Annotated in this window: 52 protein-coding genes (1 of these 52 running past the window's edge); 22 read left to right on the top strand and 30 right to left on the bottom strand. The window is 63.7% G+C overall.

From position 1 onward, the window contains the following. Positions 1–1108, bottom strand: a 1108-nt coding sequence (locus APH30_RS03185) for a DEAD/DEAH box helicase (RefSeq protein WP_156326361.1), incomplete at its 3' end; no start/stop codon positions are given. A 1104-nt stretch (positions 1109–2212) separates the two neighbouring features. Here APH30_RS03185 and APH30_RS03190 point away from each other — a divergent pair. Further along, positions 2213–2455, top strand: a complete 243-nt coding sequence (locus APH30_RS03190; RefSeq protein WP_009683501.1) for a hypothetical protein — start codon at positions 2213–2215, stop codon at positions 2453–2455. A gap of 16 nt (positions 2456–2471) precedes the next feature. Next, the gene (locus APH30_RS03195; RefSeq protein WP_009683500.1) at positions 2472–2735 is read left to right on the top strand and encodes a DUF3077 domain-containing protein; all 264 of its coding nucleotides are present in this window, start codon (positions 2472–2474) and stop codon (positions 2733–2735) included. A 133-nt stretch (positions 2736–2868) separates the two neighbouring features. Here APH30_RS03195 and APH30_RS03200 read toward each other — a convergent pair whose 3' ends face one another. The 12 genes from APH30_RS03200 to APH30_RS03255 all read right to left on the bottom strand — a co-directional run bounded on the left by APH30_RS03200 (position 2869) and on the right by APH30_RS03255 (position 18828). Continuing rightward, entirely contained in the window at positions 2869–4500 is a 1632-nt protein-coding gene (locus APH30_RS03200; RefSeq protein ID WP_054911671.1) for a methyl-accepting chemotaxis protein, read from the bottom strand. Between the two features lie 222 nt (positions 4501–4722). Further along, on the bottom strand, positions 4723–7116 hold the full coding sequence (locus APH30_RS03205) for a TonB-dependent siderophore receptor (RefSeq protein ID WP_054911672.1): 2394 nt from the start codon (positions 7114–7116) through the stop codon (positions 4723–4725). 116 nt (positions 7117–7232) lie between these two features. Further along, positions 7233–9176 (bottom strand): response regulator, encoded by a 1944-nt coding sequence (locus tag APH30_RS03210; RefSeq protein ID WP_054911673.1) that lies wholly within the window; start codon positions 9174–9176, stop codon positions 7233–7235. Then, positions 9166–10014, bottom strand: a complete 849-nt coding sequence (locus tag APH30_RS03215) for a sensor histidine kinase KdpD (RefSeq protein WP_054911674.1) — start codon at positions 10012–10014, stop codon at positions 9166–9168. The genes APH30_RS03210 and APH30_RS03215 overlap by 11 nt, the downstream gene beginning before the upstream one ends. Beyond that, positions 10007–11020 carry an ATP-binding protein gene (locus tag APH30_RS03220; protein ID WP_054911695.1) on the bottom strand — a complete coding sequence of 338 codons (1014 nt, stop codon included), beginning with the start codon at positions 11018–11020 and terminating at the stop codon, positions 10007–10009. The genes APH30_RS03215 and APH30_RS03220 overlap by 8 nt, the downstream gene beginning before the upstream one ends. Beyond that, positions 11017–11421, bottom strand: coding sequence for an anti-sigma regulatory factor (locus APH30_RS03225; RefSeq protein ID WP_009683493.1), 405 nt, complete (start codon positions 11419–11421; stop codon positions 11017–11019). Before APH30_RS03225 ends, APH30_RS03220 begins: the two co-directional genes overlap by 4 nt. Continuing rightward, on the bottom strand, positions 11418–11780 hold the full coding sequence (locus APH30_RS03230; RefSeq protein ID WP_054905950.1) for an STAS domain-containing protein: 363 nt from the start codon (positions 11778–11780) through the stop codon (positions 11418–11420). Before APH30_RS03230 ends, APH30_RS03225 begins: the two co-directional genes overlap by 4 nt. 4 nt (positions 11781–11784) lie before the next feature. Further along, positions 11785–12636, bottom strand: coding sequence for an STAS domain-containing protein (locus APH30_RS03235; RefSeq protein WP_054911675.1), 852 nt, complete (start codon positions 12634–12636; stop codon positions 11785–11787). A 315-nt stretch (positions 12637–12951) separates the two neighbouring features. Continuing rightward, entirely contained in the window at positions 12952–13962 is a 1011-nt protein-coding gene (locus tag APH30_RS03240) for a hypothetical protein (protein ID WP_256221948.1), read from the bottom strand. A gap of 326 nt (positions 13963–14288) precedes the next feature. Beyond that, complete coding sequence (gene gabP / locus APH30_RS03245; RefSeq protein ID WP_054882033.1) at positions 14289–15680, bottom strand: GABA permease; 1392 nt, start codon at positions 15678–15680, stop codon at positions 14289–14291. Positions 15681–16100: 420 nt separating this feature from the next. Further along, positions 16101–17456 carry a glucarate dehydratase gene (gene gudD / locus APH30_RS03250; RefSeq protein ID WP_054911676.1) on the bottom strand — a complete coding sequence of 452 codons (1356 nt, stop codon included), beginning with the start codon at positions 17454–17456 and terminating at the stop codon, positions 16101–16103. Between the two features lie 19 nt (positions 17457–17475). After that, positions 17476–18828: an MFS transporter gene (locus APH30_RS03255; RefSeq protein ID WP_054911677.1), complete on the bottom strand. Its 1353-nt coding sequence runs from the start codon at positions 18826–18828 to the stop codon at positions 17476–17478. Between the two features lie 261 nt (positions 18829–19089). Here APH30_RS03255 and APH30_RS03260 point away from each other — a divergent pair, with 261 nt between their 5' ends. Continuing rightward, positions 19090–19791, top strand: coding sequence for a FadR/GntR family transcriptional regulator (locus APH30_RS03260; protein WP_054911697.1), 702 nt, complete (start codon positions 19090–19092; stop codon positions 19789–19791). A gap of 30 nt (positions 19792–19821) precedes the next feature. On the opposite strand, the gene APH30_RS03265 is transcribed toward APH30_RS03260, so the two are convergent. The 4 genes from APH30_RS03265 to APH30_RS03280 form a co-directional block, all read right to left on the bottom strand. Then, entirely contained in the window at positions 19822–20832 is a 1011-nt protein-coding gene (locus APH30_RS03265; RefSeq protein WP_054911678.1) for an NAD(P)-dependent alcohol dehydrogenase, read from the bottom strand. Between the two features lie 122 nt (positions 20833–20954). Continuing rightward, a complete protein-coding gene (locus APH30_RS03270) occupies positions 20955–21545 on the bottom strand; it encodes an HAD family hydrolase (RefSeq protein ID WP_029887396.1) in 591 nt (196 codons plus the stop codon). Continuing rightward, positions 21542–22411, bottom strand: coding sequence for an acyl-CoA thioesterase II (gene tesB / locus APH30_RS03275; protein ID WP_009681790.1), 870 nt, complete (start codon positions 22409–22411; stop codon positions 21542–21544). The genes APH30_RS03270 and tesB overlap by 4 nt, the downstream gene beginning before the upstream one ends. A gap of 149 nt (positions 22412–22560) precedes the next feature. Next, positions 22561–23130 carry a GNAT family N-acetyltransferase gene (locus APH30_RS03280; RefSeq protein WP_009681789.1) on the bottom strand — a complete coding sequence of 190 codons (570 nt, stop codon included), beginning with the start codon at positions 23128–23130 and terminating at the stop codon, positions 22561–22563. Between the two features lie 179 nt (positions 23131–23309). Here APH30_RS03280 and APH30_RS03285 point away from each other — a divergent pair, with 179 nt between their 5' ends. The 3 genes from APH30_RS03285 (at position 23310) to APH30_RS03295 (ending at position 26470) form a co-directional block, all read left to right on the top strand. Next, positions 23310–23996, top strand: a complete 687-nt coding sequence (locus APH30_RS03285; RefSeq protein WP_009681788.1) for a histidine phosphatase family protein — start codon at positions 23310–23312, stop codon at positions 23994–23996. Positions 23997–24165: 169 nt separating this feature from the next. Beyond that, entirely contained in the window at positions 24166–25080 is a 915-nt protein-coding gene (locus tag APH30_RS03290) for a histone deacetylase (protein WP_009681787.1), read from the top strand. 148 nt (positions 25081–25228) lie between these two features. Further along, positions 25229–26470 (top strand): TIGR03862 family flavoprotein, encoded by a 1242-nt coding sequence (locus APH30_RS03295; RefSeq protein WP_054911679.1) that lies wholly within the window; start codon positions 25229–25231, stop codon positions 26468–26470. A 26-nt stretch (positions 26471–26496) separates the two neighbouring features. Here APH30_RS03295 and APH30_RS03300 read toward each other — a convergent pair whose 3' ends face one another. The 5 genes from APH30_RS03300 to APH30_RS03320 all read right to left on the bottom strand — a co-directional run bounded on the left by APH30_RS03300 (position 26497) and on the right by APH30_RS03320 (position 30869). After that, the gene (locus tag APH30_RS03300) at positions 26497–27828 is read right to left on the bottom strand and encodes a DEAD/DEAH box helicase (RefSeq protein WP_054911680.1); all 1332 of its coding nucleotides are present in this window, start codon (positions 27826–27828) and stop codon (positions 26497–26499) included. Positions 27829–27882: 54 nt separating this feature from the next. Further along, on the bottom strand, positions 27883–28803 hold the full coding sequence (gene yedA / locus APH30_RS03305; protein ID WP_054911681.1) for a drug/metabolite exporter YedA: 921 nt from the start codon (positions 28801–28803) through the stop codon (positions 27883–27885). A gap of 146 nt (positions 28804–28949) precedes the next feature. After that, on the bottom strand, positions 28950–29555 hold the full coding sequence (locus APH30_RS03310; RefSeq protein WP_029887389.1) for a PolC-type DNA polymerase III: 606 nt from the start codon (positions 29553–29555) through the stop codon (positions 28950–28952). 8 nt (positions 29556–29563) lie between these two features. Then, positions 29564–30043 (bottom strand): NYN domain-containing protein, encoded by a 480-nt coding sequence (locus tag APH30_RS03315; RefSeq protein WP_009681780.1) that lies wholly within the window; start codon positions 30041–30043, stop codon positions 29564–29566. 76 nt (positions 30044–30119) lie between these two features. Continuing rightward, positions 30120–30869 carry a DUF2076 domain-containing protein gene (locus APH30_RS03320; protein ID WP_029887388.1) on the bottom strand — a complete coding sequence of 250 codons (750 nt, stop codon included), beginning with the start codon at positions 30867–30869 and terminating at the stop codon, positions 30120–30122. Between the two features lie 166 nt (positions 30870–31035). Here APH30_RS03320 and APH30_RS03325 point away from each other — a divergent pair, with 166 nt between their 5' ends. Beyond that, a complete protein-coding gene (locus APH30_RS03325) occupies positions 31036–31692 on the top strand; it encodes a YciC family protein (protein WP_009685422.1) in 657 nt (218 codons plus the stop codon). Between the two features lie 48 nt (positions 31693–31740). Here APH30_RS03325 and hrpB read toward each other — a convergent pair whose 3' ends face one another. Next, complete coding sequence (hrpB, locus tag APH30_RS03330; protein WP_054911682.1) at positions 31741–34269, bottom strand: ATP-dependent helicase HrpB; 2529 nt, start codon at positions 34267–34269, stop codon at positions 31741–31743. Positions 34270–34385: 116 nt separating this feature from the next. On the opposite strand from hrpB, the gene APH30_RS03335 reads away from it, so the two are divergent. Together APH30_RS03335 and APH30_RS03340 are read left to right on the top strand one after the other, a co-directional pair. After that, positions 34386–34805, top strand: coding sequence for a hypothetical protein (locus APH30_RS03335; RefSeq protein ID WP_054911683.1), 420 nt, complete (start codon positions 34386–34388; stop codon positions 34803–34805). Positions 34806–34826: 21 nt separating this feature from the next. Further along, positions 34827–35699 (top strand): cation diffusion facilitator family transporter, encoded by an 873-nt coding sequence (locus APH30_RS03340; protein ID WP_009685411.1) that lies wholly within the window; start codon positions 34827–34829, stop codon positions 35697–35699. A gap of 13 nt (positions 35700–35712) precedes the next feature. Here the strand turns inward: APH30_RS03340 and APH30_RS03345 are convergent, their stop codons facing one another. Beyond that, positions 35713–36507 carry a DUF6515 family protein gene (locus APH30_RS03345; RefSeq protein ID WP_054911684.1) on the bottom strand — a complete coding sequence of 265 codons (795 nt, stop codon included), beginning with the start codon at positions 36505–36507 and terminating at the stop codon, positions 35713–35715. Between the two features lie 395 nt (positions 36508–36902). On the opposite strand from APH30_RS03345, the gene APH30_RS03350 reads away from it, so the two are divergent. Beyond that, positions 36903–37379 (top strand): Lrp/AsnC family transcriptional regulator, encoded by a 477-nt coding sequence (locus APH30_RS03350; protein ID WP_003249795.1) that lies wholly within the window; start codon positions 36903–36905, stop codon positions 37377–37379. Positions 37380–37433: 54 nt separating this feature from the next. Then, the gene (locus APH30_RS03355) at positions 37434–37637 is read left to right on the top strand and encodes a DUF2788 domain-containing protein (protein WP_003249787.1); all 204 of its coding nucleotides are present in this window, start codon (positions 37434–37436) and stop codon (positions 37635–37637) included. Positions 37638–37790: 153 nt separating this feature from the next. Here the strand turns inward: APH30_RS03355 and APH30_RS03360 are convergent, their stop codons facing one another. From APH30_RS03360 to APH30_RS03375, 4 genes are all read right to left on the bottom strand, one after another. After that, positions 37791–38429 carry a pseudouridine synthase gene (locus tag APH30_RS03360; RefSeq protein WP_054911685.1) on the bottom strand — a complete coding sequence of 213 codons (639 nt, stop codon included), beginning with the start codon at positions 38427–38429 and terminating at the stop codon, positions 37791–37793. Positions 38430–38435: 6 nt separating this feature from the next. After that, positions 38436–39899 (bottom strand): AMP nucleosidase, encoded by a 1464-nt coding sequence (gene amn / locus APH30_RS03365; protein ID WP_009685408.1) that lies wholly within the window; start codon positions 39897–39899, stop codon positions 38436–38438. A gap of 176 nt (positions 39900–40075) precedes the next feature. Next, positions 40076–41728 carry an acyl-CoA dehydrogenase family protein gene (locus APH30_RS03370; protein ID WP_054905921.1) on the bottom strand — a complete coding sequence of 551 codons (1653 nt, stop codon included), beginning with the start codon at positions 41726–41728 and terminating at the stop codon, positions 40076–40078. 239 nt (positions 41729–41967) lie between these two features. Beyond that, positions 41968–43956, bottom strand: coding sequence for a hybrid sensor histidine kinase/response regulator (locus APH30_RS03375; RefSeq protein ID WP_054911686.1), 1989 nt, complete (start codon positions 43954–43956; stop codon positions 41968–41970). A gap of 265 nt (positions 43957–44221) precedes the next feature. Between APH30_RS03375 and APH30_RS03380 the strand changes: the two genes are divergently transcribed. From APH30_RS03380 to lnt, 8 genes are all read left to right on the top strand, one after another. Then, positions 44222–45019 carry a hydroxymethylpyrimidine/phosphomethylpyrimidine kinase gene (locus tag APH30_RS03380; RefSeq protein ID WP_029884760.1) on the top strand — a complete coding sequence of 266 codons (798 nt, stop codon included), beginning with the start codon at positions 44222–44224 and terminating at the stop codon, positions 45017–45019. A gap of 13 nt (positions 45020–45032) precedes the next feature. Next, a complete protein-coding gene (gene thiE / locus APH30_RS03385; protein WP_054911687.1) occupies positions 45033–45656 on the top strand; it encodes a thiamine phosphate synthase in 624 nt (207 codons plus the stop codon). Between the two features lie 14 nt (positions 45657–45670). Beyond that, positions 45671–46954 carry a glutamate-1-semialdehyde 2,1-aminomutase gene (gene hemL / locus APH30_RS03390; RefSeq protein ID WP_009685400.1) on the top strand — a complete coding sequence of 428 codons (1284 nt, stop codon included), beginning with the start codon at positions 45671–45673 and terminating at the stop codon, positions 46952–46954. A gap of 195 nt (positions 46955–47149) precedes the next feature. Further along, complete coding sequence (locus APH30_RS03395; RefSeq protein ID WP_029884758.1) at positions 47150–47695, top strand: tetratricopeptide repeat protein; 546 nt, start codon at positions 47150–47152, stop codon at positions 47693–47695. A 137-nt stretch (positions 47696–47832) separates the two neighbouring features. Further along, positions 47833–48831, top strand: coding sequence for a PhoH family protein (locus APH30_RS03400; RefSeq protein WP_009685398.1), 999 nt, complete (start codon positions 47833–47835; stop codon positions 48829–48831). After that, a complete protein-coding gene (ybeY, locus tag APH30_RS03405) occupies positions 48824–49297 on the top strand; it encodes an rRNA maturation RNase YbeY (RefSeq protein ID WP_054911688.1) in 474 nt (157 codons plus the stop codon). The genes APH30_RS03400 and ybeY overlap by 8 nt, the downstream gene beginning before the upstream one ends. A 25-nt stretch (positions 49298–49322) precedes the next feature. After that, positions 49323–50162, top strand: coding sequence for an HlyC/CorC family transporter (locus APH30_RS03410; RefSeq protein WP_009685396.1), 840 nt, complete (start codon positions 49323–49325; stop codon positions 50160–50162). An 8-nt stretch (positions 50163–50170) separates the two neighbouring features. Next, positions 50171–51688, top strand: a complete 1518-nt coding sequence (gene lnt / locus APH30_RS03415; RefSeq protein ID WP_054911689.1) for an apolipoprotein N-acyltransferase — start codon at positions 50171–50173, stop codon at positions 51686–51688. 152 nt (positions 51689–51840) lie between these two features. On the opposite strand, the gene APH30_RS03420 is transcribed toward lnt, so the two are convergent. Both APH30_RS03420 and APH30_RS03425 read right to left on the bottom strand, forming a co-directional pair. Continuing rightward, positions 51841–52602, bottom strand: coding sequence for a YdcF family protein (locus tag APH30_RS03420; RefSeq protein WP_054911690.1), 762 nt, complete (start codon positions 52600–52602; stop codon positions 51841–51843). A 135-nt stretch (positions 52603–52737) separates the two neighbouring features. After that, on the bottom strand, positions 52738–53052 hold the full coding sequence (locus APH30_RS03425) for a hypothetical protein (RefSeq protein WP_054911691.1): 315 nt from the start codon (positions 53050–53052) through the stop codon (positions 52738–52740). 227 nt (positions 53053–53279) lie between these two features. Here APH30_RS03425 and leuS point away from each other — a divergent pair, with 227 nt between their 5' ends. The 3 genes from leuS to holA all read left to right on the top strand — a co-directional run. Next, complete coding sequence (leuS, locus tag APH30_RS03430) at positions 53280–55886, top strand: leucine--tRNA ligase (RefSeq protein WP_009685392.1); 2607 nt, start codon at positions 53280–53282, stop codon at positions 55884–55886. A gap of 61 nt (positions 55887–55947) precedes the next feature. Further along, positions 55948–56553 (top strand): LPS assembly lipoprotein LptE, encoded by a 606-nt coding sequence (gene lptE, locus APH30_RS03435; RefSeq protein WP_054911692.1) that lies wholly within the window; start codon positions 55948–55950, stop codon positions 56551–56553. Between the two features lie 39 nt (positions 56554–56592). Further along, on the top strand, positions 56593–57275 hold the 5' portion of the coding sequence (gene holA, locus APH30_RS03440; RefSeq protein WP_054905912.1) for a DNA polymerase III subunit delta. It continues 355 nt past the right edge of the window; the window shows 683 of its 1038 coding nt (coding positions 1–683); it begins with the start codon at positions 56593–56595; its stop codon lies beyond the right edge, outside the window.

Here is a 57275-nt window from a genome sequence, read left to right on the forward strand (position 1 = left end):
GCAGCTCTAAGTAGGCACGCTGAATGAGCCTACTCAACATCTGCGGCTCCTGGCTAACTGCTGCGCTGAGCTTTTCCTTGATCTTTTCGACCAACTCCTCCTGCCAGGCATGCGCGGTGGTATTGGCCTCGGTATGCACAAGGAAGCTGAACTTTTTCGCAGCTTTCCCTGCCTGCTTGTCCTGCAAGCGACGGATACAACCACCGACGATGAAGTTACAAATTGCATCACGCAGGGTCGGGATTGCCTTGCTGGTTAGTACCTCTTCCAATTTCAGCCGGCGACCGTCCTTTTTGCGCAGAATCTGCAGCTCGTCCAGATCTACGGGCTGATAGAGAAATTTGGCCAAGTGACCTTCTTCCTGGCTATCTTCAAAGTAGTATTCACTACCCACGTAGGCAGCATTGACGGGAACCAGCTCAGTGAAGGCCGGGCGGATCGGCCTGAAGCTGTCGCCTTTGATCTGCACATCGGCAGGCTGCAGGTAAAGCGAGTATGGGGTTGCAGTAACCTGCAGAAAGGCTGCACGTTCGACGATAACGCGCAGATGCTCAAGCTGGCGAGCGGTAACGTTGATGTCCAATTCGCCCTTGTCACGCTTGAAGCCGACGCTAGCGTAATCCGCCTCGTCGTCGATGATCAATACGCGCTTAGCTTTGAGCTGTGGGTATTTGCTTTTGAATAGATCGATGAGGCGATTCAGATTGTCAGTCTGCTTCTTCACCACAAGCACCAGCTTCTGGTTAAGTTCGAAACCGGTGAGGTGGCCAGGCATGGTCATGATGTCGAATACCTTGAGCAGGTCGTTCTCGTTATGCGCACGGAACTCGCTCTTGATACGCTCGTAGGTCTGTTTGGCCAGAGCCTTCGTTCCCTTCGTCAGCACCACCGCCACATCGAAATCATTGTCAAAAGCCAGCGCCATTATAGCCAGGAAGGTTTTCGTCTTACCCGACTGAATCTTCCCCAGCAGCATCCCCGGATGGTCTTCACTGGTCTGGCTCAGCATCAAACGCTCGACGACAGACTCAATACATTTGCAGTCTTCGTTGGAGTAACGTACATCGTCTTTAACAAAAGATGTATAGAAATCACCCTGCTTGTTCATTCTTCTTCCTTAAGTATCCATCCAGTGCTGAGGCATGCCCCGAGCTCGTCCAGCAGCGACTCCCAATCCATTTCTATACCGACTTCGTGAAGATATAGTTTAGATTTTTTTAGCCTTGGAGCGATAGCAGCGAAACCACCCATCGCTACTGAGTTCTGTGAGCGTCACATTATCCGGACCGACTGTGCGGGTAAAGGCAAAAAGCCAGCGGAGCGCTCATTAATTTTACGATCAGCACGCACCGCCCCGTGGAATCAAGGCACGGCTTGCGCTGCTCTATCTTGGTTTTATGGGATCTGAGCGTAGCTTCCAACCCGGCGTTATCGTGTTCACCCTAATGCGCGCCTGAGTATCGTGCTGAGCCGGGTTTAGCGGACCTAGTACAGACGGCCTACTCAGCTTGCCTGCTTTGCGATAAAAAGATGATCTTTTCGGCCATAACGTCTGTACGGTCATGAAGCATTCCGCTCAATCCAGCTCTCGTGATATTCCAGGCGGTGTCCCAAGGAAATTTATAATATTATATTAGTCAATTAGATCAAACAGCTAAAAAACCAATTCAACTTACCCCGGCCCATCAAATTCCAAAAAGAAGGCGCCCTCAGGCGCAATGCCAGTCAGTTAAGCGTTAGTGGCAGCCATCGCCGGCAAGCCAGCTCCCACAGGGACCGCGCAAAGCTTGAGGTCTGCACTGCTCCTGTGGGAGTCCGGCTTGCCGGCGATGGGCCGCAAAGCGGCCCCAATCGCTTAACTAACAGACATTACCCCCAGGCGTCTTTTTTGTGCCTGCGGGTGGGTGGCCCGGTGCCAGAAAATCAGATTTAACCCCTTCCGCGTAGGACGTTTCCCAAACATACTCCCTGCGCCTGTTTTCCGTTGCAGCCTCAAGGTCAGAGTTCTAGGCTCGGTAGGTCGTTACCCATCAACGACCGGCTTTGACAGGCCGCAACGATACACAGCGCGCATAACCGTTAATGGCGGTTGTGCATGGGGCACGCTCGCGTGCGCCGGTTTCTGTGTTCGCCGGTCTGTCAACCCATGCACAGCTGCCACCATTCCGTTTGACAGCGGGTTGGCGGTAGCCCCTATCGAGAACACAGTCCAATGCTAAAAATCGTCCCCGACCCACCCCACCTCCCCCACTCCCTGGAAGACACCCTCATGCTCGCAACCGACTACGCGCTCTGCGCGGAAGCCGTTGCACAGCAAGCAATGCTGATGCAACCCAGATCACCCGCATCCGTGTTGATCATGGCCTCGATGCACGAGCTGGAAACACTCCGCCGTTTGCTCGAATCGGCACTGGCGCAAATACAAAGGCCAGCCGACCCGCAAACCATGCATTGACCAGGGGTATTGCTCGATGACCACCGAAAACACCCAATGCACTGTCGGCAAAACCATCTTCTTCCAAGGTGAAAACCAGACCCACCCGCTGTTCCGCATCGAACCGGGCATCCCCTGCCAGAACGCCCGTGAACAGGCGTCGGAGCTGATGGGCTATGCGCGGGATTTGACCATTGACGGCCTGATGGAAGACAAGCCGAAGCTGATCTGGGCAGCACACTATCTTTGCGCTCTGGGGAAAGCGCTGCTGGATGATGCGGAGTTGGGAATGATGCGCTGAACCCCAGGGCCAAAGGCGATAGAACTCAGTCGGCTCGCAGCTATCAATCACTGACGCTATCGCCCGCCAAGGGCCCCTGTGCGCACGGCGAATGAGGACGTCGCACGCGCAGGGGCATCACCCCCTTACCCCGTCAAATCCGAAACACCCCCACCTGCCCATACAACCCCTGCGCCAACCGCTGCAACGCCCCCGCGGTCTCGGCCGTCTGCTCCACCGCCTGGCTGTTCTGCTGCGACATCTGCGCAATCCGTTCGACGTTGCGTGCCACATCCTGGCTAGCCGCGGTCTGTTCCCGCAGTGCCAGGGAAATCTGATCCACCATGCGCACCACGTCCGCCGAAGACTGCCGAATGTTGACGATCGCCTCCCCCGCTTGTTGCGCCAGGGTCACACCGCCTTTGACCTGCTGCACACCCACCTCCATCTGCCCCACGGCCTCGCGGGTGCCGGACTGGATGCGTTTGACCATCTCGGTAATTTCCTGGGTCGAGTTGCCGGTGCGCTGTGCCAGCAGGCGTACTTCGTCGGCCACCACCGCAAAGCCCCTGCCCTGTTCGCCGGCGCGGGCGGCTTCGATGGCGGCGTTCAGGGCCAGCAGGTTGGTCTGCTCGGCAATGCCGCTGATCACGCTGACAATGCTGCTGATCTGCTCGGCATGGCTGTCCAGTTCGCTGATCTGGCCGGCAGAGGCTTCTACGGTCTGGGCGATCAGGTTCATGCGCGCCAGCGTTTCCTGAATCACGCTGCCGCCTTCGCTGGACTGGCGACCAGACTCGCTGGACTGGGCATGCGCTTCCACCGCATTGTCAGAGACATGGTTGATACTCACGGTCAGTTCCTCGACCGTGGCCGCCATCGAGGAGGCCGAGCTCGACTGTTCCTGGGCTGACGCGGAGAGCTGTACCGATGCCGCTGAAATGTTGTCGGCAGCCCCCACCAGTTGCTCGGCACTGGCCCTGATCTCGCCAATCATGGTGCGCAGGCGGTCTTGCATGGCCACGAATGCCTGTTGGAGGGTGCTGACTTCATCCTTACCTTCAATGGCGATGGTGTTGTCCAGGCGCCCGTCAGCGATGTTGCGCGCCAGCGTTACAGCTTCACCCAGGCGGTGGGTGAGGGTTCTTGCGAGGAATGTGGCGATCAGCACAGCCAGGATTGCAGCGACCAGTCCGCCGGCGATCAGGATGGTGAAGGCGGTGGATTTAGCCTGGTCCATCAGCAGGCTGCGCTCGTCCTGCAGGGATTTCTCGGCCGCCTGGAATTCGTTGATCACGGCGCGCATGGCGTCCATTTTGGCTTTGGCCTGGCCCGAGCTTATCTGGCTGACCAGCGTTGTCAGCGGCGCGCGGTCAGCATTGACCTCGCGGCGCAGGTTCACGCTGGTTTGCATGTCTTGCTGCAACCACTGTTGGTAAAGCTGTTGCAGGCGGGCCAGCCGGCCTTGCTGCTGGGGGTTGTCGGCGGTGGCTTGCTTCAGGCGATTGTAAGCGTCGGTGAACGCCTCTTCGCCTGTGTTCATGGGCTCAAGGAAGCTGTCCTGGCCGGTGAGGGCAAAACCGCGCATGGCGGTTTCTATGTCGACAAGGCTGTTGAGCATGCTGCTGGAGCTGTTGAGCACGTCGTAGCTGTGGATGTTGCGCTTCACGCTACTGCTGACTTGATCGAAGCCTCGCAAGGCGGTCAGTACCAATACGGCGATGATGAGCAGAACAAGACCGAAACCGGAGTACAGTTTTTTCGAGATACTGAGATTGTTGAGCATCGTGGGGGCAACCCTTCAAGGCCTGGCTGGGCGCTACGCTGAGTCCCGTGCACAGGGGTGCGGACGGGTCTTGGCGTAGTGACGTTTTGATATCAGGCCTATGATTATCTTGTACAGGAAAAGTTCTTTGTACAATTTTATTTGATTGGGCGATGCGAGGGTTGGATTGGGAGGGGGTCACCCAGCTCTGGGGCTGGGTGACGATCATGAGCCTGGGCTGGCTTACCAGCTGTAACTCAACTTGGCGGTCACTTCCCGCCCTGGGTTGTAGTAATCGGCCGTACCCGAGCCCACCACATGCTGCTCGTCGAACAGGTTGCTGACATTCAGCGCCAGGTCGGTGCCTTTGGCGATCTTGTAGTTCAGCGCAGCGTCGAACAGGGTGGTGCCGTCGCTTTTCTTGGTGTTGGCCGCGTCCATGAAGTAACCGCCCACGTACCGCGCCCCCAAGCCCACGCTCACGTCGGTGTCGGGTATGTCGTAGTAGCTCCACAGCGAAGCCGTATGCTTGGGCGCAACGGTGAACTCTTTGCCTTTGAGCGAGCTGCCGTCATACAGCGAGCCGCGCAGCACTTCGGTATCCATGTACGAATAGGCCCCGATCAGGCTGAGGTTCTGCGTGACCTGGGCCTTGGCTTCCAGGTCCAGGCCGCGCGCGCGGGACTCGCCCACGGTTTGCTGCTCGATGATGCCGCTGGGCAGCACCACGGCGATGGTGACGTTTTCCTGGGTCAGGTCGTACACGGCGGCCGAGAACATCGCATCCATGCCCAGCGGCGAGTACTTCACGCCCACTTCGTACTGCCTGCCGGTCTGCGGGGTAACCCCTACCTGCGGCGGCGAAACCGATTCCACCATGCTGACGTAGGTCGACACTTCATCGTTGACGATGTAGGTCAGTGCACCGCGGTAAGAGGTTTCCGAGAAGGTGTCGCTCTGCCTGTTCCCCCCCCCCACATACTCGGTGCTGGTCAGGTCCATCGAGTCATTGCGCATACCCACCGTGGCAATGACGCGGTCGTAGAAGGACAGGTTCTGCTGCAGGAACACGGCCTTGGTGGTGGCGTCGTTTTTCTCGCGGCTATACGGCGTGATGCCGCCGGGAACGCCGGTGAACACGGGGTTGGCGATGTCTATCGACGGCGCCAGGCTGTACACCGAGCGCTGTTTGTTGGTCGAGTCCAGGTATTCCACGCCCACCAGGGTGCTGCTGTCGATGTGCTCGAACTGGGCATCGTACTGCAGCATCAGGTTGCCATTGAGCTGGTCCGCGTCGGTGTCGGTGCCGAACACGTAGCGGGGGATCACGGTGCCCACCCGCTCGGCGCTGTCGCTCAGGTAGACGTAGCCGAAGTCATCGCTCAGCTCGCTGTAGCGCAGGTTGCTGCGCAGGGTGAAACCGTTGTCGAAGTCGTGGGTGATGCTGGCGCTGAGGCTGGTGCGCTCCACATCATGGAAGTTGTAGCCGGGCTCGCCGTAGAAATCGCTGCGGTCGTATTCCTTGTCCAGCGGGTAGCCCCCGCTGTTGGGCGAGCTGTTGGTCTTGAGGTAATCGAGAATCACCGTGGCCGAGGTGAAGTCGCTGGGCGCCCAGGTCAGGCCGCCCATCACGAAGCGGTTGTCGTCTTGCGAGTGGTCGTACTCGCGGTCGCTGTTCTGCAGCTTGGCCGTGAAGCGGCCTGCCAGGGTCTGCTCGTCGTTCAGGGCATCGCCCACGTCAATGCCGGTCTCGGCATGGTCGTAGGAGCCGTAGGTCACGTAGCCCTGGCCGAACTTCTCGAAGCGCGGCTGCTTGGTCACGAAGTTCACCGAGCCGCCCGGGTCTGCCGGGCCGAACAGGGTGGAGTTGGCGCCGCGCAGAATCTCGATGCGCTCATAGGCATAGGGGTCTTCGCGCACACCGCGCATCGAGCTCAGGGTAAGGCCGTCGCGGTAGGTGGTGGCCTGGAAGCCGCGGATCTGGAAGTAGTCGTTGCGGTCGTCCGAGCCGTAGAAGTCGCTGACCACGCCCGGGCTGTACTGCAGCGCTTCCTCGGTGGTGCTGACGCTGCGCTGCTCCATTTCCTTGCGGGTCACCACAGACACCGAGGCCGGGGTGTTGAGGATGCTGGTGGCCACCTTGCCACCGACCCACAGTTCCTTGGCCACCACTGAATTGAGGTCGTCATCGGCGCTGGCCTTGACCTTGGCATTGATGATGACCGGCGCCAGCCGGTAATCCTCGGTCGCACCCAGCTCCAGCGGGCCGGCAGCCGGCGCTTGCGCAATGATCTGGTAGGCCTGGGGGCCTTGCTGTTCAACCTGCAGATCGGTCCCCTGCAACAGCGCCGACAACGCGGCGGGCGTCGCCAGGCCGCCCTGCACGCCCGGGGTGGTGCGGTTGGCCACGGTTTGCGCGTCGAAGGCCAGGCTCACACCCGCCTGGCGGGCAAAACGGTCCAGCGCAGGTGCCAGCGGGCCAGCAGGGATGTTCCACTGCTGCAGCTGCAGGGTGTGATCAGCGCCAGCAGGTTGTGCCAGCGCTGGCAATGCCGGGCTGCTGACAACCAAACCCAGAATCGCAGCGTGCATGGCACGGCTGAGGGGGTGGCGCTGTGGAACCGGTGTCGAACTCATTTTCTCGCTCCGTAGAGGGTCGGCGGGTGGCCTGTATTCCGGCCTTGTGCAAAGGCCGAACGAGAATGAGAAAACACCTCATTTATTTTCAGAAAAAACGGACGGGGGTAATTGCCTCAGGGGGTACCGACCGCCTGGCGCACTTTCACCAGCAGCTCGTAGAGCTGAAACGGCTTCACCAGCATGTCCATGCCTGCGCCGAGAAAGGCCTGGCGGTCCTGGGCCGCATCGGCGTACCCGGTCATGAACAGCACCGGCAACTGGGGCCGGTAGCACCGCGCCAGGTCGGCCAGTTCGCGGCCGCTGAGGGTCGGCAGGCCAACATCGGTCAACATCATGTCCAGGCTGGCGTCGTCGCGCAGGTGCCGCAACGCCTCGTCAGTGGTGGTGGCCACCGTACAGCGGTACCCGGCATCGGTCAGCGCTTCTGCCACCGCCACCTGCACAGAGGCCATGTCTTCCACCACCAGCACGTGCTCGCCATTGCCTTGCAGGTTCTGCACGTTGGCCGGCTCCACCGCTACCGCGGCCTCCGCGCTGGCCGGCAGCAACAGGGTCACCTCCGTGCCCTGCCCCACCACGCTGCTAAGCAGCACATGCCCGCCGGACTGCCGGGCGAAGCCATAGATGGTCGACAGCCCCAGCCCGGTGCCCTGGCCCACCGGTTTGGTGGTGAAGAACGGGTCGAACACCTTTTCCAGCAGCTCCGGCTCAATGCCGCTACCGTTGTCGCGCACGTTGACGGCAATGTAATGGCCGTCCGCCAGGTCTGGGTTGCCCTGCGACCAGGTGGCTGCGGTGTTCACCCAGATCCGCCCCCCCTTGGCCAAGGCGTCGCGCGCGTTGATCACCAGGTTGAGTACCGCGCTCTCCAGTTGCACCGGGTCGACCAAGGCGATGGCCGGGTGGGTCGACAGGTCTAGGGTAAGCTTGATGCGCTCGCCGATGGTGCGGTTCAGCAGCTCTTCCAGCGAGCGTACATGCTGGTTGACGTCCACCGGGCGGGTATCCAGTGGCTGCTGGCGCGCGAAGGCCAGCAACCGGTGGGTCAACGAGGCCGCGCTGGTGGCAGAACTGAGTGCGGCTTCGGCGTACCTGGGCACTTTCTCTATTCGGTTTTCCGCCACCCGTTTGCAGATCAGCTCCAGGCTGGTGATGATGCCGGTAAGCAAATTGTTGAAGTCGTGGGCAATGCCGCCGGTCAGGCTGCCCAGGGCATCCATTTTCTGCAGTTGCAGCAGTTGCGCTTCGGTGCGTTCGCGCACCGCCACTTCCCGCGCCAACTGGCTGGTGGCATCGTCCAGGCGGGCCAGGTGGGAGCGTTCCCGGTGGCGGTGCTCGGTGATGTCCTCGATGAACACCAGGCACAGCCCTGGCGCCTGGTAGGGCGAAAGCTGCCACTCGGTTTCGCGGACATGCCCGTGCACCAGCATGCTCAGGGTGCCCTTCCAGCGCTCGCCAGCCGCCAGGTGCCGGCGCAGGTCAGCCAACGCTGGCTCCTGGCCGCTGGCAAAGCATTCCAGCAGTTGCGAGGGGTTGCTGTTTTCCTGGGTCAGGTGGCTGAACGCCTGGTTGCACTCGTGCACCTTGAACTCGGCGTCGAGCACCGCGATGGGCGCCGATACACCGGTAAATATCTCGCGAAAGCGCGCCTCGCTCCGGCGCAGGGCGCGCTCGGCGTCCCGCACCCGCAACAGGGTACGCAAGGTTGCCAGCAACACATCCGGGTCTACCGGGTGCACCAGGTAGGCATCGGCGCCAGCGTTCAAGCCGGTGATGATGTCACCGCTCTGGATCGACGCGGCCGACACGTGAATCACCGGCAACAACGCCGTGCGGGCATCTTCGCGCAGCAACCGTACGATATCGAACCCGCTCATGTCGGGCAGGTTCACGTCCAGGATCAAGGCATCTATCTGCTCGTCGCGAATCAGCGCAAGGCCTTCACCGCCGGTGCCTGCCTCCAGCACTTCGTAGCCGTGCACTACCAGGCGCCGGCGCAGTGCGTAGCGGGTGGCGACGTTATCGTCCACGATCAGCAAGCGCACCTCAGGTTTCATCGGCGTTCTCCTGAGCCAGGGCCAGAGGAATCACCACGAAGAAGGTAGAGCCTTCCCCTGGTTCACTGTGCACCCCCACTTCGCCACCCAGCAGCATGGCAAAGCGCTTGCACAACGACAGGCCCAGGCCAGTGCCGCGAAAGCGCTTCTGCAGTGGCGAATCTACCTGGGTGAAATCTTCGAACAACGTATCCAACAGCTCTGCTGCAATGCCAATGCCGGTATCACTGACGGCAAAGCGGATGCGGTCGTCGCCATACAGCTGGGCCGACACCCGCACCTCACCCTGGGCGGTGAACTTCAGCGCGTTGGAAATGAAATTGCGCAGAATCTGCGCGAGCTTCTTGTCATCGGTGTACAGCCGCGGCAGCCCTGTAGGCTCCTCGAAGATAAGGTCGACTGCAGTAGCGTCCACAATCGGCCGGAACATGCCGCGCAAGGCCGCGAACAGATCGAGCATGTCGAACCAGGCCGGCGAGATGCTGATGCGCCCGGCTTCGATCTTGGCAAGGTCGAGCAGGTCGTCGACCATGTCGGACAGCTCGCGGGTGGCGGTGCTGATAAAGGTGACCTGGCGGTGCTGTTCAGCCGACAGCGGCCCGTCGAGCTCGTCGGTAAGCAGGCCGGTGATGCTCAGGATCGAACCCAGCGGCGTGCGGAATTCGTGGCTCATGTACGACAGGAAGCGGCTTTTCAAGTCCGACGCCTGGCGCAGCTGTTCGGCCTGTATGTCCAACTCGGCGTACAGGGCCAGCACGCCCTGGTTGGTTTCTTCCAGTTCGGCACGCAGGGCATCGTTATCCGCCTGCAGCCGGGCAATTACCTCTGCATCAGCCATGCGCCGCCTCCAGGTCGATGACCAGCACGGTTACATCATCCCGGCCCCGGCAGAAGTCGCGGTGCAGCACTGCCGCGATCACGGCCGGGTGGCGGTGCACCAGGCCAGGGTAACTCTCCAGATTCCAACGGGACTGCAGGCCGTCGCTGTACATGATCAACAGTTTTCCATTCGCTTGAGCGTAGTCAAATACCTGGGCTTTTCTATACTGCCCGCCAACGATGCCGGGCAACGAAGCCAACCCACGCACCTGGGTGGCGCTCACCAGGCTGGCGCCGATATTGCCGATGCCGGCAAAACCGAGGTGGTCGCGGGCACCGTCATAGCGTGCTATCGCCACCGCGCCACCACGGCTGCCATTCATGGCATGGTGCATGGCCTGCAATTGCTCCAACTGGCCGGCGAACGGGGCCTGGGCAAACACTGCCGCGCCCGCGCTGGCTGCAGCCTGGGCATCCACACCGTGGCCCAGGCCGTCGATCACCAGGGCGCTGATACGCTGCCCTTCGATCGCCAGGTGCCAGGTATCGCCACAGGCGGGGTCGCCGTGCAGGGCATGCTGGCTTACCCCCACGCGCAAGTCTGGCGCGTGGTCGCGCTGGGCATGCACGCGCACCAGCACCACCGCGCCGCGCGCATCGGCGTACACATCGAATACCTGGGCCATGCGCGCCAAGGCCCCCAGGCCGATTCCCTGGGTGCCTGCGGTTGAATAACCATCGGTCAGGCAGGCCTGTGCATCAAAGCCCTGGGCACGGTCCGCCGTGAGCAGTTCAATGGCATAACCCCCGTGCTCACGGGGCAGCACCCGCAGGTGCAGTTCACCGCAGCCGGCATGCTTGAGCACGTTGCTGCACAGCTCGGTGGCCAGCAGCGCCACACGGCCGCAGTCCTCTTCGTCAAAGCCGTGCCGCTCGGCCAGCTTTTGTGCGGTACGCCGGGCGTGGCCAACATCGCTCGGGTCTGCCAGGCCCATCACCTGGGTCTGGCTGGCGAACAGGTTCATGCCCATCGGGTGATCGTCACGCGTGTGCCCTGCCCTGGCGCGGTGTCCAGTTCAAATTCATCGACCAGCCGCCGAGCGCCGGTCAGGCCCAGGCCCAGGCCACCGCCCGAGGTCCAGCCGTCAGTCAGCGCCAGCTTGATGTCGGGGATGCCGGGGCCCTCATCGCGGAACAACAGGCGCAAACCGGTGCGCCCGCCATCCTCCAGCACAGCCCAGTCCATGTCGCCACCACCGCCATACACCACCGTGTTGCGCGCCAGTTCACTGACTGCCGTCACCAGCTTGGTCAGGTCCACCAGGCGCATGCCGCATTCGCCGGCCAGCTTGCGCGCCAACTGACGCGCCAGTACCACATCCTGTTCGATTCGTACCGGTTGGCTGCCGCTTTCGCGCACATTCATTTTTGGCTCACACGTTGACGCAGCACTTGCATGCCACGCTCCACATTGAGTGCCGTGCTGACGCCCGGCAGGGTAAGGCCCAGTTCGACCAAGGTAATGGCCACGGCCGGCTGCATGCCGACCACCATGGTTTCGGCATCCAGAATGCGTGACAGGCCAGAGATGCTGGCGATCATCCGGCCGATGAACGAGTCGACCATGTCCAACGCGGAAATATCGATCAACACGCCCCGGGCCGAGGTACTGCTGATGCGCTCGGTCAGGTCTTCCTGCAGGGTCAGCGCCAGCTGGTCGTGCATGTCGACCTGAATGGTCACAAGCAGGAACTCGCCCATCTGCAGGATCGGGATACGCTCCATGGGCTTACCCCTGCTTGCTGATGTCGCAGCCCAGGCGTGCAAGGGCTAGCTTGAGGGCGTCGGCCAGGCTGGCCTTGGTGGTCAGCGAGCCCAGGTCCAGCCCCAGGTGCACGATGGTCTGGGCGATTTGCGGGCGCACGCCACTGATGATGCAGTCGGCGCCCATCAGGCGGATGGCCGTGACGGTCTTCAGCAGGTGCTGGGCGACCAGGGTGTCGACGGTAGGTACACCGGTGATATCGATGATGGCAATTTCCGAGCCGGTGTCGACGATGCGTTGCAGCAGCGACTCCATGACCGTCTGGCTACGCTGCGAGTCCAGCGTACCGATCAGTGGCAGCGCCAGCACCCCGTCCCACAGTTTGACCACAGGGGTAGACAGCTCCAGCAGTTCTTCCTGCTGGCGCCTGATCACTTCCTCGCGGGTTTTCTGGAAGGCGCGGATGGTGTGCATGCCCATGCCATCGAGCAGTTCCGACACCAGCCACAGTTGCTCGGCCAGGCGGGCCGGGTCGCTGCTGTAGTGCGCTTGCAGCAAGCCGAACAGCGGCCCTTTCAAAGCGAAGATGAAGAACGCGGCCTGGTGCGAATCGTGGCCAAGCTGAGCGCGGCTGGCAGAAAGCTTCTCCAGGAACCGGCGCAACGCCTCCCACTCGCTGCCGGCCAGGTGGCTGCCGCCACCAGCGCGCAGGCCGTCCACCAGCAACTGCAGGAACTCCTGGGTTTCCTGTGCCAGTACCTGTTCTTTGATATTGCGCGTGGCGCCGTTGGTTTCGAGGCTGGCTATCCATTCCTCGCGCAGTTGCGCCTGGCTATGTTGGATAGCCTCCAACGTGCTGCCTTGCAGTGTTGCCATGTGCCTTCGCTCCAGTGGTGAAGGCCGGCGTCCCGATGAATGGCCGGCCTGCTGTGAATGACATTTGCCGGTTCGATTAGTTGTGCAGCGGGAAAAGATAATTGCATTGAGCCATTTAGGATAGCCCAACGGCTTCGGATTGCGGCACGGCTACTGTCACGCCCTGGTTACGGCCAACAGCTACGTAGCGCCGTCAACCAGCTTCCACCAGAAGTTTCCAGGGCGTTGCTTGGCGAATATGGCATGACCTCGCCGGCGCTTGTCAGCGGGCTCGAAGAGGCATCGTGCGCGGCACGCGTACTGCGAAACGGTTTTTTAGGAATGCATACCAGCACGGCATGATATTGAAGCAACCTTGAACCGTACCTCATATTGCAAGTACTCACTCGCTAAGACAGTTACCGGGCGCCGCCCCCTGTCCCTTGTCGAGTCGTAGGCAAGCACGGCATAACAGGTCGTCCATTGACCCGCCCGGGTATTGAGCCTGCTCGCTTGCGAACGCATCCTTGCCTCGGAACCGGGATCCTCCATCACAACCGGAATTCGGGCAGGGACGGTCACTAGCGCCACATGGCGCCCACTTCCGTCCCCCATGAAGCCCGGCACCATGGTGAGATTGCCATTTTTGTCGAAACTTGAAATCGAGGTGAAGCGCGCAGCGAACTGCTGCGTATTCGCCAACTGACCAAGGATCTGCCCTTTCAGTTGCGCCCAGTAAGCATCTGGCGGGTTGTGTGCATCATAACTAGGCGCCGCCCGGTCATAAGGGAGACCTGCACGCTTCAGCTTCGCTTGGCGCTGGAAATACCTGTCGCGACATGTCTCGTTGGTGTCTTTATCCAGGTCTTGCCCGGTCTTGGCACTGTAGAGCAAGGCGCTCGCACAGGCGAAGTCATAGCGACCGTTGAAATACAGGTACAGCCCGCTCCCGGCTAAACTTTTGGTCGGTATCAGGTCCAGCGCGCCGCTGCCTGCACCACCCGCCATACCTTTGACAAGGCTACTGGGCATCATCGAAGTCAGCGAGCTAACCGTTTCATCCGAGAAACGAACCTTGGTGGTCCCATCGGGCATTTGCTCGGTAGTGACGCAGCCCGCCATTGCCACGGCAGCCAGCACGGGCAGCATGCGTTTACACTTGGTCATGCACGTATCCTTACGTTGAAAAGTCTGCATGAGCGCTTCAGAAGAAGCACCCCTATCTTCCTGTTGAACCTTGGCCTGCCGGGTCTCGCGCAACTGACGCACCACGTCGCCCTGGCGCATCGCGACAGGCTCGCCACACAGCTCACCCACTTCAACCACATGGGCCGCCTCGAAGGGCATGCTGCGCGCCGGCATTTTCAATCGACGGCGGGGCGGAAGCAAAATGCGCAAGGCGCTCGGAAACCGCCTGGCGCACTCGGTAGGCAACCCCAGCGCAAAAAAAAGGCACCTACCCATAGGTAATGCCTGTCAGTTAAGTAATTTGGGGCCGCTTTGCGACCCTTCGCGGGCACGCCCGCTCCCACAGGAGATCGCGCATTTCTTGAGTTCAGCGCCGTGTGGGAGCGGGCGTGCCCGCGAAGGGCTGCAAAGCAGCCCCAGTAACGCTTAACTGACAGGCTTTACCTATCCATAGGTGCCTTCTGCCTTGACCCGGGTGAACCCACTCACCCCATCGACCGCGCCCCCACCGGTTGCGCATGGCCCCGCGAAGTCACGATGCCCAGGAAGGAGATCACAATCGCCAGCCCCAATGTGGAGCTCACCTCTGCGCGGTGCTCAGGCGTGTACATCATGACCGCCAGCGCCCCGCCAATGAAAATGATCACCGCCCAGGTCAGGTACGGGAACAGCCACATGCGGAACTTCAGCTCGGTGTTCTCCCGCTCCAGGCGGCGGCGCATGCGCAGCTGCGAGATGGCAATGACCATGTACACCAGCAAGGCAATGGCGCCAGAGCTGGCCAGCAGGAACTCGAACACACCCTTGGGCGCAAAGTAGTTGAGGATGGCGATGGCGGCCCCGATCAGGGTGCTGCCAAACACCGCCGCACGCGGCACGCCAACCTTGGAGGTCTTGTTCAGGAAGGCCGGGGCGTCACCGCGCTTGGCCAGCGAGTACATCATCCGCGATGCGATGTAGATCGACGAATTCATGCAACTGGTTACCGCCACCAGCACCACCAGGTCGACCATCAATGCCGCGTTAGGGATGTTCATGATCTCCAGCGCACGTTGATACGAGCCCACCACCGCCAGCTGCGGATCGTTCCACGGCACCACCGAGATGATCACGAAGATCGAGAGGATATAGAAGGTACTTATGCGCCAGATCACCGAGCGGGTAGCCTTGGCGATGTTGCGCGACGGGTCGCTGGACTCGGAAGCCGCAATGGTCACGGCTTCGGTGCCAATGAAGCTGAACATCACGGTAATGAACGCCCCGACCACAGCCGACCAGCCATTGGGCGCAAAACCGCCGTAGTCAGCCATCAGCCCGCTCAGGCCGCTGACTTCGCGGTTGGGCAGCCAGCCCATCAGCGCGGCAAAGCCCAGGCCGATGAAACCGAGAATGGCCGTGACCTTGAGGATGGCGAACCAGAACTCGAACTCGCCGTACTTGGCCACGCTGAACAGGTTGGTGCCGGCCAGCAACAGCACCGAGGCCAAGGCGAAGATCCAGCTGTCCACCTGGGGGAACCAGGCGTTCAGCACATGCCCGGCGGCCAGCGCCTCGATCGGAATGACCAGTACCCAGAACCACCAGTACAACCAGCCGATGGTGTAGCCGGCCCAGCGGCCGATGGCCTGGTCGGCGTAGGTGGAAAACGATCCGGTGTCAGGGTGCGCCACGGCCATTTCGCCGAGCATGCGCATGACCAGAACCACCAGGGTTCCGGCTACGAAATAGGAAATTATGGTGGCTGGGCCGGCTGCCGCAATGGCGTGCCCAGAGCCGACGAAAAGTCCGGCGCCGATGATGCCGGCGATAGACAGCATCGTTACGTGTCGTGGCTTGAAACCTTGTGCAAGGTTGCCATCAGATCCCACGGTGTTCATTGATGTTGTTCTCTTTTTGCTGACACAAGGATGGACGGGCAGGCGTAGGCGAAAATAGCTCCTTTGAGTTGGGTAGGTCGACACAATGCTCGCATGCTGTTGTTGATATTTGGCACGCGTCACAGCGCAAGGTGTCAGTGCGGTTCGGGCTTCATTTAAGCCCCGCGGGGCGGTGGGAAATTACACGAGAACGCCCCGGAACTGTTCGATCACGACAGGGCATTTCCCTTGGCGCCAGATGTCGCGCATGGCATGCCCAATCGCGCCATCGGGCCGTTGGGTGCTTTTGTTTTTCACTTGGTTGTGTATGGCCTGTACCGGCCCTATCGCCGGCAAGCCGGCTCCCACCTCGATCGCATCGGCTTCAAATCCTGTGCAATCCCTGTGGGAGCGAGCAAGCCCGCGAAGAGGCCAGCAGCTTTAACGCACCAGGCAAGGCCGCTTGTTATCAAAGCGCCAACCCGGAATCAGGAACTGCATCGCCACGCTGTCATCCCGCGCCCCCAACCCCATGTTGCGGTAGCACTCGTGGGCCTTGGCCAGTTGATCCTCATCCAGCTCCACCCCCAACCCCGGCCGCGCCGGCACATGCACATGGCCGTCGACAATGCGCAGCGGCTCACGGGTCAGGCGCTGGCCGTCCTGCCAGATCCAGTGGGTGTCGATCGCGGTGATCTCACCCGGCGCCGCAGCCGCCACCTGGGTAAACATCGCCAGCGAAATATCGAAGTGGTTGTTGGAGTGCGAACCCCAGGTAAGCCCCCAGTCATTGCACATCTGCGCCACCCTCACCGAGCCCTGCAAGGTCCAGAAATGCGGGTCGGCCAGCGGAATGTCCACCGACTGCAACTGGATCGCATGGCCCATCTGCCGCCAATCGGTGGCGATCATGTTGGTAGCCGTGGGCAAACCCGTAGCGCGACGGAACTCGGCCATCACCTCGCGGCCCGAGTAGCCGTTCTCGGCGCCGCACGGGTCTTCGGCATAGGCCAGCACATCATGCTTGTCGCGGCACAGGGCGATGGCCTCCTTGAGTGACCAGGCCCCGTTGGGGTCCAGGGTGATGCGCGCTTCGGGGAAGCGTTCGGCCAGCGCCGTCACTGCTTCCATTTCTTCTGCCCCCCGCAGCACGCCGCCCTTGAGCTTGAAGTCGCTGAAGCCGTAACGCTGCTTGGCCGCTTCGGCCAGGCGCACAACCGCCTCGGGCGTCAGGGCCTTTTCATGGCGCACACGGAACCAGTCGTCGTCACTGTCCGCTTCGTTGCGGTAAGCCAGGTCGGTCTGCTGGCGGTCGCCGATATAGAACAGGTAGCCCAGCATCTTCACCGCATCACGTTGCTGGCCCTCGCCCAGCAGTGCCGCCATGGGCACATTCAGGTGCTGGCCGAGCAGGTCGAGCAGCGCCGACTCGATAGCCGTCACGGCATGCACGGTGATACGCAGGTCGAAGGTCTGCAGGCCGCGCCCCGCCGAGTCGCGGCTGGCGAACGTCTGGCGCATGGCATTGAGCACGCGCTGGTAATGACCGATCGGCTGGCCTACTACCAGGCTGCGGGCGTCTTCCAGGGTCTGGCGAATGCTCTCGCCACCCGGCACTTCGCCAAGGCCCGTGTTGCCCGCGCTGTCCCGCAGTACTACCACGTTACGGGTAAAGAACGGGCCATGTGCGCCACTGAGGTTGAGCAGCATGCTGTCGTGGCCAGCCACCGGAATAACGCGCATGTCGGTGACCACCGGGGTGCTGGTGTGAACGGCGGGTGTTGTCTGCATATTCATGGTTGTCGTCTCGCAGTCGTCAGTGGGTCTGGCCCAGGGCCGCGGGGCCCTTCAGGCTATCGGAAGGTGCGTCCTTGGGGCGTGTACGTACGAAGAAGATGGCAATTGCCGCCAGCACCGAAGTCACCGCCAGGCCATACAACCCACCCTGGATCGAGCCGGTCTGCTGCTCCAGCAGGCCGAACGTGGTGGGGGCAACGAAGCCGCCGAGGTTGCCGACCGAGTTGACCAGGGCTATCACCGCCGCCGCGATGCGAGCATCCAGGTAGCCCTGCGGGATCGGCCAGAACAGTGACGAGGCCGACTTGAAGCCGATGGCGGCAAAGCACACGGCGACAAAGGCGAATACCGGCCCGCCGGTGGTGGACATGAACATGCCGATGGCCGCGACCACCAGGGCGCCTGCCACCCAGGCCTGCTGGAACTTCCAGCGTGCAGAACCGGCAGCGAAGGCATACATGGCCAGGATCGAGATCAGCCACGGGATGGAGTTGAGGAAGCCGACCTGCAGGTCGCTGAGGTCGCCCATGCGCTTGATGATGCTCGGCAGCCAGAAGGTGGCCGCGTAGATGGTTAGCTGGATGCAGAAGTAGATCAGGCAGAACAGGACGATCTGGCGGTCCTTGAGCAGGCTCCAGGCCGACGGCTTGGCCGCACCCAGCGCCTCGCGCGCTTGCTGTTCACGGTCGATGGTCGCGACCAGCGCATCCTGCTCGGCCTGGCTCAGCCACTTGGCGTCCTGCGGTTTGGAGTCGAGCCAGAAGAACACGAAGAAGCACAACGCCACCGAGGCCATGCCTTCGATGAACAGCATCCACTGCCAGCCGTGCAGGCCGAGCCCCTGGATTTGCATCAAGGCCCCGGCCAAGGGGCCGGAAATCAGCGAAGCCAGCGCCGACCCGCTGAGGAAAATGGCGATTGCCTTGCCGCGCTCGGCCGCCGGCAACCAGCGGGTGAAGTAATAGATCACCCCAGGGAAGAAGCCCGCTTCGGCCACCCCGAGCAGGAAGCGCAATACATAGAACTGGGTTTCGTTCTGCACGAAGGCCATGGCCGTGGCCACCAGCCCCCAGGTGAACATGATGCGGGTCAGCCACAAGCGGGCACCCACCTTCTGCAGCAGCATGTTCGAAGGCACCTCGAACAGCGCGTAGCCGATGAAGAACAGCCCGGCACCAAAGCCAAAGGCCGCAGCGCTGATGCCCAGGTCGCTTTCCAGGTGCGGGCGGACGAAGCCGATGTTGACGCGGTCCAGGTAGTTGACGATGAACATGATGACGAACAGCGGCAGCACGTGGCGCTTGACCTTGGCCACGGCGCTGGCCAACGCGTCGCCTTCATTCCGGGCAGACGGAGCGAGGGTGTCGTTCACAGGTGGATCTCCCACTAATTGTTTTTGTGCGGGTCGGGGTTGTCTGACATGGCAGTGGGGACGAGCATAGGCCCCGGGAAGTTGTACGACAAGATCAACAACATCGCTAAAATGGCAAAATACAAGCTACAAGAACGCCAATTTGGCTCGATCCTGCAAAAACAGCCGTGCTAAGTTCACCCTTGCCTGGCGAAAAATCGGGTACAAATTATTTTTATCGATTAACTTGTCATACAAGTACAAAAAGAGATGGACCACAGCATGCTTCCAGATCACGCGCACAAACGCGGCCACAGCCGCGCACATGACCTGGTCTCCAGCCTGACCCGGCAGATTCTCCTGGGCACCTTCAAGCCCGGCGACAAACTGCCGTCGGAGAACACCTTGGTACGCGAGCACGGGGTCAGCCGCACGGTGGTTCGCGAAGCCTTGTCGAAGTTGCAGGCCTCGGGGCTGGTGGAACCGCGCCACGGTATCGGCACCTTCGTGATGGCGCGCCAAGCCCAGGCCGGGTTGCGCGTTGCAGCGGAAAGCGCAGCGAATGTGCGCGACTTGCTGGAGCTGCGGGTCGGCCTGGAAAGCCAGGCCGCCGCGCTGGCAGCGCTACGCCGCGATGAAGGGCAGTTGGCGCGCATGCGCCAGGCACTGGATGACTACCAGGACCTGGCGGCGGCAGGTGACAGCTGCATCGAGGCCGACCGGCGTTTTCACCTGCTGATTGCCGAAGCCACCGGCAACCTGTATTTCACCGAGATGCTGCTGCAGCTGGGCAGCGGCTTGATTCCGCGCAACCGCATGGCCCAAGCCGAGCGCAGTGGGTCGAAGATGGCAGCGCAGGCATACCTGGCCAACCTGGAGCACGAGGCAATCCTCAATGCCATCCGCCGGCAAGACCCGGATGCAGCACGCGCGGCGGTATGCCTGCACCTGTCCAACAGCCGCGACCGGCTGCTACCCGATTGACGGGCAACTGCGGCACAGCAGCCCCGGGGCTTACCAGGTCAGGCAGATCTTGCCGAAATGCCGGTTGCTCTCCTGGTAACGGAACGCGTCGACGATCTGCTTCAGCTCGAAGTGTTTGTCCACTACCGGCCGCAAACCGTTGGCATCAATGGCCCGCACCATCGCCTGCTGCTGCGCCCGGCTGCCGACCAGCACCCCTTGCAGGCGAATCTGCCGCACCAATGCCTGCACCAGCGGCAGTTGCCCGGCCACGCCGGTAAGAATGCCGATCAGCGACACATGCCCGCCGATCCGTGCAGCGATCATCGACTGCTCCAGGGTAGCCGGGCCACCCACCTCGATCACGTGATCGACACCGCGGTTACCGGTCAGCTCGCGCACTTTCTCCCCCCACGCCGGGGTGCGCTTGTAGTTGATCAAGTGGTCGGCGCCCAAGGCCTTGAGCCGCTCCAGCTTGGCATCGCTGGACGAGGTGGCAATCACCGTGGCACCCGCCAGCTTGGCGAACTGCAGGGCGAAGATCGACACGCCACCGGTGCCCTGCACCAGCACCGTGTCGCCCGGTTTGAGGTGGTCGTCGCACATCAGCGCGCGCCAGGCGGTCAGGCCGGCAGTGGTCAGGGTGGCGGCTTCGGCATGGCTGAAGCCCGAAGGTGCAAGGGTAAACGCGGTGGCACGGGCGGTGACCTGTTCGCGGGCATAGCCATCGATGCCGTCACCCGGCACCCGGGCAAAGCCTTCGACATTGGCCTGGCCATCGAGCCAGTCCGGGAAGAACGTACTGACGACACTGTCGCCGACCTGAAACTCGCTGACGCCGGCCCCTACGGCAACGACTTCGCCCGCACCGTCGGCCATGGGGATGCGCCGCTCACTCGGCCCCCACATGCCACTCACCACGGCGAAGTCATGGTAGTTCAGGGAGCTGGCGTGCAGGCGCACGGTGATCTCGCCGGCCTGGGGGGCCGCAGCCTCGCTGCTTCCGACCTCGACCTTGTCGTAGCCGCCGCCAGGTTGAACGTAGATGGCCTTGCTGGTCATGGGTTGGGTCTCCGTATCAACGTCAGGAATGGGAATGAGCATAGACAGGTCTATGGGTTGCAAAAGCTTCACGGGCTTTGCAGCAGCGGCGTTGTGTCGCGATCGGCCTGCGCACTATCGACTCAGCCCAGCATCACCTTCAGTGCCCGGCAATCGACCGCGTGCCAATCCACCAGTTGCGGCCATGGGTTATCGGGCACATTCACCAATATCGTGCGCGCCCCCGCTGCGCGCCCGCAGTCCAGGTCAAAACGGTAGTCACCCACCATCACCAGCTCGCTCGGCGCCACGCCCCAGGCCGCGGCAATCTTCAGCAACCCATCCGGGCTCGGCTTCGGTGCCGCCTCGTCACGCCCGAGCACATGCTCTACCGGGAAGCAGTCCGCCAGGCCGATCGCTTCCAGCGTCACATGGGCCAGTTCCCGCGCATTGCGGGTCAGTATCCCCAACCGGCAACCACGCGCAGCCAGTTCGCGCACCAGTTCAACCGCCCCGGTCGCCGCGGTGGAGGCCTCCGCCAGCTCACGCTCATGCTCCAGCAGCCAGGCATGCTTGGCCGCGGCTTCGTCGGCTGGCAAAGCCGCCAGGTGGGTAAGGATGTCGTCTTCGGCAGGGATACCCAGCGCCTCCCGGATGGCGGCAAAGTCATGCACTGCCACGGTCAGGGTGCCGTCCATGTCGAACACCCAGTTGCGCACCTGCTGCAGGCTCATGCCCAGTCCTTGCGGTGACGAATCAGGCCTTCCTGGCTCGACGATGCCACCAGTTGCCCGGCCTGGTTGAAAATGCTGCCGCGGCAGAAGCCACGGGAATTCCCTGCCCACGGGCTGTCGGTGGCATACAGCAGCCACTGGTCGGCACGCAGGTTGCCGTGGAACCACAGCGAATGGTCGAGGCTGGCGATCTGCATGTCGCGCTGCCAAACCGACTTGCCATGCGGCACCAGCGCAGTGGTGAGCAGGCCGAAGTCCGAGGCGTAGGCCAGCAGGTACTTATGCAGGGCCGGCACGTCGGGCAGGTTGCCGTCGGCGCGGAACCACGCATATTTCACCGGGTCGCCTGGCTTGGGGTTGAACGGGTCACGCTCGGTGACCGGGCGAATCTCGATTGGCTTGGCGCACAGCACCTTGTCGCGGATGCGTTCAGGCAGATGGTCTGCCATGGCACGCGCCAGTTCCACTTCGGTAGGCAGGTTTTCCGGGCCGACCACGTCGGGCATCTGCGCCTGGTGGGCGAAGCCTTCCTCGTCGTACTGGAACGAGGCGCTACAGGTGAAAATGGTCTGGCCCTTCTGAATCGCCGTCACCCGCCGGGTACTGAAACTGCCGCCATCACGCACACGGTCCACCGAGTACACCACCGGCAGGCTGGCGTCCCCCGGGCGCAGGAAATAACCATGCAGCGAGTGCACATGGCGCGCGTCTTCGACCGTCTGGCTGGCTGCCGACAACGACTGGCCCAGCACCTGGCCGCCGTACAGCTGGCGGAAGCCCAGGTCTTGGCTGCGCCCACGGAACAGGTTCTCCTCGATGGCTTCGAGGCTCAACAGGTCGACCAGGTCGTCCAACACATGACTCATTGGGGCATCTCCGTAGAAGCGAGCCTTGCTCGCGCTGCGCCGCCTGGGCGGCGCTCGAACTCACAGGCGCCGAACCCCTTGCGGCCCAGCGCCCTTTCAATGGGCAAATAATACAGCGTTTGCCATTCGCACCGAGCATGGCTGTGCATTCAGGCGCGCAGGGTGTGCTCCCAGTGCGCACGGTCGATGCGGTACAGCACATGCGGGCGTAGCGGGTGGCCTGCGGGCAGGCGCGGGTGCTCGAAGCTGCCGCGCAGGTCTTGCTGCATGCCGATGGCCTGCATCACCTTCTGCGATGGCAAGTTACTTTCGGCAGTGAACGACACCACCTCGTTCAGGCGTAATTGGGCGAACGCACAGCGCAGGCAGGTCCACGCGGCCTCGCTGGCAAAACCCAGCCCCCAGTGGCGCCGGGCCAGGCGCCAGCCAATCTCCACGGCTGGCGCGAAATCGGCGTCAAAGTTTACCTGCAGCAAGCCGGTCATGCCGATGAATGCACCGCTGTCCTTGCGCTCCAGCGCCCACAAACCAAAACCGTATTCGTTGAAGTGCCCGCGTATCCGGCCAATCAGCGCGGCAGCTTCAAGGCGTGTGAGCGGTGCCGGGAAGTAACGCATCACCTGCGGGTCGGCACACAGCGCCGCAAATTCACGCAGGTCATCGTCGTGCCATTGGCGCAGCACCAGCCTTGCGCTTTCCAGTTGAAGGGTGGAGGTCATCGGGCCTGCTCCGGTTTTGCCGAATTACAGTCTACAGCGTAGGCGCCGGCGCGGTGTTCACCCAACGGGCCGCAACCGAATGCAATTTTCACACGCCCTTCACCGGCCCCCGACAGCTCGCTTAGCAAAATGCCGCCATCACTGCCGCGCCCGCCACGGCCCTGTCACTGGAGCAACGCATGCTATCGAGCAATACCCTGGGGCACCCTGCCATTCACGCCCGGCGCAAACGGCGCCTGTCTCGCAAAGCCCTTGGTGCCGCCCTTGGCTTGTGCATGGTCGTGGCGGCCTTGACCACCTGGCTGGCGACGAGGACGCATATCGTGGACCTTGGCAACGAGCAACAACTGAGTGACAGCGGCCTGCTGCAGAACTGGGCCGAGGGTGCCGTGATCGTGATGATCCGCCACGCCGAACGCTGCGACAGCGCCCCGGGCCCGTGCCTGGACGACCCCACCGGCATCACCGTGGCCGGCAGCCAAGCTGCCACGCGGGTGGGCCAAGGCCTGCACCAACTCGGCCTGGCCAACACCGACCTGCTCAGCAGCCCGAAACTGCGCACCCGGCAAACCGCGCACTTCATCCTCGGCCAGGCGGTGGCCAGCGAAGACTGGCTGGAAAGCTGCGACAGCCAGTTTGCCAGCGATGCAATGGCGCACAAACGTGCCGGGCACAACCTGGTGCTGGTGACCCATAACGGCTGCATCGATCACTTCGCCCGCCAGCAGCACGTGGCCGGCGGCGAGCGCGAAAGCGCCTACGCCAGCGCGCTGTTCGTTTCGGTGGACGGTAACGGCAAGGCACGCATCCTCGGCCGCCTGAATGAGCCCGACTGGCAGCGGGTGCTGGCCAGCGCCGCAAAATAGCAGTGGCCTGCTCGGGCCTCATCGCCGGCAAGGCAGCTCCCACAGGCGCTGTGGCAAACACCAGTCAGCCCTGATGCGGTCCCTATGGGAGCCGGCTTGCCGGCGATTGGGCAGCAAAGCTGCCCCGGCCATGGCAAGATCAGCACTGGCCCTGACCGCGACCTCCCCCATGCCGTTGCCGCTGATCTACCACGAAGACTACAGCCCGGAGTTCCCTGCCGAGCACCGCTTCCCGATGGACAAGTTCCGCCTGCTGCACGACCACCTGGTCGACAGTGGGCTGACCACCGACCAGGCCTTGCTGCGCCCAGACATCTGCCCCAACGATATCCTCGCCCTGGCCCACGACCGCGACTACATCGCACGCTACATGAATGGCGAGCTGTCCCGCGAAGACCAGCGTCGCCTCGGCCTACCCTGGAGCGAAGCCTTGGCCCGGCGCACCGTACGGGCCGTGGGCGGCTCGCTGCTGACGGCCGAACTGGCGCTGCAGCATGGCGTTGCCTGTCACCTGGCCGGTGGCACCCACCATGCCCACTACGACCACCCTGCCGGCTTCTGCATCTTCAATGACCTGGCAGTGATCAGCCGTTACCTGCTGGAGGCCGGCCGCGTCCAGCGGGTGCTGATCTTCGATTGCGACGTGCACCAGGGCGACGGCACCGCACGCATCCTGCACGATACCCCGGAGGCCATCACGGTCTCGCTGCACTGCGAACAGAACTTCCCGGCACGCAAGGCCAACAGCGATTGGGACATCCCCCTGCCGCGGGGCATGGGCGACACCGCCTACCTGAACGTGGTGGACGACACCCTCAACTACCTACTGCCGCTGTATCAACCCGACCTGGTGCTATACGACGCCGGCGTCGATGTGCACAAGGACGACGCGCTGGGCTACCTGCAACTGACGGACGCCGGCGTTGCCGCCCGCGACGAGGCCGTGCTGCGCCACTGCCTGGGCCGCGATATTGCGGTAATGGGTGTGATCGGCGGCGGCTACAGCAAGGACCGGGTGGCCCTGGCCAAACGCCACGGCATCCTTCACCACAGCGCCGCGCGTGTCATCGGTTGTTCACAATGACTGTGGAACCGCTTGTGGATAACCTGCGGGAAAGCCGCTGCAGGCCTTGACCAGCAAGGCCTGTAGAGCACTGGTTGTTTTTTGACCAGTGCTTCCGGGGGCAGCGCTGCGCTAGAATGCGCCTCTTTTCCACAGCCTGCTGCCCACCATGCCCGATTTCAACCCCGCATCGCCTCCCCTTGCTGTCGTCATCGGTGGCGGCCCCGCCGGCCTGATGGCCGCTGAAGCCCTGGCCCAGGCAGGCTTGGCGGTCGAGGTGTTCGATGCCATGCCTTCGGTGGGCCGCAAGTTCCTGCTGGCCGGTGTCGGCGGCATGAACATCACCCATTCCGAGCCTTACCCCGCGTTCGTGGCCCGTTATGCCGAACGCCAAGGTGAAATCGGCACGCTGCTGGGCGAGTTCGACGCGGAGGCTTTGCGCCAGTGGATTCACGGCCTGGGCATCGAGACCTTCGTCGGCACATCAGGCCGGGTATTCCCCACCGACATGAAAGCCGCCCCGTTACTGCGCGCCTGGCTCAAGCGCCTGCGCGACAGCGGGGTAGTTATCCACACCCGCCATCGCTGGCTCGGCTGGAACGCCGAGGGGGCCTTGCGGATCGCTTATCCACAGGGCGAGCGCCTGGTCAACGCCGCTGTGCTGGTGTTGGCGCTGGGTGGCGGCAGTTGGGCGCGCCTGGGTTCCGACGGCAGCTGGCAAGCGCTGCTGGCCGAACGGGCTGTGGATATCTCGCCCCTGCAACCGAGCAACTGCGGTTTCGAGGTAGCCGGCTGGAGCGCGCTGTTGAAAGACAAGTTCGCCGGCGCGCCGCTGAAGAACATCGCCCTCAGCGTGCCTGGCAGTGCACCGCGCAAAGGTGAGTTCATCCTCACCGCGCAAGGTGTGGAAGGCAGCCTGGTGTACGCCTGGTCGGCGCCGGTGCGTGAGGCCATCAACCGCGATGGCCAGGGCGTGCTGTTGCTTGACCTGTTGCCGGACAAGCCTGTGGACAAGATTGCCCAGGCACTGGCCAGGCCACGGGGCTCGCGCTCCATGGCCAAGCACCTGCACAGCCAGCTGGGTATCGATGGGGTAAAAGCCGCACTGCTGCGCGAGCTGACCGACCCTGCAACCTTTGCCAGCCCTGAAGCGTTGGCGCAGGCGATAAAGGCCCTGCCAATCACCCTGGTGCGCACGCGACCGCTGGATGAAGCGATCAGCAGCGCCGGCGGTGTGCGTTTCGAGGGGCTGGATGCAGGGCTGATGCTCAAAGGCATGCCGGGGGTGTTTTGTGCCGGCGAGATGCTGGACTGGGAGGCACCGACCGGGGGCTACCTGCTCACCGCATGCTTTGCCAGCGGGCAGCATGCCGGGCGGTCGGCTGCACAATGGCTCAAAGCCCAGGGCTGACACCGCCCCACTGTGGCGCCGCGAGGCTAAGGTTTACGCTTGCGCGGCCCGCCATTGAAGCTAGGTACCTTGCGCACCGCCTTCACTGCAGGCTCGGCATTGCCCCCCTCGGTGCTGTCCATCCAGCGCCCCAAGCCACGCTTGGCGCTGTTCTCTTTCGGCTTTTTGGGCTTCTTCGGCTTCTTGATCACCTGGCCACTGGCGTCGGTCATCGGCACCCGGTGATCCGGAATGAAGTCCGGTTCTTCATGACGCGGCAGGGTCTGGCGGGTCAGCACCTCAATCGCCGCCAGCAGCTGCACTTCATCGGCGCACACCAGCGAAATCGCCTCGCCCTTGTTGCCCGCCCGCCCGGTGCGGCCGATACGGTGCACGTAGTCCTCGGCAACGATGGGCAGGTCCAGGTTGACCACCAGCGGCAAATCGTCGATATCCAGGCCACGGGCAGCCACGTCGGTGGCCACCAGCACCTGGATTTCCCGGGCCTTGAAGCTGTCCAGCGCGCGCTGGCGGGTCGCCTGCGGGCGGTCACCGTGGATACCATCGGCATTCACACCCTCGGCCAGCAAGCGCGCCACCAACTGGTCGACGCCGTTACGGGTCTTGGCAAATACCAGCACCTGCTTCCAGCGCTGCTTGCGCATCAGGTGGCAGAACAGGTCTTCCTTGCGCTTTTTATCCACAGGTACCAGCCACTGCTTGACGCTGGCGGCAGTGGCATTGCGTGGGCTGACTTCAATACTCAACGGGTCATTCAGGGCCAGCCCCGCCAGCAGGCGGATCTGCTCGGAGAACGTGGCGGAAAACAGCAAAGTCTGGCGCTTGCGTGGCAACGCGGCATAGACCGATTGCAGCTCTTCGGCAAAGCCCAAGTCGAGCATGCGGTCGGCTTCGTCCAGCACCAGGGTCTGTACCTGGTTGAACTTGACCGCGTTCTGCCGGAACAGGTCGAGCAGGCGGCCAGGGGTGGCGACCAGCAGGTCGACGCCACGGCGCAGGCGCATCATCTGCGGGTTGATGCTGACCCCGCCGTACACCGCATAGGTGCTCAACGGCAGGTTCTCGGCGTACTCGCGCACATTGTTGTGCACCTGCTCGGCCAGCTCTCGGGTCGGCACCAGCACCAGGGCACGGATCGAGTTGCTGGCCACTTTCTCGCCTTCCAGGGCCAGGCGCTGCAGTACCGGCAGGGCAAAGCCTGCCGTTTTTCCGGTGCCGGTCTGGGCCGCGGCCATCAGGTCGCGGCCGGCCAGCACGGCGGGAATGGCCTTGGCCTGCACCGGGGTTGGGGTGGTGTAGGCCAGCTGCTGCAAGGTGCGCAGCAGCGGTTCGATCAGGCCGAGTTGGGCGAAATTCATGGCAATACCGTCAGGGGTTCAGCGAAGCCGGCAAGTTTACCGCATCGCCCCTGCCTACTTGCAGATTTCGCCTTTCAACGGCAACACGGGTTTGGCAGGCTTGCGCCACTGCGGCAGGCCGATCAGCACCACTGCGCCAATGATCACCGCCATCGCCACGCACTCTTCGGCACCGATCCGTTCACCGGCAAACAGGATCCCCAGCAGCACCGCCACGGCCGGGTTGACGTAGGCGTAGCTGGTGGCAGCTGCCGGGCGCACGTGCTTGAGCAGGTACATATAGGCGCTGAAGGCCAGGATAGAGCCGAAGAACACCAGGTAGGCCAACGCGCCCCAGCCGGCAGCGCTTGGTACCTGCGTCATGCGCTCGCCCGACAGCAGGCTGCCCAACAACAGCACTGCGCCACCCACCAGCATTTCGGCGGCACTGGCCATTGGCCCCTGTGGCAGGGGCAGGCTTTTGCTCCACACCGAACCGAATGCCCACGAGGCCGCGGCAAAAATGATCAGCGCTGCGCCAATCGGGCTCGCCTGCAGGTTGGACCCCAGGTTCAACAGGGCGATACCCAGCAGCCCAAGGGCAATGCCTGCCCACTCCAGTTTCGAATTGCGGTGCCCAAACAGCAGGCCGAACAGCAAGGTGAACAGCGGCACCGTCGCCACCGCCAGGGCCGCCACCCCCGAGGCCACGCCGGCGTGCTCGGCCACCGTTACCCCGCCGTTACCGCAACTTAGCAGCAGAAAGCCGATTGCCCCGGCAGCCCGCCATTGCGGCCACGTGGGTGCCGGCGCACCGCGCCAGCGCAGAAAACCGTACAGCAGGCTACCCGCGATCAGGAAACGCACACCGGCCATGAGCATCGGTGGCCAGCTCTCGACGCCAATGCGGATGAACAGGTAGGTGGAGCCCCAGACCAGGTACAGCGCCAGGAAGGCGCCGATGAGCAACCAGGGAATGCGACGGGAGGCAGGCATTGGAACACTCGAAATCCGTTTACGGGTGAACAGTCTAGGGGCCTGCCTGAGCGAACAGAAGTTACAGAATGGCTTGAAATGAGCGGCACACTTTCGGTGCGTTCGGTTTGAAGCGGGCGCCGCTTGAAGCGAGCGCCGAACACGCCTCAAGCATACTTGACCAGCGCCTCGCGCAGCTTGGCTGCCGGTGTTTTCTGCAACCGGCACAGCAGGCCATGCGAGAGCTGCTGCACACCATGCTGTTCTCGCAACACGCCGGCCAGGTGCTGCATCAGGTTGGCGGCCATTTCGGCATCGGCCATGGCCCGGTGCGCAGTACCGGTGTCCGGCAGCCCCGCCCAGCGGGTCAGGGTGCCCAGCTTGTGGTTCGGCGCTGCCGGCAACAGGCGCCGCGACAACAACAGCGAACAGGCAAATGACTGGCTGCGGCTGCGGCCGATGCGCGCCAGTTCGTAGTCCCAGAACTTCTGGTCGAACGCGGCGTTGTGCGCCAATAGCGGGGTTTCACCCACAAACTCGGCCACCTCGTTCATGACCTTGTCGACCGGCGGCGCACTGCGCAGCATCGCCGTGGTGATGCCGGTCAGCCCGGCCACGAATGCGGGTACCGGCACACCGGCGTTCATCAGGCTCTGGTAGCGCTCGACAATACGCCCGCCTTCCAGCATGACCACCGCCACTTCGGTGGCGCGGCAGCCGGCACCGGGGGAAATGCCGGTGGTTTCAAAGTCGATGACAGCGATACGTTCCACGAATGACCTCAGTGCTTGAGCAACAACTTACCCTCGATGGGTACATAGCGGCTGGCGGCACGGATCAGTGACAGCGCCGTCAGCCCGGGCACACCATACACCACCGCCTCAGTGCCGTGGCGCTGGATCACCCGCTCCAGCAGCAGGTCGAAATCGCCGTCACCCGAGGCCAGCACTACTTGGTCGACCCGGCTGGCGGCATCGATCACATCCAGGGTAATGCCCACGTCCCAGTCACCCTTGGCCGAGCCGTCGCTGCGCTGGATGAAGGGTTTGAGGCGCACGTCGAAACCAAGGTTGCGCAAGATCTGCTGGAACTGTTGTTGCTTGCTGTCGCCGCGGTCGATGGCATACGCCACGGCCTCGACGATCTGCCCTTCGCGGCAGACATCGGCCCACAGGGCGGTGTAGTTGAAATGGCAACCATGGGCTTGGCGCACGGTGTAGTAGAGGTTCTGCACATCGGCGAACAGCGCGATCTTTTTCACCTGGGAACCTCGTGTCTGGCCTGGAATACCGGGGCCGCTGCGCAGCCCCGGAAATGCCAGCAGTATGCCAGACCTGTCAGACGTAGGAGTCGTCGTCCGAGAAGAACCCACCGTCATCGCTGCTGTAGTCGGTGTCGGCGTAACCACCCTGGTCGCTGCCCCAGCCACCATTGTCGGCCACTTGCTGCTGCCCGCCCTGGTCATTCCAGCCACCACTGTCACTGGCCGGTGCAGGCTCTTCCTTGATCACCTCGACCACCTCTTCGGGCTGGGAGTTGTGGTTGAACAGGCTGCTGATACCTTGCGCCAGCAATACACCACCGGCCACACCGGCGGCGGTCTGCATGGCCCCACCGAGGAAGCTGCTGGCACCACTGCGTGCCGGCGCAGCGCCCACGCCAGGCTGCTGTGCCGGCGGTTGCGCGTAAGCCGGTGCCGCCGGCTCACGCCAGCCGCCAGCCGATGCCGCCGCAGGCGCTGGCCGCTGTGGCTGCACCGGCGGCGCTGCAGTGCGCCCGCCCGTACCAAAAATGCTGGACAGGAAACCGCCACCGCCAGCGCTGGGCGCACTGTTGCCGCCCTGGGCCGCCTGGGCACGGGCCTGTTCCAGCTCGGCCTGCAGTTGCTTGTTCTGCTCGTCGAGGCGCTTGAGCGCCGCTTCCTGCACCAGGATCGCCTGGGCCATGTAGTAAGGCGCAGCCGGCTGCTGGCGCAGGTGCTGCTCGATGCAGGCCTGGGCCTGCGGGTCGCGCGGCTGGCTGGGGTCTTCGGCTTGCTTGAGACGGCCGAACAGGCCGTCGATCAGGGTTTGTTCTTCAGTGTTCATGGGGCGACCTCATGGGTACCGGGACAACGGACAACCTCAAAGATGGGGCGTTGCGCCGCGCGATTCAATCGCTGCAAGGGTGAAACATTTTTCAGCAAGTGACAGCGCCACGCCTGCTTTGGGCTAAAGTGATGCACCTGTTTTTACTGCCATGCGATATAGCCCGATGAATCCGCTGAGCGTCCTGCGCGACTCCCTGTACTTTTTCCGCCGCCACCTGCCGAACATCATCCAGCTGTGCCTGCCGCTGGTCGTGCTGGAGGCCCTGCTCACCCAACTGCTGTACCGGCAACTGGGCGACCAGGCATCGCCTGCCTACGGCATGCTGATCAGCCTGCTGTGCTATCCGCTGTACAGCGCCGCCCTGATCCTGTACCTGGACACCCGTAGCCAGGGCCAGGACATCGCCAAGCGCGACCTGTTCGCCCGCGCCTTGCAGCTATGGCCGCAACTGGCCCTGCTGATCCTGATCAGCTCGCTGCTGATCATGGCGGGCCTGGCCCTGTTCGTCTTCCCGGGCGTGTGGATCATGATCAACCTGGTGTTCGCCGAGTACCTGCTGGTACTGCGTGGCCGGCCGGTGGTGCAGGCGATGCGCGACAGCGCCAGCATGACCACCGGGCATTTCATGCGCATCATGGTTTGCGTGGTCGCGGTGCTGGCACCGATCTGGCTGATCGACGGGTTGCTGCTCATGGCGTTCCCCGAGCCATCGCCGGCCATGGAGCTGGCCATGGACAGCCTCAGCGGCTTCCTGCAGCTGTTCAGCACCGTGGTGCTTTACCGGCTGTTCATGTTGCTGGAAGAAAAAGCCGGCGCCTGAGGGCGCCTTCCCGGTCGCCTGCCAGCGCGCAGGGGCACCGCGCCGCCTTCAGGTGCCCCGTGGCTTCGCCCGGGCCGTGGCCTCTGCCACCAGTGGGTCATCTGGCCAGTAGTGCTTGGGATAGCGCCCTTTGAGGTCTTTTTTCACCTCGGCGTAGGTCGTACGCCAAAAATTGGCCAGGTCCTGGGTGACCTGCACCGGGCGCCGTGCCGGTGACAGCAGGTGCAGCTTGACCTGCTGGCGGCCGTTGGCAATGCGCGGGGTGTCGGCCAGGCCGAACAACTCTTGCAGGCGCACGGCGAGGATCGGCGGGTTCTCGCTGTAGTCCAGCCGAATGTTCGAGCCAGAGGGCACGGCAAGGTGTGCCGGGGCCTGTTCCTCCAGGCGCTGCGGCAGCGGCCAGGGCAACAGGTTGCGCAGCAGCGATGGCAAGTTCAGGGCCGCGAAATGGCTCAGTCGGGAGACCTTGCCCAGATACGGCTGCAACCAGTCCTCCAGGCTGGCGAGCAAGGCCGCGTCACTGAGGTCGGGCCACTCGCTGTGGCCCTGCCCGGCCAGGTCCAGCTGGCGCAGCAGTGCCACCCGCGCCTGCCACTGGCGCAGTTCCGGCGTCCAGGTCAGCAGGTTCAAGCCTTTGCGGCGGACCAGCCCAAGCAGCGCGCGGGCTCTGGCGTCGTTATCCAGGCTTGGCAGCGGCTCACGGCTGAGCACCAGCTCGCCCACCTTGAGTTGGCGCTCGGCGCGCAATACCTGTTCACGTTCGTCCCAATCGAGCATGTCGACCTGCTCCACCTGCTCGGCCAGCACATCCTCGAACAGGCTGGGATCGAACGCTGCGGCCAGGTAGATACGCTCTTCACGCTGGCCTTGGCGGCTACCCAGGTCGGCGATTACCAGCCACGGGCACTTCATCAGGGCATCGACTTCGGCGAACAGCGCCGCCCGGCCATTGGCCAGGCGGTACTCGGCTCCCCCTTCGCGGCGCTGCTGGGCAACGCGGTCGGGGTAGGCCAGTGCCAGCAGTGCACCCAGCCAGCGTGGGTGGCCCGGGTCGGCGACCGCCGCGCTGGCCTTGCCCCGTAGCAGGCCACGGTACTGGCGCGACAGTTGCCGGGCACGCTGCACGCCACCCTGGCCGCCCCGTACCGCCTGGCTCTCGCCACTGACCAGCGCCAACCGGCTGTGCAGGTCTGCGCCACCGCCGCGCTGTATATCCCGCTCGCCCAGCAGCGCCGCCACATCGCAGGCCATCTGTGCCAGGCCCAGCGCCTGGCCGCGCAGCAGCAAGTGCGCAATACGTGGATGCGCCGGCAGCTCGGCCATGGCCTGGCCGTGCTCGCTGAGGCTGTCGCGGCGGCCTGGCTTGAACGCGTTCAGCCGCGCCAGCAGGTCCTGGGCCTGAGCGAAGGCGGCCGCGGGGGGTTGGTCAAGCCAGCGCAACTGCTCGGGGGTGACGCCCCAGCGGGCCAGTTGCAGGGCCAGGCCGGCCAGGTCCGCCTGCAGGATCTCGGCAGTGCCGTAGGCAGGAAGCTGGTCATGTTGGGCCTCGGACCACAGGCGGTAGCACACGCCCGGCTCCAGGCGCCCGGCACGGCCGGCGCGCTGGGTGGCACTGGCGCGGGAGATCCGCTGGGTGTCCAGGCGGGTCATGCCACTACCTGGGTCGAAACGCGGCACACGGGCCAGGCCGGCGTCGATCACCACCCGCACGCCCTCGATGGTCAGGCTGGTTTCCGCGATGTTGGTGGCCAGTACCACCTTGCGCTGGCCCGCCGGCGGCGGGTCGATGGCAGCCCGTTGGGCACTGAGGTCCAGCTCGCCATGCAGCGGGCACAGCAGGATCTCGGGGCGCTCGCCCAAGGCCTCTTGCAGATGCTGGTGCACCCGGCGGATCTCGGCCTGGCCCGGCAGAAACACCAGCACGCTGCCCGCCTGGTCGGCCAGCGCGTGCAGCACGCTTTCCACGACCCGGGGCTCGATGAATTCCCCCGGCTGGAACGGCCGCCCCCAACGGATATCCACCGGGTGCACGCGGCCCTCGCTGCGCACGACCGGCGCGTCATCCAGCAAGCGTGACAAGCGCTCGCCCTCCAACGTGGCAGACATCAGCAAGATTTTCAGGGGCGGGTCGTCACGCAGCAGCTCACGGCCGTTGAGGCTCAGCGCCAGCGCCAGGTCGGCATCCAGGCCGCGCTCGTGGTATTCGTCGAAAATCAGCAAGCCCACCCCTTCCAGTGCCGGGTCGGCTTGCAGGCGACGGGTAAGAATACCTTCGGTGACCACTTCGATACGGGTGCCGGGGCCCACCTTGCTGTCCAGGCGGATGCGGTAGCCCACGGTTTGCCCAACCTGCTCACCCAGTTCACTGGCCAGCCGCTCGGCCGCCGCGCGGGCGGCCAGGCGCCGGGGTTCCAGCATGAGGATGGTCTGCCCGGCCAGCCATGGCTCGTGCAACAACGCCAGTGGCACACGGGTGGTCTTGCCCGCCCCCGGGGGCGCCTCGAGCACCGCTTCGTCGCGGGTTTGCAAGGCTTGGCGCAAAGCGGGCAAGGCCGCATCAATGGGTAATGAAATCATGGTGGTCCTCGAACAGTCTGGCGAGTATAACGGCGAACCCAGCCTGCCCTATCATGGTCTTAGCATCAGGCGCAGGCGCTTCGCTTGCCCTGCTGAACACCCTTTCGGAGATTGTCATGCGCATCCCAACCCGCGCCATCGGTGGCGCACTCGTGGTTACCCTGCTGACCCAACTGACCGCCTGCGGCACCATTTTCTACCCGGACCGTCGCGGCCAGATCGGTGGCAAGATCGACCCGGTGGTTGCCGCCATGGACGCTATCGGCATCCTCTTCTACGTGATCCCCGGGCTGATCGCCTTCGGCATCGACTTCGCCACCGGCGCCATCTACTACCCAGGCGGCCACACCGCCCAGGTCGACCCGGCAAAACTGCAAAAGGCCGTCAGCCCGGATGGCAAGGTCGACAACCTGAAGCTGCAGGCCATTCTTGAAACCGAACTGGGCCAGCGCCTGCCGCTTGACGACCCGCGGCTTATCCAGCACCGCGGCAGTGTCGAGCAATTGGCCAGCCTTGGCCTGATGCCAGCAGCCTGAACCACAAGGACCTGACCACGGATGATAACCACCCCGGCTGAACACCAGCGCCTGTTGCGCCTGGCCACCCGCGCCTCGCTGGCGGTGGCCGGCATCCTGGTAGTGAGCAAGGCGCTGGCCTGGTGGCTGAGCGGCTCGGTCAGCCTGCTGGCCGGGCTCACCGACTCGGCACTGGACGCCGTCGCCTCGTTCCTCAACCTGCTGGCCGTGCACTACGCCCTGCGCCCGGCTGATGACGACCACCGCTTCGGGCATGGCAAAGCCGAAGCCCTGGCCGGCATGGCGCAAGCGCTGTTCATCGGCGTCAGTGCCGTATTGATCGGCGTGCAGGCGGTCGAGCGCCTGCATACGCCACAACCCTTGGGTGATACCAGCATCGGTATCGCGGTGATGCTGCTGTCACTGGTGCTGACGGTCGCCCTGCTGGCCTTCCAGTACAAGGTGATCCGCCTGACCGGCTCCACGGCGATCCGCGCCGACTCGCTGCACTACCGTTCGGACCTGCTGCTCAATAGCAGCATCCTGCTGGCGCTGTTACTGGCCCGTTTCGGCTGGCCGCAGCTAGATGCGCTGTTCGGCCTGGGCATTGCCCTCTACATCCTGTGGAGCGCGCTGCAGATCGCGCGCGAGAGTATCGCCATCCTGATGGACAAGGAGCTGCCCGGCGATGTGGGCGAGGAAATGGCCGCGCTGGTGTTGGCCATTCCCGGGGTCAAAGGCGTGCACGACCTGCGTACGCGGCTGTCGGGCAACCAGTGGTTCGTACAACTGCACCTGGATTTGCCCGGGCAGTTGCCGCTGCATGATGCCCATGAGCTGTGCGTGGAGGCCTCGCGGGTGATCCGCCAGCGTTATCCGCAAGCGGATGTGATGGTGCATGCCGACCCGGTCTGAACCTGCGCGTGGGTCAGTTGACGCTGTACCCTCGGCCGCTGAAGCAGGCCCCCAGTGCTCGTTGGTAATTGCTGAGCACATTCGGCGGCGGCGCGTAGGTCGCGGTGGCCGGGTCGAAGCCTGACTGGCTGACCGCCCAGCGGTGGCACTGGTAACGGTCCTGCTCCTGCTGCTCCGGGCCTTGGCCATACATCGGGTACGCCACCACGTCATAACCGCCCGCAACCGGCGGCGCGGGTGGCGGCGCCACCGCCGGCGGGTTGACCACCACATATTCCTGGCTGTCTGCCAGGTACTGGTAGTAGGTATCGGCAACCAGGAAGAACAACGCCCCACCCACCCACACTTCCCGTGCATACGGCGGCAGGTAATTGACCCGCACACCGTAAGGCGGGGTTACCACGATGTAATTGCCGCCATGCGGGCGGTACCAGTAACCGCCGGAGTAGAAGTAGTCATGGCCGCGATAGGGCACTTTCCAGTAGCGGTCAGGGAAACGATCGACCGTGTGCCCAGGGCGGTACTGCGGCCCCGGCCCCCAGCCATTGCCATGGCCGTCCGGGCGCCCCTGCCAGTCGCCACCGGGCCTTGGCCCCGGCCCCCCGGCTTGCCAGCGGTGGTCATCGCCATGGCGGCGGGGAATATCCTGGTAGTAGCCCTGCCGGGGCGGCTGGGTCTGGCGTACTTCGTCGCGGGCGTTCAGCGGCCGACCGGGCCCAGGGTCGCCGGGCCCTTCGGCCAGCGCCCCAAGGCTGATGCCCAACCCCAGCAAACCAACACCTGCCAACTGCCAGATGCGCGACGTCATGGTATTCCTCTCGGTAGGTAAACTGCAGCAGGCAGCCAGTCTACCGTGCTCTTCAGGCCGGCCAATTAAAATTACCGACATGAAAAAAGGGAGGCCGCAGGGCCTCCCTTCAGGAATTGTCGTCCGCGCTCGGCACTTGTGGCGCCGGCTCACCTCACAGCGTCTTCTGGAAGCTGTGTAGCCCGGGGGCCTGCGGATCCGGTTGGATGGCTGGCCGCGACCGCCCGCCTAGGGCGCGTCGCCGTGGACTGATGTCCGGGCAGTGATTCTGTTGATAAAGATACCGGACAGCTGGCGGCAGCGGATTGCGAAGATTGCTCATATAAATAGTACTTGCGCAATTTTTCACCCTGGAATGATAATTCGCCGCAATCCGAACAGAAAAGGCAAATGCCATGAGCAAACTCGACCGCTATGACCTGAGCATCCTCGCCGAATTGCAGCGCGATGCGCGCATTTCCAACCAGGAACTGGCCGAGCGCATCGGCTTGTCGCCTTCGCCATGCTCGCGTCGGGTCAAGCAGCTGGAGGACGACGGCTACATCTCCCGCCAGGTCGCCCTGCTCGACCGCAAGAAGCTAGGCCTGAGCCTGACCGCCTACGTGCTGATCGGCATGGACCGGCACACGCCGGAGCGCTTCGAGACCTTCGAGGCCGCTATCCGCAACCTGCCACAAGTACTGGAATGCAGCCTGGTCACCGGTATGGATGCCGACTACCAGTTGAAGGTGGTGGTGCCCGACATGGACCACTACCAGAAACTGCTGCTCGGCAGCCTGACCCGCATCGAAGGCGTCACCAGCGTGCGTTCGAGTTTCGTGCTGAACCAGGTGCTGGCCAGCACCGAGCTGCCATTGACCCACCTTCGGTAATTGCCCGCGCCCGCGGGCGTATACTCGAGCGCTCAAACTGCCTGGAGAACACCGATGGATCCCGCCGTATTCGAAGAATGGATGATGATCATCCTGGTCACCGTGCTGATCGGTTTCATGGGTTTCATCGTCTGGGACCTGGCGAAAAAGTCCAAGGCGGGCAAGTTCGGTACGCTGATCCTGTTCTTCGTGCTGGGGCTGGGGGTGCTGGCCTTTATCATCAAGAGCGTGGTGGTTGGGTTTCTTGAAGGGGTTTAGGCCTTGGGAATGCGGGGAGCGCTTTGCGCTCCATCGCGACACAAGGCCGCTCCTACAGGGGTCGCACAAAGCGGGGATCGCGACCCAAGGCATGGGTTTGCGCGGTTCTGTAGGAGCGGCCTTGTGTCGCGATGGGCCGCAAAGCGGCCCCCACTAGCGCTGCAATTTTGCCGGAACCTCGCGCCAGCACCCCTGCTCCAACCCGTCCAGCGCCCAGTCACCAATGCGTACCCGCACCAGGCGCAAGGTCGGCAACCCCACCGCTGCCGTCATGCGCCGCACCTGGCGGTTACGCCCTTCACGAATCACCAGCTCCAGCCAGCTGGTCGGCACGCTCTTGCGAAAACGCACCGGCGGGTTGCGCGGCCACAACGCGGGCTCGGCCAGGCGCCGCGCCTCGGCCGGCAAGGTCGGCCCATCGTTCAGCTCCACGCCGTCACGCAAACGCTGCAACTGCTCGTCGCTCGGCTCACCTTCCACCTGCACCCAGTAGGTCTTGGCCAGCTTGTGCCTAGGGTCGGCAATCCGCGCTTGTAGCCCGCCATCGTTGGTCAGCAACAGCAAGCCTTCACTGTCACGGTCCAGCCGCCCGGCCGGGTATACGCCCGGGATGTCGATGAAGTCCTTGAGCGTCGCCCGCCCTTCACCGTCACTGAACTGGGTCAGCACGTCGAACGGTTTGTTGAACAGGATCAGGCGGGGCTCGGCCGGCGGCGCCTTGGCCTGGCGACGCGGGCCGGCGGCAGGCCGCGCCTGGGGGCGGCGCGGCTTGTTACGGGGTGGCAGTGACATGGATCCTCAGCGGAACGGCGGCTCATCGAAGCTGCGCAGTTTACGCGAGTGCAACGAGTTGAGCTCGGTGCGCAGCAGGTCGAGGGCGGCAATGCCGATCTTCAGGTGCTGGCTGACCGCCCGGTTATAGAAGGCGTTGGCCGAACCTGGCAGCTTGATCTCGCTGTGCAGCGGCTTGTCGGACACGCACAGCAAGGTGCCGTACGGTACCCGCAAGCGGTAGCCCTGGGCGGCAATGGTGCCGCTTTCCATATCTACCGCCACGGCACGCGAGAGGTTGATCAGCGGCCGCTCCTGGGCCCAGCGCAGCTCCCAGTTACGGTCATCGTAGGTCAGCACGGTGCCGGTGCGCAGGCGCTTCTTCAACTGTTCGCCACGTTCACCGGTCACTTGCGCAGCCGCTTCCTGCAGCGCCAACTGCACTTCGGCCAGCGCCGGGATCGGAATATTCGGCGGCACCACGCGGTCGAGAATGCCGTCGCGGCGCATGTAGGCGTGTGCCAGAACATAGTCGCCAATGGTCTGCGACTGGCGCAGGCCGCCGCAGTGGCCAATCATCAACCAGCAATGCGGGCGCAACACCGCCAGATGGTCGGTGATGTTCTTCGCATTCGACGGGCCGACGCCGATGTTGACCAGGGTGATGCCGTCACCGTCGGCGGCGATCAGGTGGTAGGCCGGCATCTGGTAACGGTGCCAGACCACGCTGGCAACCAGCGCCTGGGCTTCGCCATGGTCCATGCCCTTTTCGATGGCCACGTTGCCCGGCAGCACCATGCGCACGAAACGCGGGTCGTCACGCAACTGCTCCAGGCCATGGCTGATGAACTGGTCGACATAGCGGTGGTAGTTGGTCAGCAGGATCCACGGCTGCATGTGGCGCCAGTCGCTGCCGGTGTAATGCACCAGGCGGCGCAGCGAGAAGTCGACGCGTGCGGCATCGAACAGTGCCAGCGGCAACACGTCGGCATGATCCCAGTCGTACAGGCCGTCGGCGATATTGTCGGTGGCGGCCGACAGGTCGGTGCTGGGGAACACCCGCGCCAGCTGCGCAGCGGTGATGCCGCTGCCGGCCAGTTCGTCACCCTGGTCGACCACATAGGGGTAAGGGATATTCTGTTCGCTGACGCCCACTTCTACGGTAACGGTGTAGTCGTGCATCAGCGGGCGCAGCTGCTCCAGCAGATAACCACGGAACGCCGCGGGCTGGGTGACAGTGACGCTGTAGGTGCCCGCGACCTGCACCTTGGCGTAGGCACGCGTGGTAGCGGCGACTTCGCCATGGCTGTAGTAGGTCAGGCGCAGGGCCGGGTAGCGGAACAGGTCGCGCTGCTCGGCGTCGGGTTCGGTGCGGTCTTTCAGATAACGCTTGAGCGCAAGGCTTAGGGCACCGGTGGCTTGTTCATGCAGGGCCGCCAGACGATCGACGGCCTGTTCGGGGGTATCAACGACTACAAAAGCGTGGCTCACACTGTGCTTCCTGTCTGGACATGCATGTGAACCATCTTGCCTGCCTTCTTGGCTAAATACATCCCCATTGATCGGTGCTGGATTCTTCGCGGGCGCGCCCGCTCCCACAGGTACGGCACCGCCCGGGACATCCATGAAGATCTTGTGGGAGCGGGCATGCCCGCGAAGAAGCCGAATCAATTCGCCCAGGCTGGCGTCGCCCGCGCCACCAATGCCTGCACATCCACACCACGCGGCAACGCCCCATACACCCGGCCGCCCCCCGCCAACCGGCTGCCAATGAACGCATCACTCACCAACGCATTGCCCGCCTCCAGCAACAGCTTGGCCTGCAACGCCAGGGCAATATCCTCGGTCAGTTGCCGCGCGCGGTACTGCATGTCGCCAGTATCGGCAAACGCCCCCTTGAGGTTGCCGATATGCGCCGCCAAACGTGGGTCGCCATGCCCATCGCCCAGCTCGGCGAACAAGGCATCGAGCACCCCCGGTTCCTTGGAAAGGGCCCGCAGCACATCCAGGCACTGCACATTGCCCGAGCCTTCCCACGTCGAGTTCACCGGTGCTTCGCGGTACAGCCGGGGCAGGATGCTGTCTTCCACATAACCGGCACCGCCCAGGCATTCGGCGGCTTCGTTGATCATGGCCGGCGCACGCTTGCAGATCCAGTACTTGCCCACTGCCGTCACCAGGCGGGCGAAGTGCGCCTGCTGCGGGTCTTCGAGCTGCTCCAGCGCCTGCCCCATGCGCAGGCTGAGGGCGAGCGCAGCCTCGCTCTCCAAGGCCAGGTCGGCAAGCACGTTCTGCATCAGCGGCTGCTCATTCAACACGCGGCCACCGACCTTGCGGTACGCGCAGTGGTGGGTAGCCTGGGTCAGCGCCTGGCGCATCAGCGCGCTGGAACCGACCATGCAATCGAAGCGGGTCATGGCGACCATTTCGATGATGGTCGGCACACCGCGCCCTTCTTCGCCGATCATCCACGCCAACGCCCCGCGAAACTCCACCTCGCTAGAGGCGTTCGAGCTGTTGCCCAGCTTGTTCTTCAGGCGCTGGATATAGAACTGGTTGCGGCTGTCATCCGGGCGGTGGCGCGGCAGCAGGAAACAACTCAGCCCCTTTTCGGTTTGTGCCAGGGTAAGGAAGGCATCGCACATCGGCGCCGAACAGAACCACTTGTGGCCGACCAGCTCATAGGCCTGACCCGGGCCCGGCGCCCCGACCGGGTAGGCCCGGGTGGTGTTGGCCCGCACATCGGTGCCGCCCTGTTTTTCGGTCATCGCCATACCCAGGGTGACACCGGCCTTGTGCCGGTCGCCGACATTGCGCGGGTCATACTCGCAGGCGAGGATTTTCGGTAGCCAGTACTCGGCCAGCTCGGGTTGCAAGCGCAGGGCTGGCACGGCGGCGAAGGTCATGGTCAACGGGCAGCCGCTGCCGGCTTCGGCCTGGCTGTGCAGGTAGGTCATGGATGCCCGTGCCACATGTGCCCCGGGGCGCGGCTCGGCCCATGGCAGCGACGGCAGGCCATGCTCGATCGCGGTGCGCATCAGTTCGTGGTAGGCCGGGTGGAACTCGACCAGGTCGATGCGATGGCCGTAGCGGTCGTGGCTGCTGAATTCGGGTTTGTGGGCGTTGGCCAGAAAGCCAGCCTGCATCAGCGGCCCCCCGGCCAGGGCGCCGTAGGCATCGATCCGCGACTGCGCCCAGCCCGCGCCGAAACGCCGCGACCACTCCTGGAGTGGCAGGTCGAGGCGGTAAAGGTTGGCACCGTCGAGGGACGGTGGCTGGTTGGTGACTTCGTGGGTTTCAGCGTACTGGTGCAGGTTCATCGGGGGCTCCTGGATCCGGGTAGGCTTGAAAGACCCAGTGAAGCACTGCCTGCGGGGTTGGCAAAGTGGCATTCGTGACTAAAGGTGTGGTGGTGGGGGCATGGGTTGCAGATGCATGTCTTGAGCCTGCATCTGGGCTGACAGGTGTTCGCCATAAGACCTGCGGCGCGGGTGAGGTCGAGCGCCGAAGGGTTCGCCGCGACACTTTCAGCGCCTGTGAGATCGAGCGCCGCCCCCCCTCAAACCGAACGACGCTTCTGCAAGATACCCACCGGTACCTGCCCCTGCGAAACCGCCATATTCAAACTCAACTCAAACCGGCTCCCCAACCCCCGCGTCGACTCATGCGCCAACCGCGCACCCAGCAACTCGCCCATCTGCCGGCAGATCGACAACCCGATCCCCAACCCGCCATAGCGCCGGGTCATCGAGCCATCTACCTGGAAGAACCGCTGATACAACGTCGCCTGGTCCAGGTCATCGAAGCCGATACCGCTGTCGCTGACAGTGAAGGTCAGCGCCATGTCATCCGGCCCCACCCGGCGCCCGCGCACCTGGATCACCACGCCGCCCTGATGGGTGAACTTCAACCCGTTATCCACCAGGCACCCCAGGCAACGCGCCAGCTTGGGCCCGTCACCCAGTAACCCATCCGGCAAATCGGCCGGGATATCCAGGCTCAGGTACAGGCCCTCGGCCAATGCCTGGCCGGCATAACCGGCGCGCAGGCTCTGCAACAAAGTACGCAGGCTGAACGGCGCCGGCTGCACCCGCAGGCGCCCCGCTTGCAGCTCGGACAGCGTAAGGATGGCATCGACCATGTCCATCATGCCCTGCGCCGAACCGACCGCTGTACGGTGGTACTGGGCCATCTCGCCTTCCATCGGCAAGGTATGCATCAACTCCAGCGAGCCAATCACCCCGTTCATCGGCGTGCGCAGTTCATGGGTCACACTGGCCAGAAATTCGTCCTTCAACCGGTTGCTCCTGGCCAACTGCAGGTTCAATTGTTCCAGCGTACGGCCGGTTTCACGCAAGGCCTGCGCCTGCTGCTCGCGCAGGATGTTGATGCGGTCGGCCAGCGCCAGCGACAGCAGCGCCACCTCCAGTGCCGAACCCAGCTGGCTGGCATACATGGTGATGAACACGTTCGGCAGGTAGCCCAGCACCATCAGGGTGTTCACCAGGCCACCGAGCAGGAACGCCGTCCAGGCAATGATGAACCAACGCGCCAGGCGCAACCCGCGCCACCAGGCATACAGCCCGGCGCTGAACACACTGACGGTGAACAGCAGCGCCAGCAGGGTGGCCATGCGCAGCGCCACCCCATAGGCCATGCTCACGGCCAGCACCATGACCGCCACGCCCCCCAGCATCAACAGCTGCAATAGCCGATCGAAGCCCCGGCTGATACTGCCAAGCTGCAGGAAGTGGCGGGCGAACTGGCAGGCGAACAGCGCGGCAGCACCGATGCTCAGCGGTGTCGCGGCATTCGCCCACCATGGGCTGTCTGGCCAGAAGTAGGCTACACCGGCGCCATTCACCGACACCTGGTAAAGGCCGAACGAGGCGATATAGAGGATGTAGTAGAGGTAGCTGACGTCGCGCACGCTGAGGTAGATGAACAGGTTGTACACCAGCATCACCAGCAGCACGCCATAAATCATGCCCAGCACATACAGGCGGGTCGGTTGCGCCTCGATGTAGGCCTCGGGGGCCCATAGCGCCAGCGGCGCCTGCACCGAGCCCTGGCTATGCAGCCGCAGGTAAGCGGTAGTCACCTGGCCGGGCGGCAGCGGCAGCTCGAACAGATAATTGCTCTGGCGCACCTGCCGGCTGTCGTAGGGCAAGGCATCGCCGGTGCGCTGGGCCAGGCGGTAGCCGCCATTGCCATCGGCCAGGTACAGCTCCAGATGATCCAGGGGCGGGTAGGCCAGTTCCAGCAGCCACTGCCGGGGCGCAGCACCGGGCGCCGCAACCGGGCGCAACTCGACCTTGAGCCAGAACACCGAAGTGGAATAACCGGCGTTCAGCACCTCATCTGGGTGGGGGCGGAAGTATCTGGCGAAGTCAGGGGCGCTGACTTGGGCGATGCTGCTACTGCCATCCGGGTCCTCATAAACCTGCATGACCTTGCCCAGCGGCAGGTGCCGGGTAGCCTCGTCGAAATCGACTGCGCCGGCCAGCACGGGCAGCATCCCCAGAAGCACAATCAGCAAATAGCGCATACAGCCCCAGCCTGGTCTGTGCAGTCGCGTCGCGGTTGCCTCCCATCCGTTTGAGACGACGTGATCCAGCAGAGTCCGTTTGTCGAGTTATCCAAGCACTCTAGCATAGCTGTAACCGCTGGCAATCGGCCATGCCAAAACCCGAACAAAGGCTTCTAAATCAATAGTTTGAGGGAAAATGCCAACCATAAGCTGACCATTCGATCAGTAAATCCGGTTTGTCGGACGATTCTCCCAAACAGGTTTGGTGGTAAGCTCGCCGACCATGAATACCTACAGCTCCCGCCCCGTTGTCCTCTGTCTCTCCGGCCACGACCCAAGTGGCGGCGCCGGCCTGCAGGCAGATATCGAAGCCCTGCTCGCCCAAGGCTGTCACGCTGCACCCGCCGTGACTGCCCTGACCGTGCAGGATACCGTCAATGTTTCCGACTTCCGGGTACTCGACCGCGAGTGGGTGCTGGCCCAGGCTAACGCCGTACTGGCCGACTCCACGGTTGCCGCGGTCAAGCTGGGCATGCTTGGCTCGATCGACATGGTCGACACCGTCGCCGAGCTGCTGGCCGCCCACCCGCACTTGCCGCTGGTCTGCGACCCGGTGCTGCGCGCCGGCGGCGGCGGCCGCCTGGGCAAGGATGAAGTAGGCTATGCCCTGCGCGAACGCCTGCTGCCGCTGGCGACCATCGCCACGCCGAACCTGCCTGAAGCGCGCATTCTCGCCGAACTGCCCGAGGGCAGCGCCGATGCGTGTGCCGAGAAACTCTTGCCGTTCTGCAAGCACCTGCTGATTACCGGCGGGCACGGCGACGAAGACGAAATCCACAACCGCCTGTACACCCAGAACGGCCAGCAATACACCTGGACCTGCCAGCGCCTGCCAGGCAGCTACCATGGCTCGGGGTGCACCCTGGCCAGCGCCCTGGCCGGCCGCCTGGCCTTGGGCGAGCAGCTGGAAAGTGCCGTACGCAGCGCCCTCGACTACACCTGGCGCACCCTGCGTGACGCCGAGCAGCTGGGCAAAGGCCAGTACGTGCCGCGCCGCCTGCCCCTGGACTTCTGCGCTTGAAGCGAGGCTTTCCATGAAGCTACGTGGCCTGTATGCCATTACCGACAGTCAACTGCTTGCCAGCCGTTTCCTGTCTTATGTCGAAGCGGCGCTGGAAGGCGGCGTGTGCCTGCTGCAGTACCGCGACAAAAGCGACGACGCAGCGCGCCGGCTGCGTGAAGCCGAAGCGCTGATGAAGCTGTGCGAGCGCTATGGCACCCAGCTGCTGATCAACGACGACGCCGAACTGGCCGCGCGCCTAGGCGTCGGCGTGCACCTGGGCCAGACCGACGGCCCGCTGACCCCGGCCCGGGCCCTGCTCGGCCGCCAGGCGATCATCGGTTCCACCTGCCACGCCAGCCTCACGCTGGCCGCCCAGGCCGCCAAGGAAGGTGCCAGCTACGTGGCCTTCGGCCGCTTCTTCAACTCCGTGACCAAGCCCGGCGCGCCTGCCGCCAGTACCGAGCTGCTGGAGCAGGCTCGCGCCCAGGTGAAGCTGCCGATCGCGGTGATCGGCGGCATTACCCTCGACAACGCCGGCCCGCTGGTCGACCATGGCGCCGACCTGCTGGCGGTGATCCACGGCCTGTTCGGTGCCGACAGCGCGCAGGAAGTTACCCGCCGCGCCCGCGCCTTCAACGCCTTGTTCGCATCCTGATTCGAGAGATTCCCATGTCCCGTTCCGAAGCCCTGTTCGCCCAAGCCCAGAAGCACATCCCCGGCGGCGTCAACTCGCCGGTCCGCGCTTTCAAGAGCGTTGGCGGTACGCCGCTGTTCTTCAAGCATGCCGAGGGCGCCTACGTCGTTGACGAGGACGACAAGCGCTATGTCGATTACGTCGGCTCCTGGGGCCCGATGATCCTCGGCCACGGCCACCCCGAGGTGCTGGAGTCGGTGCGCAGGCAGCTGCAGCACGGGCTGTCCTACGGTGCGCCAACGGCCATGGAAACCGAAATGGCCGACTTGGTCTGCTCGATCGTGCCGTCGATGGAAATGGTGCGCATGGTCAGCTCGGGCACCGAAGCCACCATGAGCGCCATCCGCCTGGCCCGTGGCTACACCGGCCGCGATGCCATCATCAAGTTCGAAGGCTGCTACCACGGCCACTCGGACAGCCTGCTGGTAAAAGCCGGCTCCGGCCTGCTGACCCAGGGCGTCCCCAGCTCGGCGGGCGTGCCAGCCGACTTCGCCAAGCACACCCTGACCCTGCCGTTCAACGACATCGCTGCCGTCGAGAAGACCCTGGCCGAAGTTGGCCAGACCGTGGCCTGCATCATTGTCGAGCCAGTGGCCGGCAACATGAACTGCGTGCCACCGGCCCCGGGCTTCCTCGAAGGGCTGCGCGAGCAGTGCGACAAGCATGGCGTGGTGCTGATCTTCGACGAAGTGATGACTGGCTTCCGCGTTTCCCTGGGTGGCGCCCAGGGCCATTACGGCATCACCCCGGACCTGTCCACCTTCGGCAAGATCGTCGGCGGCGGCATGCCGGTCGGCTGCTTCGGCGGCAAGCGTGAAATCATGGGCTGCATCGCCCCGCTGGGCCCGGTCTACCAGGCCGGCACCCTGTCGGGTAACCCGCTGGCCATGGCCGCCGGCCTGACCACCCTGAAGCTGATCAGCCGCCCCGGCTTCCACGCCGAGCTGACCGACTACACCAGCCGCATGCTCGACGGCCTGCAACAGCGCGCCGATGCCGCCGGGGTGCCGTTCGTCACCACCCAGGCCGGTGCCATGTTCGGCCTGTACTTCAGCGGTGCCGACGATATCGTCACCTTCGATGACGTGATGGCCAGCGATGCCGAGCGCTTCAAGCGCTTCTTCCACCTGATGCTCGACGGTGGCGTGTACCTGGCACCGAGCGCGTTCGAGGCAGGCTTCACCTCCATCGCCCATGGCGACAAGGAGTTGCAGATCACCCTGGATGCGGCTGAGAAGGCGTTTGCTGCCCTGAAGTGATGCTTTGCCTGTACCGGGATCTTCGCGGGCTCACCCGCAAAGAGGCCGGTACAGGCAACAATTATTCATGCACAATCAGCTGACTTCCCCAACCAAGCAGAAATTCGAGTAAAACTTTGTAAGGTTGGCGCTGCTTATCCCATAATGTGCCACCAGAGACATTGGCCGCAGCTTTGCAGAGGTAAGTCGATCCCCATGAACCGCACCGGCCGCGCCCTGACCCTGGGCTGCCTGTTGCTTCTTCAGCCCCTGCTGGCCCTGGCGGAGGGCGGTAACTCGTTGCTCATTCCGGCAACGGGGCGCTGCACCTTGAACGTTCAGCCTGAAGACCTGGCAAACGCCCTCAAGGCCTGCGAGCAGACCGCCAGCGCGGGGGACGCCCAGGCGCAGTTCGAACTGGGCGAGTACTACTACACGCAAACCCCCAAGAACCTGAACAAAGCCCTGGACTGGTTCCAGAAAGCCTCGCTGCAAGGCCAGGCCGATGCCCAGTATCGCCTGGGGGCCATGTTCTTCCATGGCGAAGGGGTCAAGGCCAATAATGTGCAGGCGTACATCCTGCTGAAAATGGCCGCGGTCAACGGTGCCGAAGACGCGCTGGACATGGCCGACGAAGTCACCGAGCAAATGCCTCGCGACGACCTGGAGCATGCCACCCAGGTGCTCGGCCAGATTTTCCGCAAATACCTGCTGGAATTGCAGAACGCCGAAGGGCGCACGCCGTTCTCGCCATTGCCCTGACCGCCAGTACGCCAGCATGGGTACACACGCCCGGTGCAGGGCGAACATACCCTTGATCGTTTCAGTGCTTTCGCCACTGCCATTCAAGGGTTATTCTTGAGTTCAACTCCATTGCCGTCGAGCGGCTAAAAACGACCTTGAACGCACCCATAGAACCCCATCGTTTCATCCTCGAACCATTCGAGGCCAACCGTTTCGCCAACTTGTGCGGCCAGTTCGACGAGCACCTGCGCCTGATCGAACAGCGCCTGGCCATCGAAATCCGCAACCGTGGCAATCAGTTCGAACTGATCGGCGAACCCAAGACAACCTCTGCGGCCGAACAGCTGCTGCGCCGTCTCTACCGTGAGACCAAGGCCACTGACCTGTCACCGGAAACCGTGCACCTGTACCTGCAGGAGTCGGCCGTCGAGCACATCGACAACCCGGCCGTCAACGAAGTCAGCGTGTCGCTGCGCACCCGCAAGGGCAATATCCGCCCGCGTGGTCTGAACCAGCAGCGCTACGTCAAGGAAATCCTCGCCAACGACATCAACTTCGGCATCGGCCCGGCCGGTACCGGCAAGACGTACCTGGCAGTGGCCTGCGCCGTGGATGCACTGGAGCGCGAGCAGGTGCGCCGTATCCTGCTGGTACGCCCGGCGGTCGAGGCAGGCGAAAAGCTTGGCTTCCTGCCTGGCGACCTGGCGCAGAAGATCGACCCGTACCTGCGCCCGCTGTATGACGCCTTGTACGAAATGCTCGGCTTCGAGCACGTGGCCAAGCTGATCGAGCGCCAGGTCATCGAGATCGCCCCGCTGGCATACATGCGCGGCCGCACCCTGAACAACAGCTTCATCATCCTCGACGAAAGCCAGAACACCACGCTCGAGCAGATGAAAATGTTCCTGACCCGCATCGGCTTCGGCTCTACCGCGGTGATCACCGGCGACATCACCCAGGTCGACCTGCCCCGTGGCACCAAGTCGGGCCTGGCACACGTCATCGAAGTATTGCGGGACGTGCCGGGTATCAGTTTCACCCACTTCCAGCCCAAAGACGTGGTTCGTCATCCACTGGTGCAGCGTATCGTCGAGGCCTATGACCGCTTCGATGCCCGCCAGGCCAAGCCTGAGGCACCCGGCAAAGATGCTTGAACTCGACATTCAACGGGCCACCGATGCCGCTGCCCCGGGCGACGAGGACTTCCGCCGTTGGTGTGAGCTGGCCTTGCGCCAGCGCAGCGCCGACTCGGAAATGACCATTCGCCTGGTCGACGAAGCTGAAGGCCGTGAGCTGAACCACACCTACCGGCACAAGGACTACGCGACCAACGTGCTGTCGTTCCCTGCCGATGTACCCGATGACCTGCTCGATATCCCGCTACTGGGCGACCTGGTCATCTGCGTGGCGGTGGTGGAGCGCGAAGCGGCCGAACAAGGCAAGGCGCTGAACGCGCATTGGGCCCACCTGGTCATCCACGGCTGCCTGCACCTGCTTGGCTACGACCACATCGACGATGAGGAAGCCGAGGAGATGGAAGGCCTGGAACGAGAATTGCTGGCAGAACTGGGTCACCCCGACCCCTATGCCGATGATGAAACCGACACCCTCACACACTGATACACGAAGGATCACGAGAACCGCCATGAGCGAAGATCGATCGAGCAACGGGCAGAAGTCCTGGCTGGGTAAACTGACCCAGGCTTTTGCCCATGAGCCGAAAAACCGCCAGGAGCTGCTGGAGCTGCTGCGCGAAGCCCATCAGAACAAACTGCTGGACAGCGAGGCGCTGACCATTGTCGAAGGCGCCATCCAGGTCGCCGACCTGCAGGTGCGCGACATCATGGTCCCGCGCTCGCAGATGATCAGCATCAAGGCCAGCCAGTCGCCGCGCGAATTCCTGCCGGCGGTGATCGACGCCGCGCACTCGCGCTACCCGGTGATCGGCGAAAGCCATGACGATGTGCTCGGGATCCTGCTCGCCAAGGACCTGCTGCCGCTCATCCTCAAAGAGAACGGCGACAGCTTCAATATCAAGGACCTGCTGCGCCCGGCCACCTTCGTGCCCGAGTCCAAGCGCCTGAACGTGCTGTTGCGCGAGTTCCGTGCCAACCACAACCACATGGCCGTGGTCATCGACGAATATGGCGGCGTGGCCGGCCTGGTCACCATCGAGGATGTGCTGGAGCAGATCGTTGGCGATATCGAGGACGAGCACGATGTCGAGGAAGACAGCTACATCAAGCCGCTGCCCAGCGGTGACTTCCTGGTCAAGGCGCTGACCCCGATCGAAAACTTCAACGAGTTCTTCGACAGCGAGTTCTCCGATGACGAGTTCGACACCGTCGGCGGCCTGGTGATGAGTGCCTTTGGCCACCTGCCCAAGCGTAACGAAACCACCGAGATCGGCGCCTACAAGTTCCGTATTCTCAACGCCGACAGCCGGCGGATACACTTGCTGCGCCTGACCCCGATCAACCGTTAAGGACAAACATGCGTTGGATCACCCGCCCCGGCTGGCCCGGTAACCTGCTGGCCCTGGCGGCCGGCGCATCCACCCTCCTGGCCCTGGCTCCGTTCGATATCTGGCCGCTGGCCTTGCTATCGATCGCCCTGCTCTACCTGGGCCTGCGCGAGCTCAGCCCGCGCCAGGCCATGTGGCGTGGCTGGTGGTTCGGGTTTGGCCTGTACGGCGCGGGCACCTGGTGGATCTACGTCAGCATGACCACCTACGGCGGCGCCTCGCCGTTGCTGGCGATCGTGCTGTTGTTGGCATTTTTTGCCGCCCTGGCGTGGTTCTTCGCCCTGCCCACCTGGTTGTGGGCGCGCTGGTTACGGCGCAACGAAGCGCCGCTGGCCGACGCCTTGTGTTTCGCCGCCCTGTGGCTGCTGCAGGAAGCTTTCCGCGGCTGGTTCCTGACCGGTTTTCCCTGGCTCTACGCCGGTTACAGCCAGCTCGACGGGCCGTTGGCAGGCCTTGCCCCGCTGGGTGGCGTATGGCTGGTTTCCTTCGCCCTGGCCCTCACTGCCGCCCTGCTGTGCAACTTGCACCGCCTGCGCGCGCGCCCTTCGTTCCTGGCCATTGCCGCGATGCTGTTGCTGGCGCCCTGGGCCCTAGGCCTGGCACTCAAAGGCCATGCCTGGACAAAGCCGGCTGGCGACCCGCTGAAAGTGGCGGCCATACAGGGCAACGTCGAACAGGACCTGAAATGGGACCCGGCGCACATCGATGCACAACTGGCGCTGTACCGTGACCTGAGCTTCAGTTCCAAGCCAGTGGACCTGCTGGTGTGGCCCGAAACCGCGGTGCCGGTGCTCAAGGACCAGGCTCAGGGCTACATCGATGTGATGGGCCGCTTTGCCGCCGAACGGCATTCGGCGCTGATCACCGGCGTACCGGTACGCGAAGAGGTGCATCACCAGCGCCGCTACTACAACGGTATTACGGTGGCCGGCGAAGGCGATGGCACCTACCTCAAGCAGAAACTGGTGCCGTTTGGCGAGTATGTGCCGCTGCAGGACATGCTGCGTGGCGCCATCGAGTTCTTCAACCTGCCCATGTCGGACTTTGCCCGCGGCCCGGAAGACCAGCCACTGCTGCAGGCCAAGGGTTACCAGATTGCCCCGTACATCTGCTACGAAGTGGTCTACCCGGAATTCGCTGCAGGGCTGGCAGCGCGTAGCGACCTGCTGCTGACCATCAGCAACGACACCTGGTTCGGCACCTCGATCGGCCCGCTGCAGCACCTGCAGATGGCGCAGATGCGTGCGTTGGAAGCCGGCCGCTGGATGATCCGCGCCACCAACAATGGTGTGACCGCGCTGATCGACCCGTTCGGCCGTATCACCACGCAGGTACCACAATTCCAGCAGGCGGTAATGTATGGCGAAGTGGTGCCGATGCAGCAGCTCACGCCCTACCTGCAATGGCGTTCGTGGCCGCTGGCGATTGTCTGTGTGCTGCTGCTGGGCTGGGCATTGCTGGCCGGGCGCATAGCCAAGACCGTCTAACTGGCATTACACGGTCCCTGTAGGAGCGGCCTTGCGTCGCGATGGGCTGCGCAGCAGCCCCGGCAATCTTGAGATAGAGCTGAGATCCGGGGCTGCTGCGCAGCCCATCGCGACACAAGGCCGCTCCTACAAGGAACCGCGCAAACCTGAATTCAATAGAACACCCGGTACCCCACCAACCCCACTACCTCATTGAACAACTGCCCGCTCTGCCACATCGCCCGGCTTTCCGGCAGCAACCCGCCGAACGGCCGCGCATGCTCGCGCCCAAGGAACCCCACCGGCGCCGGCACCACCTCGAACCCTGCCTGTTCGAAGCTCCAGCGCGAACGCTGCATGTGCCAGGCCTGGGTGACCACCACCACACGGCGAATCCCCAGCGGCTGCAGCACCTTGGCCGACAGCTGGGCGTTCTCCCAGGTGGTGCGGCTGGCCTCTTCGCGCCACCTCACCTCGACCGCGAAATCCTCACGCAGGCGATCGGCCATCAACCGCGCCTCACTCGGCGGCGTGCCATAGTGCAACCCGCCACTGGTCAGCACCGGCAAACCGGAGGCCTTGGCCAGCCGCGCAGCAAACCGCATGCGCTCTAGCGCCGTGGCCGTGGGCTGGTCACTGCCGCCCCAGGCCGGGTCGCCACGTTCACGGCCCGCGCCCAGCACCACGATGGCGTCTGCCCGCCCTGCCAGGCCCGCCCAGTCGCCCACGGCCAGTGGCGGCTCGGTCTCCAGCACGCGGGCCGTTTCCTGCACCACCAGCGGCAAGCTCATCAGCCACAAGCCACCCAGCCCCACGCCAAAACACAGCGCCGCCAGCCGTGGCCGGCGCGCACGCCACCACCATGCGGCAAGCAGCAACAGGAACAAGATGCCCGGCGGCATCAGCCATTGTTTGATGAAAAATCGTATGGGCATCGGCCACACCTCCTTGGCAGGCGTGCAGCCTAAAAGGATCGGCACCGGTCAACAAGGTAGGGCCGGTGCCGATCGCAAGCTGTATGAATGATGAATGACCGTGGCGCGATGGCCTGCGCCGGGCGCCCTGAACGACTAGCGCTGGCGCAGCGTTCTGGAACTGGCCGCAGTGGCAGCGCGCTTCTGGTCCTTGAGCCAGATAATCTTGGCTGATGCCGGCTCCGCTTGTGGGTAACTGCCGACAGCAGCATTAAGGCGCCCCGGAAGGGCTTCCAGGTAGGCCTTGATCACTTCGAACTCTGCGTGGCTGAGGCCACGCAACTCCAGCTCGGCTGGCATCTCGTCGCGCAATCGCACAGAAGTCCTGGCGCTTTCGAGTGCCAGGCCAAGCCGGTCGATCAGGCGCTCGTAAAGCTCCGGTCTGATTGCGGGTAGCTGCGTCTCTCCCATCCGTTCACCTCATTGAAGATAAGAATATCTCCCCCCACACCAGAGCTTAGCGTCGTTGCAAAAAGCAGCCGGGTGCAGCGACCAGCGGCCATTCGCAACGAAGGTTTCCCACGATACGCAGCGCTGCTGTATGCTACGGCGTTCACTCTAAATGACACCGGAGTGCCGGACGCAGCGAGGTTCCGCTGCCTGGAACAAGGTCTCTTCCCTCTCAGCAAAAAGTAGCCATGCACGAACAATACACGCCCCGTGATATCGAAGCCGCCGCCCAGAACTTCTGGGACGAGCAACAATCGTTCGCTGTTACCGAACAGCCAGGCAAGGACACCTACTACTGCCTGTCGATGTTCCCGTACCCGAGCGGCAAGCTACACATGGGCCACGTGCGCAACTACACCATCGGTGACGTGATTGCCCGCTACCAGCGCATGCTGGGCAAGAACGTGCTGCAGCCGATGGGCTGGGACGCTTTCGGCATGCCCGCGGAAAACGCGGCGATGAAGAACAACGTCGCCCCGGCCAAGTGGACGTACGAAAACATCGAGTACATGAAGACCCAGCTCAAGAGCCTGGGCCTGGCCATCGACTGGGCACGTGAAGTGACCACCTGCAAGCCTGACTACTACCGTTGGGAGCAGTGGCTGTTCACCCGCCTGTTCGAGAAAGGCATCATCTACCGCAAGAACGGTACCGTGAACTGGGACCCGGCAGACCAGACCGTACTGGCCAACGAGCAGGTCATCGACGGCCGCGGCTGGCGTTCCGGCGCGCTGATCGAAAAGCGCGAAATCCCGATGTACTACTTCCGCATCACCGACTACGCCGATGAGCTGCTGGAAAGCCTCGACGAACTGCCGGGCTGGCCTGAGCAGGTCAAGACCATGCAGCGCAACTGGATCGGCAAGTCACGCGGCATGGAAGTCCAGTTCCCCTACGACCAGGCCAGCATCGGCCACGCCGGCACGCTCAAGGTCTTCACCACCCGCCCCGACACGCTGATGGGCGCCACCTACGTCGCCGTCGCCGCCGAGCACCCGCTGGCCACCCAGGCTGCCCAGGGCAACCCGGCGCTGCAGGCGTTCATCGAAGAATGCAAGGCCGGCAGCGTTGCCGAAGCCGACATGGCCACCCAGGAGAAGAAGGGCATGGCCACTTCCCTGCTGGTGGAGCACCCGCTGACCGGCGAGAAGCTGCCGGTCTGGGTCGCCAACTACGTGCTCATGCACTACGGCGATGGCGCGGTAATGGCGGTGCCGGCTCACGACGAGCGCGACTTCGAGTTCGCCCACAAGTACAACCTGCCGGTCAAGGCCGTAGTACGCACCAGTGCGGGCGATGAAGTCGGCAACGAGTGGCAGGACGCCTATGGCGAGCACGGCCAACTGATCAACTCCGCCGAGTTCGACGGCCTGGACTTTGCCGGCGCCTTCGACGCCATCGAAGCAGCCCTGATCCGCAAGGACCTGGGCAAATCGCGCACCCAGTTCCGCCTGCGCGACTGGGGTATCAGCCGCCAGCGCTACTGGGGCTGCCCGATCCCGATCATCCACTGCCCGTCCTGCGGCGACGTGCCCGTGCCAGAAGACCAGTTGCCGGTGACCCTGCCGGAGAACGTGGTGCCCGATGGTGCCGGCTCGCCACTGGCGCGCATGCCAGAATTCTACGAATGCAGCTGCCCGAAATGCGGCGCTGCGGCCAAGCGCGAAACCGACACCATGGACACCTTCGTCGAGTCGTCCTGGTACTTCGCCCGCTACGCCTCGCCGAACTACGAAGGTGGCATGGTCGACCCGAAAGCGGCCAACCACTGGCTGCCGGTCGACCAGTACATCGGCGGTATCGAACACGCCATCCTGCACCTGCTGTATGCGCGCTTCTTCCACAAGCTGATGCGTGACGAAGGCCTGGTCACCTCTAACGAGCCGTTCAAGAACCTGCTGACCCAGGGTATGGTCGTGGCCGAAACCTACTACCGCGTTGCCAGCAACGGCGGCAAGGACTGGTTCAACCCGGCCGATGTCGAGATCGAACGCGATGCCAAGGCCAAGATCATTGGCGCACGCCTGAAGACCGACGGCCTGCCGGTGGAAATCGGCGGCACCGAGAAGATGTCCAAGTCGAAGAACAACGGCGTCGATCCCCAGTCGATGATCGACCAGTACGGCGCCGATACCTGCCGCCTGTTCATGATGTTCGCCTCGCCACCTGACGCGAGCCTGGAATGGTCCGACTCCGGCGTCGAAGGCGCCAGCCGCTTCCTGCGCCGTGTCTGGCGCCTGGCCCAGGCACACGTCGCCCAAGGCCTGCCGGGCAAGCTGGATGTCGCCGCCCTGGACGACGCACAGAAGGTCATTCGCCGTGCCATTCACGCCGCCATCAAGCAGGCCAGCACCGACGTCGGCCAGTTCCACAAATTCAACACCGCCATCGCCCAGGTGATGACCGTGATGAACGTGCTGGAAAAAGCCCCGCAAGCCACGGCGCAAGACCGTGCCTTGCTGCACGAAGGCCTGGAAGCCGTGACCCTGCTGCTGGCGCCGATCACCCCGCACATCTCCCACGAGCTGTGGAAGCAGCTGGGCCATGATCAGGCCGTGATCGACGCTGGCTGGCCAGCGGTCGACGAAGCCGCGCTGGTGCAGGACACCGTCACCCTGGTGGTGCAGGTCAACGGCAAACTGCGCGGGCAGGTCGAAATGCCGGCCGCCGCCAGCCGCGAAGAAATCGAAGCCGCCGCGCGCAGCAACGAGAACGTCCTGCGCTTCATCGACGGCCTGGCCATTCGCAAGGTCATCGTGGTACCGGGCAAGCTGGTCAACATCGTCGCCAACTGATGGCAACGCCCGCCCGCAGCTACTGCGGGCGGGCGGAACAGGCCCACAAGGGAGCAACAACATGATCAAACGCAATTTGCTGGTAATTGGCCTGGCGGTCATGCTCAGCGCCTGCGGTTTCCAGCTGCGCGGTACTGGCACCAACGAGCTGAGCATCAAGGAAATGGACGTCAGTGCGCGTGACGCGTACGGGCCTACCGTGACCGAACTGCGCCAGGTGCTCAAGAACAGCGGCGTCAATGTGCACACCGGTGCGCCGTACCGCCTGGTATTGACCAACGAACAGCAGCGCGAGCGCTCGGCCAGCTACAACAGCGGTAACCGCACTGCCGAGTACGAGCTGACCACCCAGCTCGACTACAGCATCCAGGGCTTGAACAACCTTGAACTGCTGAGTGACAAGCTGGAAGTGCGCAAGGTGTATGTGCGCGATGCCTCGAACATCACCGGTTCCGAGCAGGAAGCTGCCCGTTCCCGCCTGGAAATGCGCCGTGACCTGGTCAACGCCATGGTCGTGCGCCTGCAGCAACTGACCCCGGCCCAGCTGGACGAGCTGCAGCAAAAAGCCGATCAGCGTGCCAAGGCTGAAGCGGCCGCCCTTGAGGCCGCACGCCGCCAGCAGGCGGAAACGCCGCAGCAGTCGCCCCTGGAAGTACCGGGCAACTAAGCCCGTGCGGGGTACCTTCGGGTGCCCCGCCTACTGCCCATGAAGCTCGCCCCCGCCCAACTCAACAAGCACCTGCAAGGCGCCTTGGCCCCGGTCTACGTGGTCAGCGGTGACGACCCGCTGCTGTGCCAGGAAGCCGCCGACGCCATCCGCCAAGCTGCGCGCCAGCAAGGTTTCGACGAGCGCCAGGTTTTCAGTGCCGACGCCAACTTCGACTGGGGCACCCTGCTCCAGGCCGGCGCCAGCCTGTCCCTGTTCGCCCAGCGGCGCCTGCTGGAACTTCGCCTGCCCTCGGGCAAGCCGGGTGACAAGGGCGCCGCAGCGCTGATGGAATACTGCGCCAATCCCGCCGAAGACACCCTGCTGCTGGTCAGCCTGCCCAAGCTCGACGGCAGCGCGCAGAAGACCAAGTGGGGCAAGGCGTTGATCGAAGGTGCCCACTGCCAGTTCATCCAGATCTGGCCGGTGGATGCGCACCAACTGCCGCAATGGATCAACCAGCGCCTGCAGCAGGCCGGCCTGTCGGCGCAGCGTGACGCTGTCGACCTGATTGCCGCGCGCGTAGAAGGCAACCTGCTGGCTGCCGCGCAGGAAATCGAAAAGCTCAAGCTGTTGGCCGAAGGCAACCAGATCACCGTCGAAACCGTGCAGTCGGCTGTCGCTGACAGCGCCCGGTTCGACGTTTTCGGGCTGGTCGACGCCATTCTCAATGGTGAAGCTGC

This window comes from Pseudomonas sp. NBRC 111127 (assembly GCF_001320345.1).
GTDB classification, from domain to species: domain Bacteria; phylum Pseudomonadota; class Gammaproteobacteria; order Pseudomonadales; family Pseudomonadaceae; genus Aquipseudomonas; species Aquipseudomonas juntendi.

Excerpts from the sequence above, each read along its gene's own strand:
- APH30_RS03190 (WP_009683501.1), top strand. The coding sequence starts at position 2,213 with ATGCTAAAAATCGTCCCCGACCCACCCCACCTCCCCCACTCCCTGGAA.
- APH30_RS03195 (WP_009683500.1), top strand. The coding sequence starts at position 2,472 with ATGACCACCGAAAACACCCAATGCACTGTCGGCAAAACCATCTTCTTC.
- APH30_RS03200 (WP_054911671.1), bottom strand. The coding sequence starts at position 4,500 with ATGCTCAACAATCTCAGTATCTCGAAAAAACTGTACTCCGGTTTCGGT.
- APH30_RS03205 (WP_054911672.1), bottom strand. The coding sequence starts at position 7,116 with ATGAGTTCGACACCGGTTCCACAGCGCCACCCCCTCAGCCGTGCCATG.
- APH30_RS03210 (WP_054911673.1), bottom strand. The coding sequence starts at position 9,176 with ATGAAACCTGAGGTGCGCTTGCTGATCGTGGACGATAACGTCGCCACC.
- APH30_RS03215 (WP_054911674.1), bottom strand. The coding sequence starts at position 10,014 with ATGGCTGATGCAGAGGTAATTGCCCGGCTGCAGGCGGATAACGATGCC.
- APH30_RS03220 (WP_054911695.1), bottom strand. The coding sequence starts at position 11,020 with ATGAACCTGTTCGCCAGCCAGACCCAGGTGATGGGCCTGGCAGACCCG.
- APH30_RS03225 (WP_009683493.1), bottom strand. The coding sequence starts at position 11,421 with ATGAATGTGCGCGAAAGCGGCAGCCAACCGGTACGAATCGAACAGGAT.
- APH30_RS03230 (WP_054905950.1), bottom strand. The coding sequence starts at position 11,780 with ATGGAGCGTATCCCGATCCTGCAGATGGGCGAGTTCCTGCTTGTGACC.
- APH30_RS03235 (WP_054911675.1), bottom strand. The coding sequence starts at position 12,636 with ATGGCAACACTGCAAGGCAGCACGTTGGAGGCTATCCAACATAGCCAG.
- APH30_RS03240 (WP_256221948.1), bottom strand. The coding sequence starts at position 13,962 with ATGCCCTTCGAGGCGGCCCATGTGGTTGAAGTGGGTGAGCTGTGTGGC.
- gabP (WP_054882033.1), bottom strand. The coding sequence starts at position 15,680 with ATGAACACCGTGGGATCTGATGGCAACCTTGCACAAGGTTTCAAGCCA.
- gudD (WP_054911676.1), bottom strand. The coding sequence starts at position 17,456 with ATGAATATGCAGACAACACCCGCCGTTCACACCAGCACCCCGGTGGTC.
- APH30_RS03260 (WP_054911697.1), top strand. The coding sequence starts at position 19,090 with ATGCTTCCAGATCACGCGCACAAACGCGGCCACAGCCGCGCACATGAC.
- APH30_RS03265 (WP_054911678.1), bottom strand. The coding sequence starts at position 20,832 with ATGACCAGCAAGGCCATCTACGTTCAACCTGGCGGCGGCTACGACAAG.
- APH30_RS03270 (WP_029887396.1), bottom strand. The coding sequence starts at position 21,545 with ATGAGCCTGCAGCAGGTGCGCAACTGGGTGTTCGACATGGACGGCACC.
- tesB (WP_009681790.1), bottom strand. The coding sequence starts at position 22,411 with ATGAGTCATGTGTTGGACGACCTGGTCGACCTGTTGAGCCTCGAAGCC.
- APH30_RS03280 (WP_009681789.1), bottom strand. The coding sequence starts at position 23,130 with ATGACCTCCACCCTTCAACTGGAAAGCGCAAGGCTGGTGCTGCGCCAA.
- APH30_RS03285 (WP_009681788.1), top strand. The coding sequence starts at position 23,310 with ATGCTATCGAGCAATACCCTGGGGCACCCTGCCATTCACGCCCGGCGC.
- APH30_RS03290 (WP_009681787.1), top strand. The coding sequence starts at position 24,166 with ATGCCGTTGCCGCTGATCTACCACGAAGACTACAGCCCGGAGTTCCCT.
- APH30_RS03295 (WP_054911679.1), top strand. The coding sequence starts at position 25,229 with ATGCCCGATTTCAACCCCGCATCGCCTCCCCTTGCTGTCGTCATCGGT.
- APH30_RS03300 (WP_054911680.1), bottom strand. The coding sequence starts at position 27,828 with ATGAATTTCGCCCAACTCGGCCTGATCGAACCGCTGCTGCGCACCTTG.
- yedA (WP_054911681.1), bottom strand. The coding sequence starts at position 28,803 with ATGCCTGCCTCCCGTCGCATTCCCTGGTTGCTCATCGGCGCCTTCCTG.
- APH30_RS03320 (WP_029887388.1), bottom strand. The coding sequence starts at position 30,869 with ATGAACACTGAAGAACAAACCCTGATCGACGGCCTGTTCGGCCGTCTC.
- APH30_RS03325 (WP_009685422.1), top strand. The coding sequence starts at position 31,036 with ATGAATCCGCTGAGCGTCCTGCGCGACTCCCTGTACTTTTTCCGCCGC.
- hrpB (WP_054911682.1), bottom strand. The coding sequence starts at position 34,269 with ATGATTTCATTACCCATTGATGCGGCCTTGCCCGCTTTGCGCCAAGCC.
- APH30_RS03335 (WP_054911683.1), top strand. The coding sequence starts at position 34,386 with ATGCGCATCCCAACCCGCGCCATCGGTGGCGCACTCGTGGTTACCCTG.
- APH30_RS03340 (WP_009685411.1), top strand. The coding sequence starts at position 34,827 with ATGATAACCACCCCGGCTGAACACCAGCGCCTGTTGCGCCTGGCCACC.
- APH30_RS03345 (WP_054911684.1), bottom strand. The coding sequence starts at position 36,507 with ATGACGTCGCGCATCTGGCAGTTGGCAGGTGTTGGTTTGCTGGGGTTG.
- APH30_RS03350 (WP_003249795.1), top strand. The coding sequence starts at position 36,903 with ATGAGCAAACTCGACCGCTATGACCTGAGCATCCTCGCCGAATTGCAG.
- APH30_RS03355 (WP_003249787.1), top strand. The coding sequence starts at position 37,434 with ATGGATCCCGCCGTATTCGAAGAATGGATGATGATCATCCTGGTCACC.
- APH30_RS03360 (WP_054911685.1), bottom strand. The coding sequence starts at position 38,429 with ATGTCACTGCCACCCCGTAACAAGCCGCGCCGCCCCCAGGCGCGGCCT.
- APH30_RS03370 (WP_054905921.1), bottom strand. The coding sequence starts at position 41,728 with ATGAACCTGCACCAGTACGCTGAAACCCACGAAGTCACCAACCAGCCA.
- APH30_RS03375 (WP_054911686.1), bottom strand. The coding sequence starts at position 43,956 with ATGCGCTATTTGCTGATTGTGCTTCTGGGGATGCTGCCCGTGCTGGCC.
- APH30_RS03380 (WP_029884760.1), top strand. The coding sequence starts at position 44,222 with ATGAATACCTACAGCTCCCGCCCCGTTGTCCTCTGTCTCTCCGGCCAC.
- thiE (WP_054911687.1), top strand. The coding sequence starts at position 45,033 with ATGAAGCTACGTGGCCTGTATGCCATTACCGACAGTCAACTGCTTGCC.
- hemL (WP_009685400.1), top strand. The coding sequence starts at position 45,671 with ATGTCCCGTTCCGAAGCCCTGTTCGCCCAAGCCCAGAAGCACATCCCC.
- APH30_RS03395 (WP_029884758.1), top strand. The coding sequence starts at position 47,150 with ATGAACCGCACCGGCCGCGCCCTGACCCTGGGCTGCCTGTTGCTTCTT.
- ybeY (WP_054911688.1), top strand. The coding sequence starts at position 48,824 with ATGCTTGAACTCGACATTCAACGGGCCACCGATGCCGCTGCCCCGGGC.
- APH30_RS03410 (WP_009685396.1), top strand. The coding sequence starts at position 49,323 with ATGAGCGAAGATCGATCGAGCAACGGGCAGAAGTCCTGGCTGGGTAAA.
- lnt (WP_054911689.1), top strand. The coding sequence starts at position 50,171 with ATGCGTTGGATCACCCGCCCCGGCTGGCCCGGTAACCTGCTGGCCCTG.
- APH30_RS03420 (WP_054911690.1), bottom strand. The coding sequence starts at position 52,602 with ATGCCCATACGATTTTTCATCAAACAATGGCTGATGCCGCCGGGCATC.
- APH30_RS03425 (WP_054911691.1), bottom strand. The coding sequence starts at position 53,052 with ATGGGAGAGACGCAGCTACCCGCAATCAGACCGGAGCTTTACGAGCGC.
- leuS (WP_009685392.1), top strand. The coding sequence starts at position 53,280 with ATGCACGAACAATACACGCCCCGTGATATCGAAGCCGCCGCCCAGAAC.
- lptE (WP_054911692.1), top strand. The coding sequence starts at position 55,948 with ATGATCAAACGCAATTTGCTGGTAATTGGCCTGGCGGTCATGCTCAGC.